This is a genomic window from Streptomyces sp. NPDC014861, assembly GCF_043081625.1.
Taxonomy (GTDB): domain Bacteria; phylum Actinomycetota; class Actinomycetes; order Streptomycetales; family Streptomycetaceae; genus Streptomyces.
Genome location: NZ_JBIBWV010000033.1, coordinates 1 through 57,671, shown reverse-complemented (window position 1 = coordinate 57,671; position 57,671 = coordinate 1). Strand labels below are relative to the sequence as shown.

Sequence of the window (57,671 nt, the reverse complement as noted above, 5' to 3'; positions counted from 1 at the left end):
CCACCCTGAGGGCGGACGGCCGGTACTTCGCGGACGGCACGCCTCCGACGACGTCCCTGACGCCGGCCACCGCGAAGGTCTGGAAGCGCCATGTGGAGAGGGACCTGCCCACGGACCTGCGGCCGAACACAGAGTACGTCGGCGGGACACCCCTGTACCGGCTGCCCGGTCAGGCGGGTACGGGGACCCCTTGGGGCGGAGGCACGGGGAAAGGGAGCTGAGGTGAGGGGATGCCGATGTCGCACTGGTTCAGAAGAAACCAAGTGCCTGCAAGAGTCTGGAGTGCGTGTACGTCGTCAACGGGGTTAATGCTCGAATTCGATTGACGGCCCGTGTACGCTGGGGCTATGACCGACAATGCCGCTTCATCGGCCGGACCTCTTGTCACCGGTGCTGAGATTGCTCGGCTCGCCGGAGTCACTCGGGCCGCTGTCTCCAACTGGCGTCGGCGTTACGACGACTTCCCCTCGCCGGCGGGAGGTGCCGCGAACAGTCCGCTCTATGCGCTAGCCGAGGTCCAGGAGTGGCTGGACAAGCAGCGCAAAGGCCAGGAGGTGTCACCCGAGGTCGAGCTCTGGCAGGCGATGCGGGCTGCGTACGGGGAACAGATGATCACGGGCCTGGCAGAGGTGGCCGCGGTGCTGGCCGGAGAACATCAGCCGAGACTGCCGGATGACGTCGCCACCCGTGTACGGGAGCTCGCTCAAACCGAAGCGCCCGTCGACCTCGTGAACGGACTGACTGAACGGTTCATGGATTCTGCCCGGCGCGCGGGATCGGACCAGGTGACTCCCGAGCGCGTGGTGCGGGCTATGTGCCACTTCGCTCCCGAACTGTCTGCCGACGCCACGGTCTTCGATCCCGCCTGCGGCATCGGGGTGCTGCTCCTGTCCGTCGCCTCCGAGGCCGGGATGGGCTGCTACGGCCAGGAGGTGGACGCTGACAGCGCCCGCTACGCGCAGCTTCGCGCCGACCTCCTGGGCCGATCAGGCGTGCGCATCCTGGCGGGGGATTCCCTGCGCGCGGACGAATGGCCGAATCTCAAGGCGGACCTGGTCGTCTGCGACCCGCCGGCCGGCGTGACCGAGTGGGGGCGAGAGGAACTGCTGCTCGACTCCCGTTGGGAACTCGGCACCCCGTCCAAGGCCGAAGGAGAGCTCGCGTGGCTCCAGCACGCCTATGCGCACACAGAGCCCGGCGGCCAGGTCCTCATGGTCATGCCGGCCTCGGTCGCTTACCGCAAGGCAGGTCGGCGCATTCGATCAGAACTTGTACGTCGGGGCATCGTGCGCCAAGTGGTCGCCCTGCCGCCGGGGACGGCGACCTCTCATGCCCTGCCCGTCCATCTGTGGTGTCTGCAGCGTCCCGAGAGCACCGCAAGTGCGGATACGAACCACACCGTACGTATGGTCGACCTGACTGGCAACAGTCCCGACGGCAGCCTGGAACCACGCCCCGACCAGGTCGCCGACGTGCCACTGATCGAACTCCTCGACGACACGGTCGACCTGACCCCCGGCAGCTATCTCCGGTCCCGGCACCGTGACTATCCCGGTGAGTACGCCGCCCTGCATAAGGAGCTGGAGGACCAGATCCGCCGACTCGCCGCACTTCTGCCCGAGCTTGCGGCGGGCGGTGGACCAGGCTCACTGGACAGCGCCACCACCAGCGTCGCGGATCTCGCTCGCGCCGGGCTCGTCACGTACGACGGTCCGGAACCGGTCTCGGCCAGCGAACAGCTCGACACGGACTATCTGCAGGGATTCCTGCGCAGCTCTGTCAACACCCGTCGGTCCACAAGTGCCAGCGGGACCTACCGCCTTGACGGCAGGGGTTCCCGTATCCCCCGCATGAACATCGATGAGCAGCGTCGGTACGGCACTGCCTTCCGAGCCCTGTCCGAATTCGAGGAAGGCATGCGCAAGGTCGACGAGCTGAGCCGGCAGCTCGCCGAAGTCGCCCGTGACGGCCTTGCCACGGGCGCCCTGGCCCCGGAGGAGTGAAGACAGCGCGGGGGACCAAGGTGGGTGCCCCGCACCGGCCCGTTCCAGGCGACAGCTCTCATGAGGCGGCGGGTGGCAGAAACGGGCTCGGAGCTCCGCTCCACGTCACACTCAGCGCTTCCCGAGCGCGAGTGCAGGCGACGAAGAGCAAGCAGCGTTCGCGGAGCAGGTCGGCGTCGTGCAGCAGTGGGTCCACCTCGCGTGGGGTGATCTCACGAGCGAACGGGACGGTGCCCTCAGTGACACCGAGGACGGACACCGCGCGGAACTCCAGCCCCTTCATCGCGTGCATCGTTGCCAGCCGTACACCCTCAGTTCCCTGCGCGACCTGTCCCTTGACACGCAGCACCGGGACGCCCGCAGCCTTCAGTTTCTCCTCGGCCGCGTCCAGAGAAAGGTTGAAGCGTGCGCACACGCCGATCTCGTGTGGTGCGAGGCCCTCGGCGAGCAACGCCCGGACCCGGTCCACCAGGGCCTCGGTCTCCTCCTGCCGGGTCGCGTACCCCTGCGTCTGGGGGCGGCGCCCGTGGAGCAGGGAGCGGTACCCGGCCAGCGAGTCCGTTCCCTCGCCCTCGAGCGCGTCGATGGTGACGGGCGCGAGGAGCCGCGCAGACCAGGCGAGGATCTCCTCGGTCGAGCGGTAGTTGACGCGCAACCGGAAGCTGCGGCCGGCCGTGGTGATGCCCAGGGAGCCGAGCGAGACCCGGGAGTCGTAGATCCGCTGATGCGGGTCGCCGGTGACGAACAGGTCGTCGGGGCCAGGAGACACTGCGGTCCGCAGCACACGCCACTGTGCGGGGTGCAGGTCCTGTGCCTCGTCGACGACGACATGGGCGTACGGAGTCGGCTCGCCAGCGAGGAGTTCCGCCGCGCGGGCGCAGACGCGCAGGTGTGTGGTCTCGCCGCGGTCGCGCAGGAACTGTTCGAACCGCTCCACGCCGCTCCACACCTCCCGGCGGCGCGTGGGGCCGAGGCCGGTGCCGCGGCTGCGACGGCTCGCCCCGAGGTAGGCGTCGAGATCGCGGAGGTTCTGACCGAGTACGACGTGCCGGTACTCCTGGGCCAGGAACTGGGCGGTGAACGGCAGATCGAGCTGCTTGACGGCCTTCTCCCACAACTGCCGCTGTTCCCGGTCCCCGATCAGTCTGGGCGCGGCCGCCGATTTCGCGCGCACGATGCCGTTCGCATAGGCGTCGACCGTTGTCACGTCGACCCGGGCCAGCAGCTTCTCGTCCTCGTCGAGGAGTAGGCCGAGCATCTCACGCAGTCCGGCGGCCAGCGCGTTCGTGAACGTGGTGAGCAGGATGCGGCCGTCCTCGGAACGGCCGAGCAGGTGCTTGACCCGATGCAGGGCCGCCACCGTCTTGCCCGTCCCGGGTCCGCCAGCGACCTGTACGGGACCCCCGTACGAGGTGCGGTAGGCGACGCGCCGCTGGGAGGGGTGGAGGAAGACCCGCCAGGCCTCGAACGGCTTCTCCAGAATCTCCTCCAGCTCCTGCGGCCCGGTGATCAGGCGGACGCGTGCGGGAGTGTTGGCGATCACCGTGGCCAGGTCTTCCACCGGCTCAGGGGGTGCATCGGCGGGCCGACGGACGGCCACGACGTCCCGGTAGACCTCTTCGGGGCTGAACCCCTCGGCGAGATACTGCAGCACCTCCCGCTGATCCTCCGGCAGGAGCGTGGAGAACGCCTCCAGCTGGGCCTTGTCCACCAGCGAACGCGCGGCGCGCAGCACCTGATCGTCGATGCCGAGCTCGCGCAGCGTGCCGTCGGAGACATCCGCGAAAAGCAGCCGTGGAGCCGTGCGTGCGGCTGTCTCGTACAGCGGCGTCAGCTCGTCCAAGGCGACGGCGTTGCGTATCTCCAGGGCCCGGGTCGCGGAGTTCGCGCTGTACAGACGCTTCGCCGCCCAGGTATAGGCGTCGTCGTGCGGTAGCACATTGACCAGGAGGAACATGTCGCTGCCGTCGTCGGGGGCGAGGACGACGCCCCGCCAGAAGTCGGTGATGCGAATGGTGCGCATCCGCGGGTCACGGGCGTTCTCGACGGACTCCAGGTGCAGTCCCTTGTCCGCGTTGAGATCGGCGACGCTCATGGCCTGGAATTTCGCCATGGCCTTGCGCACTCCGGCTCGGATGGGCTTCTCCAGGGTGTCGTAGCCGTCCCAGAAGCTCTGGGCGAAGGCGAGCCGGGGCATGAGGTCCCTTCCTTTCTGACTGACCGTGTTTCATGGTCACGGATGTGGGGTGGCTCCGGCCAGCCGTCCGGCGATCTCCTTCAGAGCCGACAGGAGTTGTTCGGGTTCGCGGGAGAGGTCGAGGCTGTGCTGGTACAGCCGCACTCCCCGTCCCTCCGGCCCGGCCGTCGTTCCGCGCACCTCATGGAAGCGCTCGGGCTGCCGTCCGGCCGCGTACACCAGGTGCGCCTCGGGCAGAGAGAGCACGGTGGCGTACGCCAGCGCCTGGTACAGGTCGGCGTTGAGGAGTCCGTCGGCCTTCTCGACCTTGTACTTGGCGTCGACGACGGCGAGCGGAGTGCGTTCGTCGCCGGTGCGGACGACGAGATCGGGGCGAATCCGTACCAGACCCGCGGTGTCGAGGTGGTGGGGGTCCTGGAGGCGCGCGGTCAGGCCGTGCTCCTGAAGGGCCTCACGCAGGGCGACCGTGACGAAGTCCTCGAACAACTTGTTCATGTCGAGCAGGAAGCCGTCGACAGTGAGCGGTTCGGCCCCGGCCGGCCGGTGTTCCGGTGAGGTGCCGCGCAGAACGGCCTCGGCGAGCCGCAGTGCTGGCTGGTAGCGGGAGTTCAGGCGTGACGGCTGCCAACGCGGCAGTTCCTGTCCCCGTATCAGTGGCAGTGCGTCGGCGAGACGTATGCGCTGGTGGGCGAGACGCCGTTGGACGGGACTGGGAACGCCCGGCAGCCGCAGCAACCGCTCGGTGGCGGCGCGCAGAATGCGGTTCTCGGCGGTGTCGACGGTGTACGCGTCGTAGACGATCTCCACAGGCGGCGTACGGCCGAAGTGTCGCCGGATCTGCTCGGCCTCGCGCAGCCGCCCGCGCACGACCAGCGCGGACTCCTCTACCTCCCGGTAGCCCCGGAGGACCCCCTGCCGCAGTGCCGCGTCGATCTGCCGCTCCACGGCGTGCGCGAGTGCGGGCACGACGTCGTCGTACGCTCCGGTGTCGACGGTGCCCTCCCGACTGTCACGCCAGGCACGTGCCGGGTCGAGACTGAACCCGAGAAGGAAGAACAGCCGGCTCACGGGGGTTTTGGGCGTGATCCGTACGACCGGCCCGCCGGGCGTCCGCACGGCGCCGACCCGGCTGCCCGCCCGTAGCAGCCAGTGCCCGTTGCGGCCGGGATCTGGGGTCGCGCTCTGCAGGATGCCGGAGACGGCGAGGGCCCGCCCGGCCTCGGAGCCCAGAGGGACGGAGACGGCGGGCCCGTACTCGCGCAGCGTCACCTCACCCACGGGCACGGGCGCGGTCACTGGCGCTGCTCGCGCAACGAGTCGAGACCGTAGCGTGCGGCGACATCGAGGCCCTCGCCGTAGTGGTGTTCCTCCAGCAGCGGCAGGATCTTCGTGCGCCAGGTCCGTTCGAGGCCGCCCTTGCGGTACACGCCCGGCTTCATCAGGTACGAGGGGCCGATGGCGAAGTCGGCATCGTTGATGAGGGCGTTGAGGGCGTCGAGGAGACGGGCGGGCTCCGGGTCCCTGCCTTCGCGCTTCAGCCAGCGCGCGAGCAGCCCGGCGGTCGGCTCGGCGCGCGGAGACAGCTCCACGAACGCGAAACGGCGCCGCATCGCCGCGTCGACCAGGGCGATCGACCGGTCGGCGGTGTTCATCGTGCCGATCACAAACAAATTCGGCGGCAGCGCGAAGTCGTCGCCGGAGTAGGTGAGACGCACCGACCTCGTGCGGTACTCCAGGAGGAAGTACAGCTCGCCGAAGACCTTCGCCAGATTGGCGCGGTTGATCTCGTCGATGATCAGGAAATGCGGGATGTGCCGGTTGCCCTCGCGGGAGGCGAGATCGGCGAGCTCCCGCAGCGGGCCCGCCGTCAGCCGGAAGGCAACCTCCCTCGTCTCGGGATCCTCGACGGGCCGGAACCCCTCGAAGAAGTCCTCGTAGGCGTACGAAGGGTGGAACTGCACGATCTTGACCTGTTCCGGGCCGCCGCCGAAGTACTCGGCCAGCTTCATCGCCAGATACGTCTTACCGGTGCCCGGCGGGCCGTAGAGCACCAGCTGCCGTTCGTCGAGCAGCAGTTCACGCATCTCCTCCAGCCAGGCGCGGTTGTGGACCAGGAGGTCCGACGCAAATGCCTCGGTGATGTCCGGTAGCGACAGCTCCCGCAGCGCCTGCCGTTCGACGGCGGGGAACTCGCCGGTGTCGTCGGCTGCTGCCGGGTCCGTATGCCCTGTGAGCCCGTCCAGCGCCTCCAGGACACCGGTCAGGTCGACGACGTCATGCTGAACAGACAACTTCTGCTGCACTTCCTCCGGCAGCTCCTCGTACGCATGGCCCTGCGGCAGCCAGGCGACGGTTCTTCGCAGATTGGACAGCCCGCCCGGCGACGAGGTCTGCACGGCCTCCCCGGTGATCCGCCCGACGTGCAGCCGGCCGTCGCCGATGGTGGCCACCGTGTCGCCCACGCGCATCTGCGTCAGGAAGGCGTGCAGCTCGTCGACGAGGCCCCGCTTCTGGTTGTACGAGGCCGCCCCCTCGTACCCCTCCTCCACGTAGCGACGCAGCACGCTCTTGGTCGGATCGGTCTCCTCCAGAGGCGGCAGGTGCGCGCCCGCGAGCGAGACGACCCCCTCCTTCAGCCACAGCTGCCGCACCAGGTTGTGCCCGGAGACATTGGAGCCGCGCACCAGCCACGCTTTGCGTGGGGCACGCCAGCCGGTGGACAGATAGTCGGCGAGCGCGTGGCCCTCGGCGGTTCGCCAGGACTCCGGGCCGGATGCGTCGTAGCCGTACACCAGCGCGGCGGCGGCCGAGGACGAGTTGCACGCGATGTCCCGGGTCGCCACCCAACGCGGCGGTGCCTCCGGCCGGTCGGATTCGGCAGGCGCGTCGACGAGCCCGCCGCTCGCGCGCAGCTCCGCGCGGATCCGGCGTGCGTGATCGCCAAGCCCGGGCCATGCCTCGGCCACCACCATCGAGCCCTCCAGCAGGAGGAACTTGTGCGTGCCGTTGCCGCCGAACTCCGCGAGCAGATACCCGCGCGCCTCACCGCCATCCTTGGGAAGCTTGATGCGGAACTCGGGGGCGCCGGGGAGGCGGTCGGAGTGCGGCATGGGTGACCTTCCGAGGTAGGGACGAGGCATGCGTGAACACCGCACACCTTACCTGTTGACGCTGTCAAGTGACTTGGACGTTTCGTAAACAAGTCGGCTCAGCACGTTGACGGTGTAAACGCACTCGGCCTATTGTGTGGTTCCGCCGACCGGGTCTTTCGGGCGGAACTGGCGCGTGGTCGCTGGAGTGGGGGCGTTATGGGTGGGGAGTCCGTGGGCGAGTCCGAACGGCGCACGATCGAGGCGGAGTTGCCGTCCGTCATCGAGAGACTGACGCGCTGCGCGTCTCGTTCGGGCATTGTCAGCCAGCGGGCCTTCGCGCTGGAGGCGGAGCGACTCGGGCTGAGGACCGACGAACAGCGGCGAAGGTTTCGTAGCGGGCTGGCTGCTGCTGGCATTCACGTGAAGCCGTCCCGCCGAGGGCGGGTGAGTCACCGCCCCACGCCCGCCGCTGATCTTGAGGCGCGGGCTGTGACCCCGTCGCCGAAGGCATCCGCCCCACCGGCCGCCGCCCCTGAAACCGGGCTCGCCGCGACGGAGGCAGCCAGACGCCTGGCCCAGGCCCGGCGCATGCTCGCCCGCTATACCGATGCCGACGGCACCGTGAGCAAGCTCGCCCACGACGGAGTTGTACGGCTCCACGGGCTCAGCCCTGCCGAAGCGCGTGAGCTGACCGCCGACTTCCCGATCACCCGCCCCGGAACGCCCCGCGTGCCCGCCGAATCGGTGGAGCGTCGTGAGGCCCGCTCCGCTGCGTCTGCACTCGCTCCGGCGTCCAAGGCCACGCCCCAGAGACCGTCGATCGGCGGGAAGCGTGCCCGAGTTGCGTCCACCGCTGTGGATGCACGACTGGCCGACGCCGTCCGCGCGGCTCGGGCCGTGCTGGAGGAGGACCGGTGGCGGCGGGAGCCGTCCAGGGTCCTGCTGAAGGCGGACGAGGAAGTCGGGCTCGCCGTTCTTCTGCGGGGCAGTACCGACCGCCTCGGCCGCGATATTCCGGCGGAGGAGATCGGGGCCCTACCCCGCGACGGCGAGCAGTGGTGCGCTTATGAGTGCCTCGTGCTGCACAACCGGCGGCTTGTGTGGAAGATCGCGCAGGGCTACCAGGGACGCGGACTGGACATCGACGACCTCGTCCAGCACGGAACCATCGGACTGATGCGCGCGGTCCGCAAGTTCGACGCCACCAAGGGCTACAAGCTGTCGACCTACGCGACGTGGTGGATCAAGCAGGCCATCACCCGGGCCATCGCTGACGAGGGCACTCTGATCCGGGTGCCGGTGCACATGCACGAAAAGGTCAGCAAGGTCGCTGTGGCCGAGCGCAAGCTGCTGAGTGAGGGCCGGGCCAGGACCGTCGACAACGTGGCCTACGCCACCGGCCTTACCTTCGCCGAAGTGGAGGAGGTACGCAGGATCAGCCGGCCCACCGACTCCCTGGACCGGATCATCGGCGACGACACTGCCCTCGGCGACCTCATCATCGGGCCGAGCCGACTGCCCGGGCCCGCTGTCGTGTTGATTCGCAAGGAGCTTCAGGCGCGCCTGCGGCACGTCCTGGAGCACCTCTCCGAACGTGAGCGGCATGTCCTTGTCCGGCGCACCGGTCTTGACGGGGACGAGCCGGACACGCTTGAGGACATCGGGGTCGTCTTCGGTGTCACGCGTGAGCGCATCCGCCAAGTCGAGTCGAAGGCCAAGGCGAAGTTTCGTGGCCAGCTGATCCGTCACGGGATGATCCCGTCGCACCTCTGAACCGACCGCAATTCACGGCGGGCCCACAGCTGTTCCCGCTCAACGCCCCCACTCGATCGAAGGAACCCGCACATGGACCCGCGCCAAGAGCTGGTCGACTACCTCACCCGCCAGCTCGTCGGCCCCGCCGGCGGTGACGACGAGGTACTCGACGCACCGCCGGACCGGCAGTACCTGATGGGCACGCTCTACCCGCAACAGGCGGATCGTCAGCGCCGGCTCGACCTCGCCGCCGACGACCCCGAGGCACCTGGTGCCGAGCAGGACGCCCCCGACGTGGGCCCGGCCCCCGACCCCGTGCCCGAGACCAACAGCTGGCTGCCCGCGTCCCTCGGCATCAGCTTCTACACCGATGCCGTCGACGTCGAGGTCAGCTGCGCCGCCGCCCGCTACGAGACGCAGCGGAACGAACCCGGGCGCGGGCGGCGCTGGCAGCGCATCCCCCTCAGGCCCGAGACACACGCGATCGGCCCCGACCGGGAGGAGGTGCCCGTCTTCGACGGCCGCGCGAAGATCCAGCTGACCCGCCGCTCCTACGGCGCGGGCACCCTCATCACCGTGGCCCTGGTCAACGAAAAGCATCACGACCCTGCCGACGACAAGGCGCCGGACTGGGACGACATGCTGTTCCAGTGCCGGCTCAGCGTCCGCCCCGCCGATGGCACCGTGCTGCCGTACCCCAGCGTCCGGCTCGCCAGCCGCGATCCCGAGGAACGCGAACTGCGCCTCCAGTACCGGCACGTCGTCACCCATGCCGTCGGCCACGGCTGCGCCGTCCGCGAAGACCACGGCGAGGACGGCGGTGTCGAACGCCTCGCCTGCGAAGCCCTGCCACGTGCCGAGGTACCCGCTCTTCGGGCCGGCGGCCCGCTCGACGCCCCCGCGCTCACCATCTCCCACCTGGCCGACCCGGCCGTCGATAGGGGCCAACTCCGTGAGGAGCTTGCTGAGTTCGCTGCCGCGTACCACGCCTGGTACGTGGGACAGCGTTCCGTCGAGGTGCCGCCATGGGGCCGGGAGGCCGCGGAGCGGATCCTCGACCGGGTCCGGCAGGCGGTCACCCGCATCGAGGCTGGCGTGCGTACCCTGTGCGACCCCGAGCGGCCCGAACTCCTCGACGCCTTCCGCGTCGCCCAGCGCGCCATGCTGCTGCAGATGCGGCACTCCGCCCCCGACCAGGCCGGTCAGCGGCGCCACCGCGCGGACACCGTGGGCATCGACCCGCCCGTCGACCCCAAGGCCACCTGGCGCCCTTTCCAGCTCGCCTTCTTCCTCCTCGCCCTCGACGGCGTCGCCGACCCCGGACACCGCGACCGCGAGACCACCGACCTGATCTGGTTCCCCACCGGTGGTGGCAAGACCGAGGCGTATCTCCTCCTGGCCGCGTTCACCATCGCCCTGCGCCGGATTCGGGGCGAAGGCGGCGGGACCACCGTGCTCAGCCGCTACACCCTCAGTCTGCTCACCACCCAGCAGTTCCAGCGCGCCGCCACCACGATCTGTGCTCTGGAGCACCTTCGCCGCGCCGAACCCGGACTCGGCCTCGGTGGCGAGCCCATCACCATCGGCCTGTGGGTCGGCGACACCACCACCCCGAACAAGTTTCAGGCGGCCAAGGACGCCTTTGACGAGCAGCGCGAGGCCAGCCACCCCGAGGATGTCTTCATTCTCGACCGCTGCCCGTGGTGCGGCACCCGCATCCTGCCGCCGACCCGGTCCAGCGTCCGCTCCGACTACGGAGTCCGCGCCGAAACGGACGAGTTCACCTTCTACTGCACCCGTGACGAGTGCGCCTTCCACGACGTCCTGCCCGTCGCCGTCGTCGACCAGCACCTCTACGAGGATCCGCCCACCTTCGTCCTGGGCACCGTCGACAAGTTCGCCCGGCTCGCCTGGGAGCCTGACTCCGGCAGCCTCTTCGGCGCCGGCACCGGCAACCTGCCCCCGTCCCTGATCATCCAGGACGAGCTGCACCTGCTCACCGGACCGCTCGGCACCACGGTCGGCCTCTACGAGGCGGCCATCCTGGAGCTGTGCACCGGCCCGGACGGCCGCTCGCCCAAGATCGTCGCCGCTACGGCCACCATCCGGCGCTCCGCCGAACAGGTCCGAGCCCTGCACCACCAGGACGTCCAGCTCTTCCCGCCGTCCGGGCTCGACGCCCGCGACAGCTTCTTCGCCGTCCCCGACACCGGCCGCCCCGGCCGCCTCTACCTCGGCGTCATGGCTCAGGGCCACACCGCGGGCCGCGGAGCCGTCGCCACCACGGCGGCCATGCTCCAGGGCGTCCACCAGCTCCCCGAGGAACACCGCGACGACTACTGGACACTCGTTGCCTACCACCACAGCCTGCGCGAACTCGGTCGTACCGTCACCGCGGCCGGCGACGACATCCCCGCCCAGCTCCGCGGCCTCGACGAGGGTGCCGGCACGCGCGAGCTGGTCGGCGAGCAGGTACAGCAACTCGACAGCAGCGTGAAGCGCGCCGATCAGCCCATCCTCCTCGACCGCCTTGAAAAGCCCTGGACGGACCCCCGGTCGGTGTCGTTCCTGCCGTGCACCAACATGCTCTCCGTCGGCGTCGACGTGAAGCGGCTCGCGTACATGCTCATGCAGGGCCAGCCCAAGACCACCGCCGAGTACATCCAGGCCACCAGCCGCGTCGGCCGCCACCACGTGCCCGGACTCGTCATCACCTACTTCAACGCCACCCGCCCGCGCGACCGGTCCCACTACGAGACCTTCATGGACTACCACCGGGCGCTCTACCGCTACGTCGAACCCGCCAGCGTCACTCCCTGGTCCCTGCCTGCACGCCGACGCGCCCTGCACGCCGCGCTCGTCATCCTGGTCCGCCACCGGCTTGGCCTGGCCGCCGAGAACCGGGCCGGACGGATTACCGCCCACAAGGAAGAGGCAGGGCGGATCGCCGACGCCCTCGCTGAGCGTGCCGCGACCGCCGAGCGCGGCGCCACGGGAGCCGACGCCGACGCCGTACGCGCCGACGTACGAGCGGAACTCGGCTACCTCCTGGACGACTGGTACCGGCAGGCCGACACCGCCGCGGCCGAGGGCAAGGACCTCTACTACCGCAGCCAGGGCAAGGGCCAGCACAACCTGCTCAAGGCCTTCGAGCAGCGTTACGGCCTGTGGGAGACCCTCAACTCCATGCGCAGCGTCGACCGCGAGTGCCAGATCACCGTGACGGGAGCAGGAAAGTGAAGCGCAAACTCCGGGTCCGCCAGGCGCAGACCGTGCTGCCGTTCGGCGTGGGCGCGGTACTCGACGTCCAGGGCGAGTCGTTCGTCGCCGCCGGCATCGAGAACTGGCCGGGGCTGAAGACCCCCGTCCCTTCCGAACGGCTCGCCGCCCGCCTCGGCGTGATGGGTTTCTTCGCCGCGCCCCACACCCTCAACGACCGCTACGACAAGCCCGACCGCCCCGGCGTCCCCTATGTGCGCTTCCCCGGCTGGCTGTTCTGCGGCTCCTGCCGGGCCATGGTCCGTTTCCTGCGCGAGAACGAGAAGCCCGGCGAGCCGCCCGTTTGCACCTCCTGCGCCGCCGCACCCCGCCTCACTCCGATGCGGTTCGTCCGCATCTGCCCGGACGGACACCTCGACGACGTCGACTGGTGGTACTGGGCCCACTCCAAGCTCGCGCCCGAACTGCGGGACTCGTGCTCCGAGTCGAAGCAGGCCTGGAAGGCACGTCGGCTCAGCTTCCGCGTCGCCGACCGCGCCTCCGGACTCGAAGCGCTCTCAGTGCGCTGTGGAGCGACCGGGCTGGGCGGCAAGCCGTGCGGCGCCGAACGTGACCTGCTCGACGTGCTCGGCCCCCAGGGCGGACACTGCTCGGGCCGTAACCCCTGGCAGCGCTGGGACGCGAGGGCTTCCTGCGGCCAGCAGGTGCACATCGTGCAGCGCACCGCCGGCAACGTCTACTACCCGGTCGTCTACTCGGCCCTCGACATCCCCCAGACCACCGAAGCCCCGCGTGCGGAGCAGGACATGGCGGAGGCCGTCCTGGGCCACGGCTACTGGCCGATCCTGCTCGAAGCCCTCGGCACGCCCAGGGCCGACACCTTCCGCGGCATGATCAAGGAGGACACCGAAGCCCCCGGCAGCCTCATCGATCAGCTTGTCGCGGAGGCCACGGGCGCTCCCGCACCACTGCCTGCAGACCAGCCGGAGCCTGGAAAGTCCGGAAAGATCGACCTGAGTCGCGACGAGTGGTTCGCCTTCGATGCGATCCGGCTCCCGGAGCCCACCAAGGAGTTCGCGATTCGTCGCGGCGGACTCGGCCTCGACGGCGAGAAGGAGGAGCCCTGGGCCACCCTCGACGCGCACATCGACGGCGTCGTCCTCCTCGACCGCCTCCGCGAGGTCCGTGCCCTGACCGGCTTCCGTCGCCACTCGCCGGGCGGCACCCTCGTTCCCGCCGACACCAGCGGCCGCCTGCGCTGGCTCCCCGCGATCGAGGTCTACGGCGAGGGCATCGTCCTCACCCTCGACGAACAGCGCCTGACCGTCTGGGAGAACGACCCCCGCGTACAGGCCTACGTCCACGACATCCGTACGGACCTCGACGCGTCGTTCCGCGAGGAACAACTCGCCGAGACGACCGGCAGCGAACTCTCGCCCCGCTTCCTGCTCCTGCACACCGTCGCCCACCTGCTCATCCGCCAGCTGTCCTTCGACTCCGGCTACACCACCGCCAGCCTGCGCGAGCGCGTGTACGGCCGCCCCGAGTACGGCCAGCGCGGACTGCTGATCTATACGGCCGCCGGTGACGCGGAAGGCACCCTCGGCGGTCTGGTCCGACAGGGCGAAGCGCCGCACTTCGCCGAGACGCTCATCCGGATGCTGGAGGCGGCTGCCTGGTGCTCCGCCGACCCGCTGTGCGCCGAGCACACCGGCCAGGGCTTCGGCAACCTCAACCGGGCCGCCTGCCACGCCTGCACCCTGCTGCCCGAGACCAGCTGCCAGACCGGCAACACCCTCCTCGACCGCGCCCTGGTCGTCGGCTCGGCCCGCGTCCCCGGCTACTTCACCGACGTCCTCACCGCGAGCCGCGAACAAGCGGCCGCCACCGCCCTGGGAAGACACCCATGACCATCGCGAACACCCCCGTCCTCCACCCCGACCTCACCCCCGCCCAGCGCGACTGTCTGGACGCGCTGCCGCTGACCGGCAACCACGTCGTCAGCGGCCCGCCCGGCAGCGGCAAGAGCCTGCTCGCCGCGCATCGTGCCGTCCACCTCGCCCTCACTGGCCGCCACACCTTCCTGATCTCGCGCTCCAACCTGTTGCGCCAGCTCCTGCGCGACACCCTCGCGGGTCTCGCGGTCCCCGGCGCACCTGTCGAGGCATCCACCGCCCACCTCTGGGTCTACAGCCGCTTCGGCCGTGACGCACCGCGGACAGAGGACAGCTGGTTCGACTGGCCGGCTCTCACACACCAGGCCGCCGGCGCTGTTGGCGAGCACGATGCCGCCACACCCCACCTCGTCGTCGACGAGGGCCAGGACCTGCCGCCGGGCTTCTACCGAATGGCCCGCCTTGCTGCCGCCTCCGTGACGGTCTTCGCCGACGAGTGTCAGCGCCTCACCGAGACGAACTCCACCCTCACCGAGATCGCCGAGGCCCTTGGCCGCTCCACCGGACGCGTCGAGATTCTCGGCAACCACCGCAACACCCGCGAGATCGCTTCCCTCGCCGAACACTTCCGCACCGGCGGCACCCGCCCCGATGTCCCCTTCCGCAGCGGCGCCCTGCCCACGGTCCGTCACTACTCGGGCGTCAAGGACCTCGCCGACGAGATCACCACCCTGGCGGCCCGGCACCCGCGGGACCGCATCGGTGTCATCGTCAACTCATTGCGCACGGCGGCGGACCTGATGCGCCGCCTGGAGCGGTCCGGCCTCGCCCACGAACCCCAGCTTTACAGCTCGGCGGCCCCCTCCGGACGCTACCGCGACCTCGACCTTGCTCGCCCCGGTGTCGTCCTCGTCCACCGTGCCAGTGCCAAGGGGCTCGACTTCGACACCGTCGTCATCGCCGACGCGGAGTCCGACTCAGGCATCGACCCCACGTCGGCGGCCCTCCGCATGGCCTACTACGTCATGATCACCCGCGCGCGTCAGCGGCTGGTGCTGGGCTGGCAGGGGAGCCGGTTGCCGCGCCACCTGGAGGGGTTGCACGGGTGGGTGCAAACGCGGTGATGGCGCGACACCTCGCTGTCAGCCGCACCCACGTCGCTCCCGGCGCCCTCGAGGCGCTCGAGCTCCGAGAGGACCACAACCCGATGAGCAAGGCTGATGACGTCGAGAGCCTGGTCCAGCAGGCTCTCGACAAGACACTGGCCGCCCAGGAGTCCCGGGCGAGGAAGAACGTCGAGCGCCTGCGACGAGTCCACCCCAGCGACACACCACAGGAGCTGATCCGGCGGTTGGAACGCTCCTACCTTGCCAGCATCACTGTGTCCGGCGCAGTATCCGGCGTGGCAGCGACCATGCCCGGTGTCGGAATCCCAGCGGCTCCGGCTCACGTCATAGCCTTCACCGAAGCGTCAGTGTTTTACCTGCTGTCGCTGGCCGAGATCCATGGCCTGCATTCCGAGGACTTCGAGCAACGCAGGCGCCTGGTCACGACCGTGGTCCTCGGCGGCGCAGCGGTGCGCAAACTGGAAAAGGTCGTCGAGCACACCGGCCCCTATTGGGCACGGCGCATCGTCGGTTCGATCCCCATGAGCGCGATCAACCAGGCCAACAAGGCGCTGCGTCCGCAGTTCATCACCAAGTATGGGACCAAGCGAGGGGTCCTGGTACTAAGCGAACAGGTGCCACTTGGCGTCGGCGCCGCGCTCGGCGCCGGCGGTAGCCTTGTCCTCGGGGGAGCGACGATCACGTACGCACGAATCGTCTTCGGACAGCCGCCGTCGAGCTGGGCCGGCGCTGATCGTGGGGACGAGGTGCCCTCCGGGTCCCGGCTCGGGGGTTCGACCCAGTAGTAGCGTCACCGCCTCGCTGATCCCGGCATCGTCGATGTTCAAGCCCGTGGATATTCATGATTGGTTGCCTGGAAAACAACCAACATCACGAAGATCCGCGGGCTCCTTGCGTCCGGGCCACCCGCACCCAGAGCCCTCACGCACGGTAACCGGCCATCGGGCCGTCACCGCCACACCCCATCGAGTTCGAAGACCCAGGATCCGAACCTCAGGAAGATCCGTCGCCTGCTCGGTGAGTCGGACCGGACTCGTGAGACCCGGCCCACCCAGGAACTGCTGCGCGGCAACCAGCGTCAGGCTGTGTTCGCCGGGGCGGAGCGCGTCGGGAGCCCCGTATCCGCCGTGGCGCCGCCTCCCACCAGCGATGCTGGACGCATGGACGCGACGACCACCGCCCCTCCCGCGCCGAGGTGCTGCGGGACCGCTACCGCAGCCGGCTGCCCGAGCACCTGCAGGAGCTGGCCGGCCCCATGGAGGGCACGGTCGACCTGCCGCTGCACATCGCCTGGTCCGGGCGGACGAGCTACAGCCTGGACCGCCCGAAGTCCCGCATGACGCTCTACCAGACCGTCCTCGCCGAGGGCCTGTGCGAAGATCTGGCGACCTTCCTCCATCACCGGCTGCTGGCCGAGCGGTGGCCCGTTCTGCGCCGCCTGATCAGCCCCTACATCCGTGAGGTCTGGGAGGACGCCTTCCCCGAGCTACCGCGCACCGCTCCGGCCGACGCGACCGCCGCGTGAAACTCACCCCGCTCCACAAGCGTCTCCTCGCCGACATCCACGACCTCGGCTCCCCTTACCCTCTGGTCCTCACCCGCGGATACGCCGTGCAAGCTCACGGCCTGGTCGAACGCTTCAGCCGCGACCTCGACGTCGCCACCGAGACCCCCGCCCCAATGGACAAGATCGTCGCCTCCCTCACAGCCGGCCTCAACGCGCGCGGCTGGCGGACCACGCATGTCCAGACCGACCCGCTCAGCGGCCGGTTCCTCGTCACCGACCCGGACACCGGCGAGGAGTGCGAGGTCGACGTCCTCAGGGAGGCTTTCTGGGTCCCGCCCGCCCAGACTCCCTACGGCCCAGTCCTCTCCCTCGACGACGTGATCGGCACCAAGGTCCGCGCCTTCGCCGACCGCGGCACCGTCCGCGACCTCATCGACGTCCAGGCCGCCTCCCGCCACCGCTCCACAGCCGACCTCGAATCCCTCGGCCGCCGCCGCGCCCACGACGAGTTCAGACTCGAGGACCTCCGCGACCGGCTCATTGAGCTTCTTCGATGTGGCCACCGGTCGGGTGACGGTCTGTGAAGCGCAACGAGCGAGGCCCCCGGGCTGTTGATCGAAATGTCTGACGTCTCAATCACGTTGCTCGGGGGCCTCGTTGGTCATGCATCCTGCCGCACTCGACCTGCCACATGCACTCGTGGAGTGGGTCACCATGCTGATCGTCACCCGTGAGGGCGACCGGCGCTGCAAGCTCCGTCCGTCACAGCGCGCGATGGTGGCACTGGTGTACCTGCGCGAACACACCACTCTGGCGAAGATCGCCGCCGGGTTCGGCATCAGCGAGTCCACCGCCCATGCCTACACCAGCGCGGTCGTCGACCTTCTCGCCGCCCGTGCACCGGGCCTGCTCAAGACGCTGCGCGACCACGAACCCGACTTCGTCCTGCTCGACGGCACTCTCGCCGAATGCGACCGGGTCGGCGACGGCCGGGCCGACTACTCCCACAAACACCGACGCCACGGCGTGAACGTGCAGGTCGTCACCGATCCCGGCGGCCGGCTGCTGTGGCTCTCGCCCGCCCTACCGGGCCGCACCCACGACCTGACCGCTGCCCGCACCCACCGGATCATCCGGATCTGCGAGCGCCAGGGCGTTCCGATCGTGGCCGATCTCGCCTACCAGGGCGCCGGCCCGTGGCTGACCACGGGCATCAAACGCAAGCCCCTGCAGGAACTGCCCCCCACCGACAAGACCCGCAACCGTGCCCTGGCCGCAGCACGCGCACCCGTCGAACGCGGCGTCGCCCGCCTGAAGTCCTGGCGGATCTTCCGCAGGTCCCGCTGCAGCCCCAACCGCATGACGTCAATCGCCAAGGCCGTCCTCACACTGGAGCTGCAACGCTGAAGAAGCTCATTGGTGCTGACAGGTACGAGGACGAGGACTACGCCGCGTACGGGCTCACTGCCCGGCAGATCGAGGAGCTCAAGGCGTGGGCGCTGGAGTGGGCGGAGGACCTGGGGGTGCGGATCCACGACGACAACGCCTGACAGTGGCTACGGGACGGTGCTCCAGTGGCTGGCTCGCGGGCTGCGCGGATAGGTGGGGACGACGTGATGCTCCTCGGGACGTGTGGTGCGGGACCGAACGGCCCCCGCACCACACCGGATCCCGCATCCTGTCACCGCCTGGACGGGCAGTACGCTCCCGGCGGCGGACGGAGTGCTCACATCCGCGAACTGGCCCTGCCCTGTTCGGCGAGGCGCCCGAGGCGTTACATGTTGACACCGTCAAAACGACTCAGGGTCGTGACGGACCCATGTCCCGGTCGGCGGCGGAGTAGGTTCAACGCAGGCAGTGCGTCGTTGTGACGACATCGTTCGACTTTACGTCCATCCGATATTTACTCCTAGGTGATATCGGGCCATGTCGTTCAGTGCTGCGGTTTCATCTGGATTTCGAAATGGTGCCGCTGGTAGGTGATCGCGGGCTAGAGGGCCGACCCCATTCACGACGTCGTCGTATGCCGATGAGATGGCAGAACCGATGAGTAGGTCAGTGGCCTCGTCGAGAGTAAGGCGATTGGCAGGCCAGCCGTACACTCCGTCGTTGATGACTTTCAGAGGCGGGAAGAACCACCATGGGTAGTCCGGAGCCTCTGCGTCCAGCAGGCGATATCCGTCAATGTCGATCAACAAGGAGCCGAAGTGGGATATTGATCTGACATCCGCGCGTCGCTCTCTGTGAAGTCGATCGGCTGAGAGGAGTGGGATGCCCATCATCCTTCGCGCAAAGGGGCGTCTGGGGTCCGCGACGTCACGCAGGTCTGAGTCCTCCGTCAGTTGGCAATCGATCGACCCCACGCGGACATCACTCACTCGAGTGACCGTGCTGAAGAAGTCGCTGACGTGGTCAATCGTGGGCCGTGCATTGACTGCCTCTGAATGCCTATAGGCACGACGCTCTGCCATTTCTGCCGCAGCGAAGAGGAATCGATATGGCGGGTAGAGTTCGCGCCAGTCAATGGTGCGTACGCCCTTGTGCAGGCCAGGTAATGGAGGGTTCAAGGCGAAGTCGATAAGAGTCAGAACTTCAGAATGAGAGAGGCTTCGGCCTGCCATGGATTCTGCGAGGCGGTAGGGTTTCCCGTATTCTCCTCTCCTGTTTATGTCCCACATTCTCTGGAGTCCTCGATCCATGATTTCTGGATAAGGTCCGCGGAAGAGGTAGCCCTCGTCCAGTAGGCCCGCGCACTCAAGGAGGAGTCGCGTTGTGATCGGCTCGTCGCCTCCAAGGAGGGGTTCGAAACTATGCACGTGAGCATAGTCCTCATTGCCCAGAGGCAACATACCCCTTCCGGCCCATTGCCTCCAGGTCGTATGCAAAGCCAAGGTTAGCGAGTCCTGCATTGCTTCCTGGTTTATTTTGGACCAGTTGAGAGGCTCGAAGCCGAGGAGGATTGAGTAGGTGCGATGCAGGGAAAGCCATGTGAGGCAGTGGTCAGCTATTTCGCTTCCGAGTGAATAGGCACTAGCCTTCCGATTCCAAGCGAAGAGGGGAATGCCATCGTTGCGGTGCTTCTCGAAAATGGCTCGGTCGTTACTGTCGAGGTTACGGATCGAATAGTCGGCCAGAGAGTCTCGGGCAGCACGTAGAAACGTGAGAAGCACGCCAATGGTAGAGCCGTGGAATCGGGCCCAGTGGCTCGTCTCGTGCGCATGGACCAAGTTCCACGACATGAGCGACGTGACTAGATCGTTGGGATTGTCGCGCATATTGTCGTGGAATAGGAGGTGGCTTCTTAGATTTAATTGAGCGCCAGTTGTGCTGTGCAGGACCGGAGAGCTCATTGGGAATCCTGTTCTCTGCTGTAGCTACTCATCATTCTCGTGTTCGATTGGATCGACGGATTCTACAGAGCCGCGGTCACGGGCTCGGTCAATGAGAGCTCGGATCGCGTCGTACAGGCCATTGGTAGCAACTCCTGCCGCTACCGAGATGGCGATGTCCGCCAACTGCCCGTGATGCAGTGAATCGCTCTGCGTCTCTCGGTGTGTGACTTCGGCCGTGCAATGCTGGCTCAGTTCTGGGGATTCCCGGATCTCTTCCGCCAAGAGTTGCAGGTTGGCCGCCCCTCCGCGGTACATCAGCTTGATCATGAGAGGAGCATACGAGGCGTGCGGATGGCGAGTCGGAGGATCGCGAAAGCCGGCGGACGGGCACTGTGGGGCAAAGCTGCCCATCTGGTGCGTCTTCGCAGCGCAGCCTCAGCTGTGACGGGTGACCTTCTGGCATGCCCGCCCCAACCTTCATCCTCACGCGCATTCGACGCCGCGGTGTTCCGGGTTCTGATCGAGTCCGGATGTGGCGCGCCATGCGAGGTCATTGCCCATCGGGTGAGGTGGCTGGTTGTTGCGGGGCGCTCCTTCAGGACGGACTGCCCAGTTCCGCCCGCACGGTCTGCCGCTGGGCGAATAGGGAAGCGTCTCCCAGTGGTCGGCGACCGCGGCGACGAGCGCGAGGCCGCGCCCGCTGGTGTGGAGGGACGCGTCCGACAGGGCGCTCAGGGCGCTCGCGGGACGGGCCTGCGGCCATCTGCCTCCGCGCGCGTCGGTGACCTCGACGCGAAGGAGACCGGGGGAGGCCTCGCAGACGAGGGTCAGTCGAAAGCTACGACCGGGCAGGCTGCCGCGGAGTACGGCGTTCGCCGCAAGCTCCGCGACGACGATTTCGGTACGCTCCGTGAGGGCCTGCGGGGCGACCCAGGACTGGAGTTGGCTCACGGTTAGCAGGCTGGCGAGCCGAGCGCCGCGCCGTGTGGAGGAGAGCAGCTGCGTGAAGGTGTGCAGGGAGGTGGCGAGTTGCGGAGCGAGTTGCTTCATGGCGCGCCAGCGTGGCGCCCGTGAAGGCTGCGAGCTCCGGGCCCCGTACGCAGAGTCAGCGTACAGGCGCAGAGAGTGGAAAGTACGCGGGCCCTCCCGTCACGCTGTGTGCTGAACGTGTGCGGGCGCGAGCGGCTGGAGAGAGGGGCGGCGGATGGACAACGTCGAAGGGGAGGCGGCCACGGGCGTGGGCGCCCAGGCGGTTCCGGCGGGGGAGTGGGAGCGCGAACCCCATCCGTCGGACAGTCTGCGGACGTTCGGCGCGGTCGTCCAGGCCCTGCGGGAGCACGCGGGGCTCAGCCGGAGTGAGTTCGCCGACATCGTGCGGTACTCCAAGCACACGGTGGAGTTGGGCCGCCGGATGCCGGACGAGGCCTTCGTGGAGGGAGGGGGCGACCGGAATCACCGGGGCGCTGCGCAAGGCCGCTCGCCATCTCACCCGAGGCGAGGCGGGACTTGCGGCCTGGTTCCGCCGGTGGGCTCGGCTGGAGCGCGACGCGGTGAGTCTGTGTACGTACGAGTGCCGACTGGTGCTGGGGTTGTTGCAGTCGGAGGCGTATGCGCGGGCGGTGTTAGAGGGCACGATCCCGCTGCGGACCGACGAGGAGCTGGCGGCGCTGCTCACCGTGCGGATGGACCGTCAGCGGATCATGCGGGAACGGCCTACCGTGGCGTTCAGCTTCATCCTGGAGGAGCACGTGTTCCGGCGGCGGTTCGGGGACGCGGAGGCGATGCGCGAGCTGTTCGACCATGTCCTTGAGCGCACTGCTCCGCGTAATGTGACGCTTCAAGTGGTGCCGCTTGAGGCGGGGCTGCACCCGTGCCTGGATGGGCCGGTGCGGATCGTGGAGACCTCTGCGGGACAGCGGCTCGGCTACTCCGAAGGGCAAGAGAACGGCCGGTTGAACTCGGACCGGAGAGCTATGAGCGGCAGTGCGACGGAACTGACCTGGTTCAAGTCCAGCTACAGCGGCAGCCAGGGCGATGACTGCGTCGAGATCGCATCGCAGAACAGGCTGTCTATGTACGGGATTCCAGGGACGTGAGCCGCCCGGCCTTCATTGCCGGCCGTGAGGGCTGGGCACCGTTCGTGCGGTTCGCGTTCGGGCGTTGAGAGACACACCGCGTAGGCGCTGTCGAAGCCATCAGCCTCGGCAACGCCCCTCTACATTGCGACGGTCTCCAGGCCGTGGCCGTGCTTCTTGTGGGTAGAGGCGTACGGCGATGTCAGTCAGCCTCGATGGCAGCGAACTCGAAGATCCGAAATGACGGCCTTCTCAAGTGCGTTAACATCGCCATCCACCGCGGCCACCTGTTCGGCCACGTCAAGGAGGTCGCTCAGATCCCCTGGCTCGGCGTCCAGGCGTTGCCACACCTCGGCGGGGTCGATGTCGACAAGGCGAGCGAGTTGTTTGTCGACGACCTGATGCTGCTCCCGGACTAGCCTCACCAGATGGCGCATCAAGAGTGCCTCATCGTCGGCGATCTTGCGGTTCGCCCTGATGACGAGCCACGCGACCCACAGCATCGACTGCGGGTGCCGACTCCGCTTGCTCAGTCCTTCGGCGACTTCGATCACCCGAGCCTCGTTTCGGAAGACGGCTTGCGCGTGCCGCCCCGCGACCAGCGTCGTATAGCGGTTCAGCACCACCGCGAGGGGCACGCCGACCACAGGGATGCCGATCTTGATGACGTTGCGCTGCAGGAGGTACTTCCCGACGAAGGGGAGCCCCTTCGCGGCGGTCAGTACCCCCTTGGAGTAGAAGCGCTTGATCACCGGCCGTACGACGACCGGAACCGCCTTGACCACACCTTCCCGGACCACTTCCCCGCTCTTGATCGTGAAGGCCACTCGTATGAGCTTCCACAGGTCATCGGGGTCGGACAGGTCGAGCGGGACCTGGTAGAGGACTGCGATGTCGTAAGCCAGACGGAGCTGGAGCCGGGTGGTGAACGCGACATCGACCATCAGCGTCGCGACGGCGGCCGGAACGGTGGCCGGCGAGGCCCCGCCGAGGGTCCCGATGGTGGAGGCGACGGCCGCGGTGTAGGCCCCGGCGGAGATCCCGCCTTCGAGCGCGGCGTACCGGGCCGCCATCTTGATCCGCTGGTCGACGATGCCATCCGGGGGTACGCCCTCATACCGCTCCTGGAAGTACTGCCAGTCGACCTTCGCGGTGTAGGAACTCATGGCTTGGGCACAGAGCTTGGTGAACCAGTTGCCCGACTTGATGTCGTCCGCGCTCAGGCCTTTGACGAACTCGCGAATTTCAGAACGCTCTTGCTCGACAGCCTCCCGGTCGGCATCGGTATCGGCGTCGCCATCACCAGCGTCGATCACGGCTTCGGTCACGGTGGGTTCTCCCAGGTTCGTATCCGTCGGGGCGGAGGTCTCTGTGCGGGCGACGTGTCGTGTGGAGGCGTGAGGCGGGGGCGTCACCGTAGTTCGGAGTGACGACGCAGTGCCATGCGCCAGTGCATGAAAAGGGCCTCGGGTGGGGGAGCGATCCGGTCCAGGTTGAAAAGGATCTGCTGGTAGAGCGGATGCGGCCGGTCGCCTCCGTGCGCGGTGACTAGCGCGGACAGCGGGGGCCTGTCGTCCGGTGTCTCACGGTCTACCTCGACCAATACGGCGATCTTGTCGTCCGGGTCGAGGGCTGCGAGGGGAGCCCCGATCCGCAGGGCCAGCTCGCCCCACGTCGTCGTACGCCCTTCGCGCGCGGCCTGCCGCAGCGCGACGCGGACGGCGATGGCATGGCCGCGTATCTGCGACAGCGTGAGGCGCTCGGTCATCCGTTCCAGGTGCCGCTGCCAGCGCGCGATGTCGCCACGTTCCTCGGCCGCCAGATCGTCTCCGACCTCTTCTGCGAGTTCCTCGGCACTCCGGAGAGCGCGGCGCAACTGGTCCGGATAGAGGTCGTCTCCGTCGCGGTTGATTGTGTCAATGAGCGCTGCCAGGCGCTCCCAGGTCTCATACAACTCGTCGGCGCGCTGGTCTATCAGCCAGTCAGTATGGTCCCGCAGGGTCTCGTGGGCATCCGTCGACAGCGCTGCCCGTTCCACCAGGAACAGATTCTGTTCGAAGGTGTCGAGGTCACCGGCCTGCCGTGCCTCATGAGCCACGTCAAGCAGAGCGTCGAAGGCGGCGCGGCGTCGGGCGTCGGCGGAATCGGACCGCTTCCCTCTGACACGGCCAGGTGGCTTGCGGTGGGCTTCCTGATGGGGAAGGGACGGCGGGTTCGCCTGGCTGCTTCTGCTGTAGGCCGCGTGGACGCGGCCACGCTCGCGGTTCCAGATGTCGAGCAACTCGGTGTTGGAGAACCTCTTCGTCCAGCCGAGTCCGTGCAGTATCTCTTTGAGGAACGGGGCTGGGCCGCCGTCTCGCCCCGTGATGAGGGCTGACAGAACGGGCTTGCCCGGTGTCCGGGGCCGTTCGACCCGGAGGAGGAGGTCCCGCCACCGGTCCACGGAGAGTGTGTGGCCTCGGAGCGACGCTCCCTTGCACAAGGTTGCCATCGTGACGACGCTCTTGCTCCGCGCGGCGTTCTCCAGCGTCCTGCGGAAGGAGGCGACGAGGTCGGCGTCAGGAGGAAGTGACTGCTCCTCGGGCGACGGAGTATGCGTGTCGGCGGACGGCGCGGCGCTGTCCGTGGACCGGTCGGCAGTGTCGGTCTGGATGAGCTGCAGTGCGCCGGCCTCGATCAGCCATGTGCCATCACTGTCGAGGGAGAGAACGGCGTCCATGGGCAGGTACGTGTGGTGAACGTCGGGCGAATCCGCACGGGCAGGGAGCGACAGGCGGCCTTTGACGCGTAGCGAGACATCGAACCAGCGGTGGGTTTCGGTGGCGTGAGACAGCGCGGCGTCGGTGATGAGGACGGAGGCCGGGGTGAGCGGCAGGCTGGACGGGGGAGGCGCGGGTTCCGCGGGGGCTGCATGGCGCGGAACTATGCCACTCGGTGTGCGCAGGAGACTCGGGGTGACGATGCCTTCGGGGGCGAGCGTGCACTCCGAGAGTGAGGTCCACTCCACGGGTCTGTCCGGGAACTGGGTGCCGATTTCCACGATTCGGATCGCCCCGAGTGATCGGCACTGCACACGCAGGGCGTACCCCTGCCGCTCGACTTGCCAGTTGGCCAGGAGACTGTCAGGCCCGAAGAACCAGTTGAGTTCCGAGTGCCGGACTCGAAGCTCCGCGTCGGCCTCCTCCCACTCCCGCTTCGACCTCCGGGCGAGCTGGACGCGTATGAGCCCGCGTCCAGCCTCGTACGACACGTCGACGACATCGCGGACCTGGTGCCCCTTGGGCTTGTAGACGGGCTGCACCGCCCGCTGCCCCTGCTGCTTCAGCCAGTCGGCGACGGCCCGCCCGATGTAGAGGTGATCGGCGCTGTCCTCACCGGTCTCCGTGCGGCGGCAGTGCACGGGCGGCCGGTGCGCGAAGTGGCACTTCTTGTCCGTGTACCGCCTCGGGGACAGCTTCCTGCCACAGCCGCCGAGCAGGACGCCGCAGTAGAAGTCGTCGCGCGTCCGACCCCGCATGAACCGGTCGAAGTCGTCATGGTCGTACGGCAGGAACACCGGCCAGTCCGACTCGGCCCGGCCGATGACTGCGGTCTGGACCTTGCGCGTGTCTTCTTCCTCTGCGTACGGCACTGGGCTCCTGGTGACGGGTGGTGGGTTAGTCAGCCGCTCAGTCTCAGCTGCTCTTGCTGAGCTCACGGAGGGCGCGGAACGGGACGCCTCGCCTGGCGAGGAACGTCGCAATCATCGCCAGGTGGTCGTCTTCCAGCGCAAACGCGAGGAGACGACGGGCGCGCGTCGCGGCTACGTACAGGACCCGAAGGGCCTCGCCGGTCTCTTCGGGCATCACGCGGTCAGGGCCTTCCACCCAGGCTTTGACGAGGTCTGTCGAACGGCTGTCCTCCGGGGTGGCAGCCGGGATGACGACCAGCACCGCGTCTGCCTGATCGCCTTTCACTCCATGAACGGTACTGGCCCGCCCGACGGAGACGTCGGGAGACGAGGGCGCTCCGAAACCCACGATCTGCCATGCTGCTTTGCCATGCTTCTTGCAGGGATAGGCGCGCTGCACCTGGGGCACGAGACCGTGCAGGCCGGCCTTTGCCGTGAGGACACTGTGTGCCGCCCGACTCCATTCGGCTGCCGGCATGTCCAGCGGAGGTAGGGCGCGAAGGACTGACTGCTCGGCTACGTGCAGTTCCAGTGGACTGAGTCCTTGATGAGCAAGGTTGACAGGCTCAGGGGTGTCGGGCTGGCCGTACCAGTGCCGCAGAACGGCTTCGCGTAGCACCTTGTGGGCGCGTTCCTGGTGCCTGGTCGACGCACCTGGTGAACGCAGGATGGCTGTAGCCCAAATGAGTCGGCCCAGCTGGTCCGAGGGGGGAACTCGTGTTCCGGTGAGGCCTTTGGGCAGTGTCGAGTTACCGTGTGCGACCACAAGGCATTGACTCTGAGGGATGGCGAGTTGCTCTGCCGCCGCACCGAAGTCTCCCAGCCACTCGACGTCCTTCCGCCCTGTGGTAGGAAGGAGCGAGATCGGTGTTGGCTCGGCGTGATAGGGGCCTACCGCGGTGTCGCAAGGAGCGTTGGACGTGCGCAGCGTGTGCGCAAGGTCGCAAATAACCTGTGTGCTACGCCAGTTATGCGTCAACCGGTGATCTGGAGCCGTACTGCTGAGCGTCTTGGGTACGGCAGTCGTGAGCGAGATCAAGTTCCTGAAACCATAGATGCTTTGGTCCGGGTCGCCGACAAGTAGCAGGGGTATGTCGAGTTCACGCAGCATGTCGACGATCCGCAAGTCCTCATCGGAGCAGTCCTGGGACTCGTCGATGACGACTTCACGGAAGCGGGTGAGCAGTACCCGCGCGATGCGCTTGCGGCGCTCGGTATCGGACAGGAGGTGAAGAGCCATATCGCGCAGCTGGTCCCCCGACAGGTAGCCCTGACTCCACAGGCGCTGCATCGCAGACGCTGCCCAAACAGTCAGCTTCTGCCGCCCGTCCTCGTCCCGCCGGAACCGGTGTGGGAGCCGGCGGATGATCGGTTGCGGGTCCGAGATGCGAACGACGCCTCCGCCGTACGAGAAGCTGAAGTCGTCCAGAGAAGCACCGTCCCTGCGAGCCTGCGGGTGGTCGCTCCACTCCTCCAAGCGCTGCCATATCTTGCCGGGTTTGGGCAGCAGGTAGGGGCGGAGAAGATGCCGCCAGACGAACGCGTCGAAAGTGCCTATGAAGTGGGGGAACTGGGCAAGCTCAGGGCGCCCTTCATCAACGCACCGCTTCCTGATCTCGCGGCCCGCGACCTTGGTGAAGGAGACCAGCGCGCGGCCCTGACGCGGCCCAGTCGGGCTGGTCAGATGACGTTCGACGATGGTACGGGTCTTTCCCGCGCCAGGGCACGCCTCGGCGCGGACGATGCGCCCGGGGCTGGTTTCCATGTTCACCAGTGCGCGTTGAGCAGCGGCGGCTTCAGCGCGCAGAACGGCGATGGTGTCGGTGGCGGCGCTGGGATCACGAGGGGTCATGACACCTCCTCAGTGACCCACATGAGAGCGTCCTTCAAGTACTGGGGCACCGCCATCGGGGTAGCCTCGCGCGGCCGCTCAGCAGCCACTGCCAGAATGTCCTGCGCGAGGTCGCCCTTGCGGATCAGTTTCCGCCCGTTGATCAACTCGGCCAGGGCCTTGGCCTGCTGGCCAGGCGAGCCGGCTCCCACGGCCTTCCAGTGCTCTTCCCAAGCGATCGGCTTCTGCCGCTTCCAGGCATCCAGCACGATCTCGCGGTTGGGGCCGCCCGCACGCAGGAGTTCCGGCTCCAGCGTGAACTCGTTACGGAAGACACGGGCCAAATTGTCAGAGGCCGTCGCTGCAATCATCTGCTCGAGCTCCGAGATGCGCTTCTCTGCGGCCTTCGCGGCTCCTGTCCCGGCATCACCGTCAGTGATGACTGCGACGCGTCGGGCTATGCGGAACTGACTCGCGCTGTCGACGGTCAAGAGGGTGCGGATGTACGGCATGAAGTCAACGCCGTCGATCGGAACGAGCGCGGTGCCGAGGAACCGTTGAAGCTGTTCCCGGCTGAGTGTGAGTCGTGCGAACTCAGGAAGGAGCAGGGCTTCGGCCAGACCTTCGACGAGTAGAACGCGTTGTCCGAACAGGAATGTGTTGCGCGTGGCGGTGAGATAGCTACGGAGCTTGACGTGGTCGTCCTTGCCCAGCGACAACCTGTCGACCGCGACGGCGGTGGTTTCGTACGAGGTGCTACGCGTAGATCCTTCGACAGCAGCAGCACTGGGACGCTTTGGCCTGCGCTGAAGTACAACGAGATTCTTGGGCGCGACCGCGGTGGCGACGTGCGGTGAATGCGTGGTGACAATCACCTGGATCTGGCCGCGCCACGGGCTCTTGGAGTCCGCTTGGCGCCTGCTCTCCTGGGCTTCCTCCACGAGGTAGTTGAGGAGGATGGACTGAAGTTGCGGATGCAGGTGTGCTTCCGGTTCTTCGACCAGGAGAAGGGTCAGGTCGGCTTCCGCCGCATCTTGGAGCTGCGTCAGCACGGTGGCCATGAACAGCAAGTTCGCGTATCCGAGCCCTGATTCGGCCAGGTCGCGGGGGTCGAGTCCGGCCTGCTCCATGCGCAGTCGCAACCCCCGTGCGATGGAACTGACGGAGGCGTCGGCGAACCCTAGGTCGACCGACTGAGGTAGAGCTCCCTCAGTGAGCCGGGCGAGACGGTTGCCGACGGAGTCCAGGGCATCGGGCAGCGGCGAGATCTTGCCGACCTGCTCGAACTGCTTGCCGACCTTGCGGAGGAATTCCTTGCGGTCCGCGTCGTCCTTGAGCAGTCTCTCGACGACAAGCTGGATGCGGCCACCGCTGCTGGATGCAAGTTCGCGCTGGGCATCCCGCAGCGGGGGCAAGTACAGGTGACGGATTCCCTCCCGGGCTCTGGGCTCGGGGTCGAGGTCGGCGGTCGCACCCTCACCTGCCCGCCACGACAGGGTGGCGCGCCGGAAGCCCTCCGGCGGGGGAGTGATGGTGAGGTGGTAGCTCGCCGTTTCTCCGTCCCGGTCGAAGGCTTGACTGAACATGTCCAGATCGCCGGGTGATCTCGATCTGTACCGGGCGGACAACTCGATGGTGCTGCGGCACCCTTCAGCATGCCCGTCTTCGGGGCAACCGTCCCGGTGGAGGTCGTCGCGGTCCGGGTAGAGGCCGCTGCCCTTGCCGTCAAGGGGAGGCGTCAGCAAGCGGATGGCGTCCATCACGTTGGACTTGCCGGCGTTGTTCTCGCCGACGATGACCGTGACGTCCGGCTGGAAGCAGACTGTGGTGTCGTGGGCTGAGCGGAATCCTTGCAGACGGAGCTGATCGAGGTACATGGATGGGTCTCCGGTGCGGGGTGAGGCGTGGTACGCACGAGCAGAGATGCGCCGCTTCTGGCCCCTGCCGGGTTGGCAGGGGCCGGGCGCTGGGAAGAGCTGGCCTTCGACCTGACGTGGTCAGGCGGAATGGCGGGGGCCCTGCCCGGGGGGCGGGGTGAGGGTGGAGCGGTAGGTGCCGGACTCGCTCTCGGTGAGGGGGGTCTCCAGGGTGAGGCCGGCGGTGGCCATGCGGTCGTACTCGGCGAGGATCAGGTGCTTGGTGCGGTACTCGCCGTGGGCCTTGATGTCGTTGTCGCGGGTGACGTTGAAGGTGTCGAGGATGTACGCGGTGTCGTCGCGGGTGATGCCGTAGAGGTGGAAGAACAGGGCGTCCAGCTCGGCACGGATGACGGCACGGCGGTCGGTGTCCCAACGGAAGGGGGCGCCGGTGTCGCCGAGGTCGCTGGCGAACGCGCTCATGTCGTTTGCCGTGTAGGTGAGTTCGAGGATGCGCGGGGTTAGCGAAGCCGCGTGCAGCGCGATGACTTCCGGGGCGATGAAGGGGAGCTGCTCGAACTGGAAGAAGTTCAGGTTGGTGCCACCGAGCTTCTGCCGCAGCACGTAGTCGAGCGCCATCGAGACGCTGTTGCTGTAGAGCAGGGGCGCATGCTCGAAGTTCCGAGGGATCATGATGTTGCCGGAGTCGCCGAGGCCCGCGCGGGGGAAAGCGTAGGTGATCGCTGTGCGCTCGTCTGATGCGCGGCAGATCTTGCGGAAGCCCATGACCCAGCCCCGGTCCCACCCCTTGGCGGCCAGTCGGCTGCGGATGCCCGACTCCATGACGGGGTTGCCGTTTCTGTCGACTTCGCCGGTCGGAACATCCTGCTCCGGCACCCAGTAGCGAGGCAGCGGGACGGCGGCGGCGTCCTGGTGCTGCTCGATGGTGAAACGCGGGAGGGTACCCACGGCGAGCTGCTTCTCCGTGGCGTTCTCGTACGTGGAGAAGCGGTGGTCGTAGTGGTGCAGCATTTTCGCCTCGTACAGCGGGAGTAGCCGCTCCTCGCCGTGGACGAGGACGTTGCCGTCGAGGCTCCAGCCAGTCTTGAGGAGGTCGTCGAAAGTCTCATCGTTCTGGGCGGCGGGCCGGAACAGGTGGGAGTCGCTCGCCATGTTGAACAGGCCTTGCAAGAACGAGATGTTCCAAGGGTTCCCGCCCACCCCATTTCCCTCATCAATCAGGACCGGCACGCGGCGGTAGATACCCAGAGTGATCTCAGCGTCCCGACGACTGCGGAAGATGGGGCACGTGCCCGTGTTCGGGTTGAGGAGCTGGATGTCGCGTCCAGCGAGGAAGTACGAGCGCTCCGGGATCTGCTGGGTCTGCCGGACACGGAAAGCGATGGAGATCGGTACCTCCGGTGAGCCGGAGCCCGCCATGCAGAACAGGGCGAAGTTCACGCTGTGATGGACACCGGGGAAGACCTTCTCCTCGTTCTCGAAGCCGTACAGTGCAACAAGATGCCCCTTGGTGACCAGGTCCTTGAAGAAGAACTGCGTCGTCGCGTCCGTTGCGATACCCGTCGGCACGATCACGCCCGTGCGCCCGCGTGGGGCCGTCAGCGTGCGATCCGTCTCCGTGAAGACCGCGTACGTGTTGATACGACCCCGCCCGGTAAGCGGAAAACGGTCGCTGCTCCGCAGGAAGTGGCTCTCCCCCTCCGCGCGCCGCTTCGCGGCCTCGAACTCGGCGTACAGACGCACGCCGTCAGGGTCGTCGCGCAGCTCTGAGATGAGGCGCTTCCGCGCGGCGGAGTTCTTGGCCCCGGCGATGCGGGGGTCGCGCTGGGCGAAGAACTCGTGCTCCACCATCTCGACCCGCTCCCACGGCGGATTCCCCACCACCGCGTCGAACCCGCCGGCCCACCCCGTCCCCGCCTGCACGCCCGCCCCCGACTCCGGGACGGCGAACACCTCCGGAAACTCCAGGTGCCAATGGAAGAACCGGTACTCGTCCCGCAGCCGCAGGATCTGCTCATGCGTCGCATCCGGCACCGCCGACTGGTCCCGGCCACGCAGCGCACGGAAGACCTGTTCCGTCGGGGCCTCTGGCGCGCCTGCCTGCTTGGGCCAGACGAACGCGGCGCACCATGCATCAGCGGCGTGCAGGTCGTGGACGTACGCGGACGACTCCACGTAGGAGCGGTAGGCCGACTCCTGAGCCCGCACCTGCTCCAGCGAATCCGCGGGGGCCATCGTGATCCGCGCAAGCTCCGCCGCGTACCGCTCGTTGCCCGGCAGGGTCTCCGTGTCGAAGAGGAGTTCGTCTTGGCCGCCTCGCTGGGCCTTGTTCCGCTTCACGAGTGCGGACGCGTACTTCCGGTCGTCGCCCTCGATCGGCTTGAACGCGTCGTCAGGCACACCCTCCGCCAGCAGCTTCGGCGTCGTGCCGATCAGCCCGTTGCCGTGCTTCACATGCGCGTCGAGGAAGCTCAGCGGCTTGCCCCGTTCCATCGCCTCCAGCCACAGGGACACCTTGGCCAGCTCCACCGCCATCGGGTTGAGGTCGACGCCGTAGATGCAGCGCGCGACGACCTCGTGGAGGGCGTGGCGCAGGGCGTCGACCGGCGGCTCCGGGTTGCGCTCACGGACCGAGGCCACCCGCTTGGCGATCCGCCGCGCCGAGGCGACGAGGAAGTGGCCGGAGCCGCACGCCGGGTCGCAGACCGTCAGGGACAACAGCTCGGTGACGATGTCGTCGGCGGGATCCGGACGGCCGGCCGCGCTCGCCCGCTGCTCTCCCCGCTTGACGGCATCGTCTATCACCGGGTCGAGCGTCGTGTCGAGCAGGCACTCGATGAGCGAGGACGGGGTGTAGTAACTGCCTGTCGTCTTGCGGGTGTTGCCCGCCACTTCCACCAACTCGAAGGAGCGGTCCGTCGCCGAGTGCTTGGGCTCCAGTTCAAGCAGGGACTCGTAGACCGAGCCGAGTTCCTCGGCGTCCAGGTGGCGGTAGTCGACGGGCCGCCAGCGGCGGGCGCCGGGGTCGCGGACCTGGGCGAGGTGGCGGACGGCGGCGAGCAGGGACTCGTTGGACAGCTTGAGGCCGTCGAGCGGCGCGTCGGCCGGCTTGTGGGAGAACAGGCCGCCGAGACCGGGCAGGCCCAGCTCGGGGCGGCCGCCCTCCGTGCCGAGGGCGTTCAGGACGATGCGGAGGGCCTCGTACTGGTCGCCGTGGGCCGTGCCCTGCCGGCGCCGCGCGCGTTCGCGTAGCCGGGCGGAAGAGAAGTACCGCTCGTACGCCTCCCGTCCCGGGTCGCCGGGCTTTCCGTCAAGCAGGGCGTCGCGGTCCTCGGCGACGAAGACGAACAGCAGGCGGTAGACGAGGCGGAGGAGCGCGTCCCGGAGGGCCTTCGGGTCGGTGTCCTCGCGCAGCCTGCCGTTGTCCGGGTGGCGCAGGAAGCCCGTACCGAGGACGGTCAGGGCGTTCTGGACACCCAGGCGTAGCTGGTCCAGGGCGCGGGCGCCGGAGGTGACGGCCTCGGCGCGCCACTTCTCCAGCCAGCACCCCGAAGCCGCCGTACCGTCCGCCACAGTGAACCGGGACGCGTGCAGCAGGCTGTACAGCAGGACGAACTCGCTGAACAGCTCGCCGTCGAAGAGCGCTTCGAGGTCGAACTCGACGTAGGCCGCGGTGGAGAAGGAAGACGAGTCGCGCAGCAGACGCAGCTGGCGGCCGTTGGTGAGGACGGCCCACAGGTGGGCCTCGGCGCGGTTGAGGCAGTCCTGGAGCATGGACTGGGCGGGGACCTGGCCGGGGGCCGGGCGCTTGTCGAGTTCCTGGTTCCAGGGGATCTGGTGGATGAGCGCGGGGCCGTGGCGGTGGGAGACGGGGAAGTGCTTGTCCGGGTCGGAGTCGGCGGGGATTCCCGCCCCACCGACCTCCGTCAGCGCGCCGAAGTCTAGCTTGCGGAAGAGCTGGGCCAGCCAGTCGGTGCCGGCCCGGCCGGTCGGGTCGGCGGCTGGCGAGCCGGTCGCCGGGTCCGACGGCAGGGCGGCACGCAGGTCGCGCCAGAGGGGCTTGAGGTACTCCCAGGCGCGCTCGGCCTCGTCTCGTACGGGCACGGAGGCGGGCAGGCCGTAGTCGGCGGACTTGGTGCCGGGCAGGTTCCGCGCCTCGTCGATCCGGAGCAGCATGTCGGCGGGGAGCAGTCCGCCGACCGTGGTGACGGCGGTGAAGGCCAGGGCGTTGCGGGTGGCGGCGGACATCAGGCTTCGGCTCCGGACACGGTAGAGGCGGACGCGGCGGGGGCGGGCTGCTGCGGCAGGTACACGTAGACACCGAGGACGTCGGCGGGTTCCTGCGGGACGACCTTCAGGCCGCGGACGATCTCCTCGTTGGCCTTGCGGACCCGGCGGTGCGAGGCATCGAGTTCGGCGGCCAGGCTCTTGCCGTCTTCGGTGAGGTGCGCGGACAGGTCCGGCAGGCCGTCCAGGGTGCGGGTGATGTGGTTGCGGGCCGACTGCTCGTGTGTGTTGGTGGTGGCGCGGGCCGCGAGGAGGGCGGTGGCCGCGTCGGCGTCCAGCCAACGGGCCCGTGACGGCATGCCCTCGTAGGCGAGCAGACGGGCGTCCTCGGCGACCACCTGTCGCTCGCCTGTGCGGGACGGCAGGGTGAGGTGGAAGCGGTAGCGGACCAGGAGGAGCGTGGTGCGGGTGGTGACCGCGTCCGTGGTGACCACACCGCAGCGGCGGGCCGGGCGGGGGCCGAGGGCGTCCACGTCCAGCGCCGAGTCCAGGACGTACGAGGCGATGGCCCCGATTGCGGGGTCGGTGCGAACCAGCGCCGCCTCGCCGCGGGCGATCGCCGGAGTGGCGCGGAACAAGATCTCGCGGTCTTCCTCTACGAGCCGGTTGCCGAGCGTGGCGGCGAGCGCGTCCCGCAGGCCGGCCGGGGTGCCACCGACCTGGGCGGTGAAGTCGCCGCTGCCGTCGCGCGGGTCGCGGACCAGCGCGTCCAGGTCGCGCAGCGCCTCCAGGGCGAAGTCGCGGACCTCCTCGGCGCCGCCGAGTGCGGCCCGTACGGCGGCGACCTCGCGGGCCACCTCCTCCGGGTGGATGGCGCGCTGGGCGTACTTGGAGCGGGAGGTCTTCTCCCGCTCGGCGGCCGAGTTCCACTCGCGTTCGATGCGGTCGAAGGACTCCTGGTGGGTGTCCATTTCGAACAGGCTCTCCTGGCTGCCTTGCCGGCCGTGCAGCAGCAGCCACTCCACGACGGCGTCGGTGACGCCGGAGGCGGTTTCGTCGGGGACGGAGACGGAGATACCCAGGTCCTTCTTGATCTGCCGGTGCTTCTTGAACAGCACCTCCAGGACCTTGCCGTCGATGCCGTTGTCCTCGCCGTACATGGTGATGACACGGACCTGGTCGCGCTTTTGGCCGTAGCGGTCGACGCGGCCCTCGCGCTGGTCGTGGCGGGTCGGGTTCCAGGCCAGGTCGTAGTGGACGACTGCGTCGAAGTGGTGCTGGAGGTTGACACCCTCGGAGAGGCAGTCGGTGGCGATGAGGACGCGGCGGACGGCCGGGTCGTCGGCCTCCTCGGCGGCGGCCTCGGCGGCGAGCTGCTCGATGCGTTCCAGACGCTGCTGCGGGGAGAGGGTGCCGGTCACGGCGGCGATCTTCGTCTTCTTGCCGAGCTTGCCGTCGAGCTGCTCGGCCAGGTACTCGGCCGTGGGGATGTAGCGGCAGAAGACGATTGGGTGGTAGCCCTCGGCGATCAGGTTCTTCAGATGGCGGGTGAGAGCCTTCAGCTTCGCGTCCTCGGCCGGGCCGACGAGCTGTGCGGCCCGCTCGGCGAGTTCCAGCAGTCGGGCACCGGCATCCTCCGTCTCGGCGGCACCCGGCGCGACGTCCATGCCTTCCAGCCGGTCGTTGTCCGCGGAGTCGGCTGCCACCGGGGCGCCCAGGACGTCCGCTTCGTGCGCCGTGCGGGCGGCGGCGGACTCGGAGCGGGTCTTCAGGGTCTGCGCAGCGGCCGCCGGCGAAGACACCATCGAGCGAAGCAGCGCGATTACCGACCACCATGCGATACGGGCCTCCCGCTTGCCCTGCTCGCCGGCCGCCTCGACGCGGTCCCTGGCGTAGGCGATGGCGTCGTCGAGTAGAGCCCGGTAGGCCGGGGTCAGCTTGTACGGCTCGTCCTTCGTCCAGCGGTCGGAGGGGAAGGCAGTCCGCTCGGCCAGGGAGTCGTCGGCGAGGCCGTCCTCCTTGGTGAGGTAGTCGCGGACATCGGCGCGCTTGCGGGCCACGAAGTGTTCGGCGAGCTTCGCCCGCCCCGCCGGGGCTTCCAGGTTCACTGTCGCCAGTTCGGGGCGCACCAGGCCAAGCAGATTACGGAACGCCGACTCCTTGCCGGAGTGCGGCGTCGCGGTCAGCAGCAGCAGGTGACGGTCGGCGTCGGCGGAGATCCTCCGCAGCAGCTCGTAGCGGAGCTGGTTAGAGGAGGACGACGCGGCACCCTGAGCGGTGTCATCTGCGGCCACACACGTGTGGGCCTCGTCGACGATAACCAGGTCGGGGCAGTGCCGTACGAAGTCCTCACGGTGACGGGTCGACTTGATGAAGTCCGTCGAGATGATCGTGAACGGGTGCTTGTCGAACAGGGACTGGCCCAGCTCCAGACCGCGCTCCAGGCGCGACACCGTGGAGGCCAACACCAGCTCGGCGTCGATGCCGAACTTCTCCCGCAGCTCGCCCTGCCACTGCTCGGCCAGTGCCGGGGAGCACAGCACGGCCAGCCGGGTCGCCTCGCCCTGCGCGAGAAGCTCCTTGGCGATCAGACCCGCCTCGACCGTCTTGCCGATACCGACATCGTCCGAGATCAGCAGCCGCACATTGCGCTGCCGCAACGCCATCAGCAGCGGCACCAGCTGGTAAGCGCGGGGTTCCACAGCGATCGACGCCAGGGAGCGGAACGGGCCAGCACCCGACCGGAACCCGATGCGCAGTGCCGTGCGCAGCAGGCCGGCGGCGCGCTGGTCGCCCAGGTCGGCCGGGCTCGGCGCCGCGAACTCGGCGGGGCGTACGTCCTCGAAGGCCGGGAAGACGGCCGCGACATCGTCCTCGCTACCGCCCAGCGGGCGCAGCACCAGCATGTCGGGGGCGCTCTCGGGCAGGACCACCCATTCCCGGCCGCGGGCGGCGACCAAGGAGCCGGCTGTGTACGTGAGGCTCATGAGATGTCTCAGTTCCTAAAGGTCGGGAGCCGGTGGGGCGATCAACGGAGGTGGAAGTAGGCGGCGTTGTTGTCCTTGATGGTGTCCCAGTCCGCGTCCGTCGGGAAGCGCAGGACGTCCCAGCCTGCGTCCTCCAGGCGGTACCCGGCCTCGACGTCGCGGGTGGAATCTGCCGGGTGGCCGGGAACGTCGACGAATACGGCGAGGTTGGCACCGTCCAGGCGGAACACCAGATCGGGGCACGCCCCCGCCTGCTGCACGAGGACGTTGACCTCGTCCGGCAGCCGGTAGCCCTTCGCCCGCAGCCAGCCGAGCAGATCGCCTCGCGCGACGAGGGCCGCCAGATCCGCCTCCACCGGGGTGAGCGAGACGCTCTCAGGGGCGGCGTCCCCGCTGCTGACTGCGGGAGCAAGCCTGCGGAACCGTTCGCTGCGGGACTCGCCGCGGTCCTCCCGCTCGGTGCGGGCGTCGGCCAGCCGCACCAGCAGCGGGTGGGCGGCGTGCCGGCTCAGCCTGCGGTGGTGCGTCTGGTTGGCGTAGGTCAGCAGGCAGGCGTAGCAGCCGCGGGCGCACTCCTCGCCGTCCGCCGGGCCCCCCTCGTCCTCGCCGGTGTCCGGATCGAAGTGGCAGATCTCCAGGGCCGTACGGGCGGCCTTGGCCAGGGCGTCCTTGTCGTGCTGGATGCGCCGCAGCACACCGGCGCCGCCCTCCGCGGCCTCCGTGAACAGGATGCGGCGCCGCGGGCCGTCGTCCGGAGGCAGCAGCTCCGCGGTCAGCTCGGAGTCCTCCAGCTCGAACGCGGCCTCGATGCCCCGCTCGAGCGCGTACAGGAACGACAGGGCCACCGGCTCCGGCTGCGGCTCGTCCAAGGTGAGGACGAGGATGTTGCGGCGGTCCTCCACATAGGGCAGGACCCGCTTCTTGCGGCGCTTCTCGTTGCCGTCCTCGTCGACCACCGGCATCCCGGTGCCCTCGATGGCGTCCGCGGCGGCCCGGTCGTTGAGCCAGCGGCCGTCCCCCAGGTCCAGCCAGTAGCCGTCCGGCTCGCCCTCCTTGTCCCGTACGCGGCCGAGGTTGGTGATACGGACGGTCGCCGAGTCGCCGTAGTCCAGGTCGAGGACGGGCGCCCCTTCGGCGTCCGTGACGTGCGAGGTGAGCCGTCCCTTGCGGGCGCCGTGGCCCTGGAAGGCGTACGAGGTCTCCAGACGGAAACCGGCCCGGCGGCGCTCCTCTTCGTCGGAGGAGATCCGCTCGCGCGGGGTGGTGTACACGGTGTGGAGATGGAGCAGGCCGGTGCGCTTGCTCCGCAGCTCCTCGTGGCACATCGTGCACCTGTCCACGCCGGGCTTGACGGCGTAGTGGTAGCCGCAGCCGTCGCAGCGCCGCGCCTCAGCCGTCGCCAGGTCGCCCGAGGCGTCCGGCGGCAGCTGCACGCGGGTGACCTGGTAGCGGGCACCCTCGTGGTAGATGAGCGCGCCGGGGCCGAACTCCCGGATCGCGAGGAACCGGGGACGCTGCAGATAGTCGCCGTCGGCGTTGCGGCGGTTGCCGGAGCGCGGGATGTATGCGGCCAGGGGAAGCCGCGGGAAGCTGTAACCGGGCAGGAAGCCCTCGGACGCGAGGTAGCGGTACGGGTTGAAGTCGCTCATCACCGACTTGCTGTCCGACGAGCGGTTGAGCAGCAGGTTCGTCTGCGTCTCCGCTTCGCGGCGGCGGGTGCGCGCCCGGCCCTGCTCGCCCTGCGAGAGGGTGTGGTCGACGACCCGCTTGTTCTGCTCGTACTGGTCGACGACGGCCGCTCGGAACAGCTCGCGCCAGCGGTCGAAGGAGTCGTCGAACCGCTGCGGGGCACGCTCGATCCGGTCCTCGATCCACTCGTCGTACCACCAGGTGGTGTCCGCGAAGTCCGCGATCAGCGGGGCGAGGACGGTACGGGCCGCGGCGACCGCGCGCCGGCGGGCGCCCTCGTCCAGGGACAGGTCGCGGATGTGGGGGAGTAGCGGCAGAGGCATCTGCGGGTCGGGGCGGTCGCTGCCGTCGGGGTCGTAGGCCACGTCGACGACGTCCGGGATCGCGACGCCCAGCTTCATCCCCGTCTCCGCGAGCCAGATGCCCTGGATATGGGACCGGACCAGGTCCTCGTTGGCGAGGTCCAGGCGTGGCGGCGCCACCTGCCCGGCCACCATGTCCTCGGAGCGGCGGAAGTAGTACTGGTCGTGGCTGTTGCCCGTCGCGCAGTACGTGGTCACCAGGGCGGGCTGACCGGAGCGGCCCGCCCGGCCCGAGCGCTGCGCGTAGTTCGCCGGCGTCGGCGGTACATTGCGCATCAGCACGGCGTTGAGCGAGGAGATGTCGACGCCCAGCTCCATCGTCGGCGAGCAGTACAGCAGGGGCAGCTCCGCCGTGCGGAACCGGCCCTCCCGCTCCAGCCGGTCCTCTGGGGTGACCTGAGCCGTGTGCTCCCGGGCGAACAGGCCGGCCAGCTCGGCCGCCGCCGTCCGGTACAGGTCGCGGAAGAACGGGTTGACGCGCGGGCCCTCCCCGCTGCTGTACGTGCGGGCCAGCGGGTCGATCGCGCCCCGCTCACCGCTGCCGGCACGCCAGATCAGGGCGGCGGCCGACACCCGGTAGCCGGTGCGCTTCTCGGTCGCCCGACGGCGGTAGGCGGGGCCGGCGTGTTCGGGGGCCGCCTCCACCTCGCGCACCAGCTCCGCGTCGAGCAGCACCTTCAGCAGGTCCTCAATGACGCCCTGGACGTCGTCCAGCGGCAGGGCACGCAGCTCGGGCATGTTCCGCCGGAGGTACTTGCCGAACTTGCCGCGAGCCGAAAGGAACAGCGCCGAGCGCTCCATACCCGGCTTCGATCCGTACGGGTAGGCGGTGCCGACGGCGGGCCGGTCGCCCTCGCTCAGGACCCATGGCCCGGTGAGGCGCTCCTCGCTCGCCCGCAGCAGCGTGTCGAAGTCGTCGCGGAAGTACTGCACGTCGATGGCGAGGGCACGCCGCATGTAGTCGAGCAGCGTACGGGCGACCTCCTCGCGCAGCGCGGGGTCGGCCTCGCGCAGCACGGCGTGCGCGGCCTGCCAGCGGTCGGGTTGGGCGGCGATCCAGCCCAGGTCCTCGTAGTCGATCCGCAGCAGACCCGTCTGCTCCAGGTTCGGCATCGTGATGCGCCAGCCGCGCTCCAGGTCCCGGTAGAGCCGGTAGCCCACGACATCGCGGAAGGCCTTCGTCGCGCGGCGCTCCATGGAGGGAGCCAGGGCCTTGCCCTCCGCGTACTCGCGCGGCGACAACCCCATCACCTCGGTCACCGCTTCGGCGAGCTCGTCGTGGTGCAGGCCCTCCTCGCCCGCCCGCACGGCGGCCTGGTAGAGAGCACCGCGCAACTGGGTGACCTGGGCGAAATCATTGAAGTGGCCGGCCTGGAGCGAGGCGTCCTGCCGGTTGTCGACGAAGGTGAGGAGTTTGCGCGCCTCCTTGCCGAGGCTCTCCTCCGGCACCGCCCGCAGGGACTTCACGATCGACGCGGAGATCAGCGAGGTGGCCGAGGAACGGCCCTCCTGGTCCAGCGTGGCCAGCTTGGCGAAGTCCCGGCCGCGGGTCTGCTCGTACGAGACCTGGCAGTGCACGCAGAAGAGGAACGGCGCCGGGACGAACGCGGCCACCAGACCCTCGCCCGACTCGTTCCCGAACCCGTCCACGACGACCCGCTTGGGCACCCGGGGGCGGTAGGACTTCTTGACGACGGTCACGCCCTGCGCGTCCGTCTCGAGCCACGACTCCGGCAACCGCCGGTCGTCCACGGCCGTCTGCGGATCGGCCGGCCACTCGTAGTCCTCCCCAGGCATGCCGAGGTACAGGTAGCCCTCACCGTCCCGGCCCCCGGAGGCGGAGGTGTCCCGGCGCGGCTCGTACCGGAACGCCCCGCTCTCCTCGGTGCGCCAGACCGTCAAGTACTCCTGGCCGCACTCACGGCAGAACGCCAGCGGGAACAGCGGCTTGCCGTCGCTGCCGGGCTGCTCCAGCTGGTAGGTGCGGGTGAGCGGGCGGCTGAGCGGATCCTCGAGGGTCGTGTAGACTGTGTCGCCCTTCGAGAGGAACTGGTGCAGCCGGAAGGCGAACAGCGGCCGCTCTGTCATCGGGTTCTTCGCCTGCGAACCCGCCTCCAGCGTGGTGCGGATCGCCTCGCGGACGCTCTCCTCGGCCACGCCGGACTCCGCGGCGAGCTCGGCCGCCGCGTCCTCGACGGTCCCCGGGGCGCAGCGCCGGAACCGCCCTGTGCCCTCCTCGCGCTCCAGACCGAACCGCGACTCCAGCCAACGCGCCAGCGAGTCCTTCGTGAGCGCCTCGTAGGAACGGGGCGCCGCCTGCACCCGCAGCCGTTCGGCGGGCACCGTCACCGGCGCCTCCTCGGTGGCCCGGATCAGGGTCTCGCCGATGACACGCTTCGGCAGCACCGTCGTGCCGAACAACCGGCCGGCGACCTTGGCCACCTCGCGCCGCTGATCCTCCCAGGTTCCCTCGGTGGACATGGTGGCCGAGGTGCCGATGCACTGAAGGGTCGCCGAGGCCCGGCAGGCCTCGCGGACCCGGCGGATCAGGAACGCCACGTCCGCGCCCTGGCGGCCCCGGTAGGTGTGCAACTCGTCGAAGACGAGGAACTGCAGCCCGTCGGCCATGCGGATGAGGCTCGACCGGTCGTCCGGCCGGGTCAGCATGAGCTCCAGCATCACGTAGTTCGTCAGCAGGATGTCCGGGGGGTTCTTGCGCAGTTCCCGCCGCTGGTCGTCGGACTCCTGGCCGGTGTAGCGGGCGAAGGTGACAGGTTCGTTCCCCGCCCCGAATCCGTGGCGCAGGTACTTCTCCAGCTCCATCAGCTGCGAGTTCGCCAGCGCGTTCATCGGGTACACGACGATTGCGCGCACCCGGCCCCCCGCGCCGCCTGCCTGACGCTCCTTCAGGACGTGGTTCACGATCGGGACGATGTACGACAGGGACTTGCCGGAGCCCGTACCGGTTGTCAGCACATAGGAATCGCCCGCCTGCGCGGCCTCGATCGCCTGCCGCTGGTGGAGATGGAAGGTCAGCGGGCGCCCGTCCGGGCGCCGTGAGCTCCCCTTCTTGCCCGCCTGGAAGATCTCGGCGCACTTGGGGTGCAGGATGCCGTCCCGCACGAGGTCGGTGACCTTGCCTCCGTCGGCGAAGAACGGGTTCAGCGACAACCACGGGTCGGGCCACTGCGACTTCCCCGCCATGTCGTCCTCGACGAAGCCGGCGATCCGGGCGTCCCGGATCACCGTCGCGCTCTTGGTGAAGCTCTCGTACTCGCTGATCAGGTCGGCGTGGATGCCGAAGACGTCCATCGTCTCGGGCAGGCGGGGCTCTCTGCGCGGCACGGGAGCGGGCGCCGCCGGGGTGCGCTCGGGGAGCAGGGCCCGCAGCCGGGCCACCGGGTTCATCACCTGCCAGTGCGGGGCAAGGAGAGCGGCCGTGTCGTCCGGCGCGAACGCGAGCGGGACCAGCACGTCACGGAGCAGGGCGGCGTTCTCGGGCCGCAGTTCGGCATCCTTCTCGAGCAGGCGGTCCACCAGGCGGACCAGCTCGGCGGGCAGGTCCGGGCGCACCAGGGTGAGCAGCGGCGGCCGCGCGTGCTGGTGCTGCTCGGAGAGCTCGTACGGGGTCCGGGCGGAGAACGGCGGCTGTCCGATCAGCAGTTCGTACAGAATGCAGCCGAGCGCGTAAAGGTCGGCGAGCGCGGTGACGCGTTCGGCCCGGAACTGCTCGGGTGCCATGTAGCGGGCCGTGCCGACGCTGACGCCCGTGCTGGTCAGCCGGGTCTGGTCCGGATCGTCGACGATCGAGCCCATGCCGAAGTCGAGGATCTTGACGGTGCCGTCGCGGGTCAGCATCACATTGGCGGGCTTCAGGTCGCGGTGCACGACCCCGGCCGTGTGCGCCGCGGCGAGCCCGGCGGCGATCTGCGCCCCGACGGCGGCGACCCACGAGACCGGAAGCTGGGGCTCCTCGTCGATGAGGTCCGCGAGCGGGTGACCGTCGAGCAGCTCCATGGCCAGGTAGGGAAGACCGCTGCCACCCCCCTGGTCGTCGACGCCGCCGTCGATCAGCCGGGTGAGGTTCGGGTGGCCCTGGGAGAGCATGCGCATGATCCGTACTTCGCGGCGGAAGCGGTCGATCTCCTTGCCGGACTCCGATGCGTCAATCGCGACTCCGGTTCGGCCGCGCAACACGGTCTTGACCGCGACCTCCCGGTGCGGGGAGTCCGGGGCGGCCTGCAGGTCCTCGGCGCGGTGTACCTCGCCCATGTTCCCGCGCCCTACGATCCCCGTGATCCGGAATCGTCCGTTGACCGTCACCAGGTCCACTGCCTTTCCCCGTTTCACCCGTCGCATGCAAGGTGGGTACATCCTGCACGGAGCGTACACCTTTATGTGTTGACAAGATTCACACACTTGCGTTGACGGTGTCAACGGGCTAGCTATTGAAGTCTGCTCCAGTAGCACCGCCTCGGACGCGCGGCGACCGGGCCGCAGTGGCCTCGCGGGGCGGGCCGGCGGCACCAGCGTCTTGTGGTAGGCCGGGGTGGTTCATGGGGCAGCGCGATGGGGTACTGCGTAGCGCGATCACTCATGGTCTCGTAGTGAGTGGGTGTGCGGGCGGGGCGCCGCTGAGGTTCTGGTGCCGGTGGAACTGATCAGACCTTGCTCGGACCTGATGACGTGCGAGCTGGCGTCTCTCTGCATGTGAGGGTCCCACCCTGGGCGGAGCACCCCCCGCTCGCGCAGGGACCAGGCTTCCTGAACTGCAACTTCAGGAGCGCTTCGCCTGTTCTCTGCCGTGGTGGGATTGCTATGGTATGCGGCCATCCTGGCAGATGCGGTGGCCCTTGGCTGCCGGCTGGGACTGCTGGCCGGGGTATATGGCGCGGGAGGCATGCCAAGGACGCTGTCCGTGGCGAGACGTAGCTCCAGGTCCCCCGTCCCGAGGTGCCGATGCCGCGCATGTCGCGGGTGAAGCCCTCCTTCAGAGCGACCGTGTCCGGGTCGAGTCTGAGGTAGACCAGGATCGCCTCGTGCTTCGGACGGAAGATCACCAACGCGACGTTCACCAGCCGTCGATAGGCGATGTAGTGCCGCAGCGGCGTCACCTCGACCTCGCCCCACGCCGTGAGCGCCTCGTCCAGCTCCGTGAACAGGTCCCGCAGGCACTCCGGGACGAGGCCGCCACCGGCCGACAGAGGAGCTGTCGGCGCCGCCGGTGCGCTGCCGGCCGCCGTGTCCCGCTTGCGGCTCCGCCGGGACGCGGTGCTCGGCACGCCGGGTGAGGAGTCCACCAGCAGCAGGCTGCAGCCCGCCCTCGAAGACGGGGTGGCGCACCAGGTCGATCCGCTCGGGCAGCCGCTGCACGGCCACACGGTCGTGGTGGGAGAAGCCGACCGCGATGCAGACCATCCGCGGACGGCGTCAGTCGATCGACTCGGCGGCCTCCGCGCCCAGCACCTTCCGGACGAGCGCCTCGAACTCGTGGTGCACCGACTCCAGTCACGCCATGTAGGAGACGGCCTGTGACAGCATCCCGCTGTCGGAGCCCTTCTTGAAATCGATCACCACCGGGCTGCCGTTCTCGTCAAGTCCCAGGGTGTCGATCCGCCCTCGATGCCACGGACCGGTTGCGTGCTCCGACGCCAGGGACCGGACGCCGAGCATCTGCTTCAGACTGGCCTCGACTCGCCGCTGCAGCTCGACCTCCAGCGCCACCGTCGAACCGGAGAGCTCGACATCCCGCCCGTCCGCGTCCTGCCGGAACAGCCAGCTCGGCCACCAGTGCCCCTCCCATGATCTGCAAAGAAATACCAAGCAACCGGGGTTCCAGATATTCCCCCCGGGGAGCAGGGGCGACCGTTTTCCTGGCTCTCCGAGCTATCGCCTGTTCGGGTCAAGGGCTTCCTCGAGCTCTCGCTAGGGTCGGCCGCTTTCGAGTCGTATCATCGGCTCCGAATTCTGGTGAGAGGTGGGGTGTTCTGTGAGCAGCCGGTTCCTTGGGGTCGCTGAAGCGGCCGAGTATTTGAATATGTCCCAGCGCTGGATGTACCGCGATTCGCGGAGGCACGGAATCCCTCGCTACTACTTCGGAGGGCGACTCAAGTTCAAGGTCGAGGACCTTGAGCGGTGGGTGCAGCAGCAGAAGGTTTCTTGAAGGAGGGGCCGGGTGACAACCCGGCCCCTCCTGGATTTTGGTTAGAGTCCGGTCTCAAGGACCTTGGCTGCGCGGCCGATGGATGCTGGCATCAGGTGGCGGTAGATACGGTAGGTCATGTTGATGTTCGAGTGACCCATCCACTCGGCCACGTCGGTGATGGGGATTCCCTTGGACAGGCAGTTCGAGGCGAAGAAGTGGCGTAGGGAGTACGGGTTCAACTTCCGTGTGATGCCGGCCCGCTTCCTGGCCGCGCTCCACTGGTAGTCGAGCGTCGTGTACGCCCAGTGGGGGCTGCGCTGAGTGCGCAGCAAGAAGCCGTTCTCGTCCGTACCGACGTCGTGCGCGTACTTGAGGAGTGATTCCCGGACCGTGGCCGGCATGGGGACTTCGCGGAAGTCGCCAGCCTTGCGGTGCTTGAGGGGAGCGCGTTGGCGGGTCCTTCCTTCGATCTGCTCGGTGATGCGGTACACGTCGTCCGCGACCATCCCTTCGAGATTGGCTGCGAACGCCTCACCGTTTCGGTGCCCGCACCCGGACATCAGGTCGACGACGACGACGAGGGCCTTGGACGCGACCTCCTTGAGGGCGTGGATCTCCTCCACGGTGGGGATGGTGATCCGAGTGGGGATGTACTCCGGTGGGACAACGCCTCGGAAGGGGTCGTCGGCTATCCCGCCCCTGTGGTGGGCGTCCCGCAGGATTTTCTTGAGGGTGTCGAAGGCGTTCTGCCGTGTGGCCAGGCCAACCTTGCGTTCCTCCATCGACATGATGAAGTCGTCGACGACGGTCGGCGAGAAGCTGTTGATCCGGCGGGACTCGAGCACCGGGAGCAGCTGGCGGTCGAGCAGCTGCTTGACCGTGCGTACCGTGCCGGGTGCGAGGTGGCGCTGTCGCGGCAGCCAGGTGCCCGCGTACTCCCCGAAGCGCTGCCTACCCAGTGTGCGCTTCATCTCGGACTGCTGTACGGGAGTGGTGCGCTTTTCCCTGTAGATCTGCGTGAGACGGTCGAGGGCGTCGTCCTGCGTTGGGTAGCCCGACTCCTCGCACTGCCGCCCCGTTCCGTCGCGGAACCGGATAGCGTAGGGGTGCGCGCATCCGCCCTGCCGTTTGCAGCTGCAGGTTTTGAAGAAACTGCCCATCCCACGGATGAGTTTGGTCGCCACGTACACCGCTCCTGACTCATGCTGGGAGTTTGCTGACCAACGGCTCCACAGCATGGCCCTGACCTGCGGCCGCACCAAACTAGGGCACGTTGATCAGCATCCTCACGGATACCTCCTGGTGAGACTGGCAGGCATGTGGCTGAGCGGGCTTTTCGCAGTTGAGAGTAGTCGAGACCGGTTGTCGATCTTGGCGATTCGCGACGCCCGGAGGCGGTGCCGGGGCGGTGCCGGACGGTGCCGGACGGTGCCGGGGCGGGAGTCCAGGAGGGGCGTCGTGCCAGGTGCTCCGCCTCGGCGTCCGGTGGTCGCTCGCGCACGTGGCGGGAGGGGGCGGTCCGCCGGGGGCGGGCTTGTTCGGTGTTTGCGGGGGTTTCGTGGAGGCGGGGAACCGGAGGGTGAGGATGGGGCGTGTTCGGGAGAAGTGCGCGACCGTCGTTCACGCGCAGGTGTAGGTGTAGGTGTAGGCAGGTGTCAGTACGGGTGTCGGGTTCGGAAACGGGCTTCGGGGGAGGCGGCGGAGTGGGTGAGGGGAGTGCGCTCGTCGACCGGATCGCCGAGCGGCGGGCCGGGACGGGTGATCCGCGGGCGCTGCTCGGGGAGCTGAGGCGGGCCAGGCTGCTCGTGCCCCTGGAGCGGGGCGGGCTGTGGACGGGGAACCTCGGCGGGGTGCGCTGGGTGTTCGCGTTCACCGGTGAGGAGGCCCTCGCGCGGTTCGCGCGGGAGGCCGGCGACCCGGGGCGGAGCTGGGAGTTCGCCGAACTGCTCGGCGCCCGGCTGCTCGACGAGATCGTGCCGGCGATGGGCGTGCCCGCCGGGATCGCGGTCGACGTCGCGGACCCGGACGGGTCCATGCTCTTCCCGCCGGCCGAGGGCATCGTCCCGGACGCGGCGGCCGTCGAGGGGACCGCCGGGGGTGGCGTCTGATGGGTGACGGGGCGAAGGACCTCGGGATCGACCAGTACACCGTCCGGCGGCTCACCCAGGGCATCCGGAACGCGGTCGGCGAGCTGAAGGAGATCGGGACGGGCACCGGCGCGGTGCTCGGCAAGGGCTTCTCCGAGCTGGCCATGACCGGCATGGAGGCCGGGCACCACGGGCTGTCCACCGACTTCGAGGACTTCTGCGAGCGCTGGGAGTGGGGCGTCAGGGCACAGGTCCAGGACGCCAACGCGATCGCGGCGAAACTCGGCCTGGCCGCGGGCGTCCTGTGGGAGGAGGACCAGTACGTCGAGAGCTCCCTGAAGTTCGGCGTGAACGCGCTCGCGGGCGGCAGCCCGTACGCCTCCGAGGAGGACATCGCCAAGCAGGACTGGGGCGACGTCTTCACCCCGGACGCGCTGGACCCGGACTGGAGCGGCGAGTCCTGGGACCGCGCCGGCGACGACATGGCCCAGACCTGGAAGGACACCGGACGCTCGCTGCTCACCGAGGGGCAGGGCGGGGAGAACTCGCGGAGGCTCAACGACCTCCTCGGCGTCGATCAGGAGCAGTTCGACCGGGCCGTCGACGACACCTTCGGGCCGTCGCCCGAGGAGCGCGCCCAGAACGGGGGGAACTGACCATGGGTATCGGGGACCTTGTCAGCGACATCACGCCCGACGTCATCGAGGACGCCGTCGAGGACGGCGTCGAATGGGCCGGCAACCGCGTCGAGGACGTCGGCAACTGGACCGCCGACCGCCTCGACGACGTCGGCTGGGAGTCCGGGGCCGACTGGGTGCGCGAGCAGTCCCGCTCGCTCGCGAACCGGATGGGCGCCGAGGTCGACGAACTGGACCTCGGGCAGACCGAGGACAAGACCAAGCTGATCCACGGCTCGCCCGGCAAGCTCCGCTCCACCGCCGCCCACCTGCGTGACCTCTCGGCCGCCTTCAACGACGTCGGCCTCGGGCTCGAAGGGCTCGACTCCGACTCCCTCCAGGGCCAGGCGGCCGATGCCTTCCGCGGGAGCGTGAAGCTGGAGCCGCCCAAGTGGTACAAGGGCGCGGACGCCTTCGAGGAGGCGGCGAAGGCGCTGAGCTCGTTCGAGTCGACGGTCACCTGGGCGCAGGGCCGGGCCCAGGCCGCGATCGACCTGTGGAAGGCGGGCACGAAGGCGTCGGAGGAAGCCCTCGACGCCCACAGGAAGAAGGTCGACGGCTTCAACGACGCCGTCGACAAGTACAACGCGACACCCGCCGACAAGCGTGACCCCGCCACCCTGCCGCCCCGGCCCGGGGAGTTCTCCGACCCCGGCAAGGACCGGATGAAGGAGGCGCAGGACATCCTCGCCGAGGCGCGCCGCCAGCGGAACTCCGCCGCCGAGGCCGCCCGGGCGGCCGTGCGCAAGGCCCGCGACGCGGCCCCGCCCAAGCCTTCGTACGGCGAGCAGCTGAAGGACGGGCTCGACGAGCTCGAACTGATGAGGACCCACTTCGCCATGGGCGCGGTCAAGGGCACCGCCGGCATCGTGAACTTCATCCGGGGCGTCAACCCGCTCGACCCGTACAACCTCACGCACCCGGCCGAGTACGTCACCAACCTCAACAGCACCGTCGCCGGACTCGTCCGGGTCGCCAACGACCCCTGGGGCACCGGCAAGCAGATGCTGGACGACTTCATGAAGGACCCGGCGGAAGGCCTCGGCACCCTGGTGCCGGACGCGGTCCTCACCGTCGCGACGGGCGGCGCCGGCGCCGGCGTCAAGGGCGTGCGGCTCGCCGACGAACTCGCGGACGCCGCCAAGGCCCGCCGCGCCGACGACCTCAGGGAGACCGTCCGCAGGCCCGACGGCAAGCGGTGCGGGCGCGAGCCCGTCGACTTCGCCACCGGCCGCATGTTCCTGCCGCAGGAGGACGTGCTGCTGCCGGGCAGCCTGCCGCTGGTCTTCCGCCGGGACTTCGAGTCCTCCTACCGGGCCGGCCGCTGGTTCGGCGACAGCTGGTCGTCCACGATCGACCAGCGGCTGACCGTCGACCCGATCGGCGTCGTCCTGCACGGCGAGGACAACCTCCTCGTCCCCTACCCGCACCCCGCCCCCGGCGCCCCGGTGCTCCCCGAGGCGGGGCCGCGATGGCCGCTGGAGCGGCACGCCGACGGCGGCTACACCCTCACCGAACCGGAGACCGGCACCGTCCGGCACTTCCTGGCCCCGGCCGGCGCCGAGCCTGGCGGCGACGGCACCGCACCGCTCGGCGAGATCGCCGACCGCCACGGGCGCACGATCACCGCCGAGTACGACGAGGACGGCGCGCCGCTCGCCCTCGTCCACTCCGGCGGCTACCGCGTCGACTTCACCACGGAGAACCGCCGGATCACCTCGCTGAGCGTCGGCGGCACCGAGGTCGTCCGGTACGGGTACGACGAGGAGGGCCGCCTCACCGGGGTCACGGGCTCCGGCGGCGTCCCGACCCGCTTCGCGTACGACACCGAGGACCGGATCGCCTCCTGGACCGACACCAACGGCTCGCGCTACGACTTCGTCTACGACGAGCGGGACCGCTGCGTCTCCCAGTCCGGCGCCGAGGGGCACCTGCGCTCGGAGTTCCACTACGGCGACCCGCACCCCGGCACCGGCCTGTCCACCACCACGGTCACCGACTCCCTCGGCCACACCTGGCGCTACGCGGTCAACCGCCACCTCCAGGTCGTCGCCGAGACCTGGCCCACCGGTGCGACCGTCCGCTTCTCCTACGACCGCGACGACCGGCTGCTGTCCCGCACCGAGCCGGGCGCGGACGGCGGACCCGGCGCCCGCACCGAGTTCCGCTGGGACGAGGAGGGCAGGCTCGTCGAGACCCTGCACCCCGACGGCGGCGTCTCGACCGCCTCCCACGACGCCGCCGGCCGGCCCGTCGAACTGGCCCGGCCGGGCGGGCAGCGCTGGCGGCAGGAGTTCGACGAGCACGGCAACCGGATCGCCGTCACCAACCCGGCCGGGCACACCACCCGCTACACCCACGACGCCCGCGGCCACCTCACCTCGGTCACCGACCCCCTCGGCGCCACCACCCTGATGCGCCACGACGCCACGGGCATGCTCGTGGCGCAGACGGCCCCGGACGGCGGCACCACCACGTACGCGCGGGACGCCTTCGGCCGGATCACCGCCCGCACCGAGCCCTCCGGCGGCACCGCCCACTACGTCTGGACCCCCGAGGGCCGGCTCGCGCGGTTCACCGGCCCCGACGGTGCCGTGGAGTCGTGGACGTACGACGGCGAGGGCAACTGCCTGACCCACACCGACCCCCAGGGCCGCACCACGGCCTTCGAGTACACCCACTTCGACCTGCTCACCGCCCGCACCGACCCCGACGGCTCCCGCCACGAGTTCGTCCACGACACCGAGCTGCGCCTCACCGAGGTCCGCAACCCACTCGGCCTGAGCTGGAGCTACTCCTACGACCCGGTGGGCCACCTGGTCGCCGAGACCGACTTCGACGGCCGCACCGTCGGCTACGACGTCGATCCGCTCGGCCGGGTGCTGACCCGGACCGGTCCGCTCGGCACGGCCGTCCGCTACGAGCGCGACGCGCTCGGCCGGGTCGTCCGCAAGGACGCCGGCGGCGCCGTGACCACCTTCGAGTACGACCCGGCGGGCCGGCTGCTGCGGGCCCTCGGGCCCGACGCGGAGCTGACGTACGCCTACGACCGCCGGGGCCACGTCAAGACCGAACTGACCGACGGGCGGGCGCTGTCGTTCTCGTACGACGCGGCCGGGCGCCGCACCCGGCGCGTCACCCCGGGCGGCCACGTCACCACCTACACCCACGACGCGGCGGGCCGGTCCGCCGAGCTGACCGCCGCCGGCCGCGCCCTGGTCTTCACCCGGGACGCGGCGGGGCGCGAACGAAGCCGGACCGTCGGGGAGTCGCTGACGCTGACGTCCGACTGGGACGCGGCCGGCCGGCTCACCGCCCAGGAGCTCGCGCGCGACGACCGGCGGCTGAACCTGCGGACGTACGCGTACCGCGAGGACGGGCATCTCGTCGCGTCCGAGGACACCCTGCGCGGCCCGCGCCGCTACGGCCTGGACGCGACCGGCCGGGTCACCGCCGTCACCGCCGACGGCTGGAGCGAGTCGTACGCCTACGACGGCGGCGGCCACCCCGTCTCCGCCGGCTGGCCGGACCGTCTCGCCGCCGGCGACGCCCGCGGCGCGCGCGCCTACTCCGGCACCCGGGTGACCGAGGCCGGCACCAACCGGTACGCGTACGACGACGCCGGCAGGCTGGTCCGCCGGACCAAGACCCGGCTGTCGCGGAAGCCCGACGTGTGGACGTACGCCTACGACGCCGAGGACCGGCTCGCCGCGGTCACCACCCCGGACGGCACCCGGTGGCGCTACCGCTACGACCCGCTCGGCCGGCGCGTCGCCAAGGAGCGGCTCGCCGCCGACGGCGTGACCGTCGCCGAACGCACCCGCTTCGTCTGGGACGGCCCGCTGCTCGCCGAGCAGACCACCGAGCCGTCCGCCGCGCTGCCCCACCCCACCACGCTCAGCTGGGACCACGAGGGCCTCACCCCGGTCGCCCAGACCGAGCGGCTGCACGACGCGGCCACCCGGCGGGAGATCGACGCGCGGTTCTTCGCCATCACCACCGACCTCATCGGCACCCCGACCGAACTCGTCGACGAGACCGGGCACATCGCCTGGCAGAGCCGCACCACCCTGTGGGGCGTCACGACGTGGAACGCCGACGCGTCCGCGTACACCCCGCTGCGCTTCCCCGGCCAGTACTACGACCCCGAGACCGGGCTGCACTACAACCACCACCGCTACTACGACCCGCGGACCGCCCGCTACACCACCCCCGACCCGCTCGGTCTCGCCCCCGCGCCCGACCCGGCCGGCTACGTGCGCAACCCGCTGCGGTTCAGCGACCCGCTGGGCCTCGCCCCGTACGAGGACAACGGCGGGCTCGGCGACCTCATCGAGGTCACCAAACCCGACGCCGACGCGGACAAGCTGGCCGAGAAACTCGGCGGCGAGCCCCGCCGGCGCTTCGCCAACGACCCGGACGGCCGCGAGTTCGACGCCATCAGCGACGAGTACGTGGCGCAGGCCAAGCCCGCGGACTTCACCCTGAACAAGAAGTTCCGCAAGCAGGCGCAGGCCACCTTCGAGGCGGCGCTCCAGAGCGGCCGCACACCGTACTTCCAGTTCGACGGACCGCCCGGTCCCGGCGTGGTCGATAAGCTCCAGGAATACGGGCGACGGTACGGCGTCGAGCCGGTGATCGACACGACCCCGCTGGAGTGAGCGCATGTACGAGTTCCATGGCTGGTTCGGCATCTCCGAGGACCCGTACGAGGACGACCTGACCTCCCTGCGGGCCGGTGTCGAGGAGCTGCGCGCCCGGATCGACTCCGTCGACTGGTCCTCCAGCTGCCGGGTCACCCTCGACGTCCTCAACGGTCTGCCCGTCGTCACCGCCGCCGGACAGACCAACCACCTCGGCCGTGAGGCCGAGGAGCTGGACGCGCTGGTGACGTACATCGCCGGCCGCTTCCCCGGCTCGTGGGGCCTGCTCCACGACCGCTCCGACGAGGGCGACATCCCCAGCGCCGACAACGCCTTCCGGGTGCGCGTCCTGCGCCGGGGACTCGTCGAGGAGCGCCTGGACCCGTTCCTCTCCCCGTGCAACCCGGTGATCGAGGACTGACCCCCGGCCCCCCGCCGCTCCGACCTCGGCCGGACACCGGTCCCGTGGGGGGACCGACCGGTGCGGGTCGGGGTGGGGACGGTCGCGTGTTCCCGACGGCCGGGGCCGGTGAGGTGGGCAGGCAGAATGGTCACTTCATGTGATTCCGCGGTCTTGGAGGAACGAACAGGTGACCGGCGCCGGCTTGGAGTTCGCGACGATGTTGCGACGGTTGCGTCTGGAGGCGTCGCTGACGCTCGAAGCTCTGGCGGAGGCGTCGGGAGTGAGCGTGCGCGGGATCGGCGACCTGGAGAGAGGCCGGGTCGCCACTCCCCAGCGCAGAACGGTCGCGGCCCTCGCGGACGGGCTGCGGTTGAGCACGACGGAACGGGAACGGCTGCTCGGCGCCGCCCGGATCGGCCGCACGCCCCGCCCGCAGGCGATGGGCCTCCGTGCCTTTCCCCGCGGCGTCGACGACTTCGTGGGGCGACGGGCGGAACTGGCACGGCTGACGACACTGGCCGAGCGGGAAACCGGGGGGATACCCGTGGTGGTGGCCGTGTCCGGGCAGCCAGGCACAGGCAAGACCACCCTCGCGCTCCGTGCCGCACACGACCTGGCCCGGCGTTTCCCGGACGGGCAGCTGATGTTCGACCTCCGCGGTACGGACGAGGATCCGCCCGACTCGGCGGAGCTCCTGCTCCGCGTGCTGAAGGCCCTCGGGGTGGCCGACCGCGAGCTCGCCATGGCCGGCGCCCGGGGGCACGCGGAACTGTGCCGACGGGTGCTGGCCGAGCGGCGCTGCCTGCTGGTCCTGGACAACGTCCGGGACGAGGCGCAAGTACGTCCGCTGCTTCCGGGCACGGGCGCGAGCATGCTGATGATGACCAGCCGACGGATGCTCACCGGCCTGGAGAGCGTGCACCGGCTCGCTCTCGGCGAGCTCACGCCCGCAGAGGCGGGCTCGTTCCTCACCACCCTGGTGGGTCGGGAGCGCGCCGAGTCGGACCCGGGCGCGCTGGCCGCGGTGGCCGGCCACTGCGGGAACCTGCCGCTGGCCCTGCGAGTGGCCGGCAACTGGCTGGCCACACGCACCGGCTGGACCGTGCGCCGCCTCGCCGACCGCCTCGCCCTGGAGGAGCACCGCCTGGACACCCTCACCGCCGGTGACCTCCGGGTGTCCGCCGCCTTCCACCTGTCCTACCGGCAGCTCACTCCCACCGCCGCCCGCATGTTCCGCCTGCTGTCGCTCGTCGACGGACCCGACGCGGGGGCCGCGGGCGCCGCCCGGCTCACCGGGCAGTCGCTGTTCGACGCCGAGGACACGCTGGAGGAACTCGTCGAGACCGGTCTCCTGAACACGTACCAGGACCGCTATCGCTTCCACGACCTGCTGCGGCTGTACGCGCGTGATCGTCTGCGGACCGAGGAGCCGGCGGGCGCGGCGCAGGCCGCACGGTCGGCGCTGCACGCCTGGTTGCTCGAGAACACCGTCATGGCGGGCCGCTGGTACGAACCCGGCCACGGCGCCCCACCCGCCACGTGGCGGGGCACGGTCGACCTGTCCACCGCCGACCATGCCCGCCAGTGGCTCCAGGCCGAGGGCCCCAACTGGCTGGCCGCTCTGCGGTCGGCCGCCGTCGAGGGCGACCACGCCCGTGTCGTCGAGGTCACGGAGGCACTTCACTGGTTCTCCGACCAGTGGATCTTCTGGGGACACTGGCCCGAGGTCTTCGCCACCGCCGCCCGCAGTGCCGAGACGCTGGGCGATCCCCTGCTGATGGCCACCCATCTGAACTACCACGCCTGGGCGCTGCTCGTCTGCGAAGGCCGTCGGCAGGACAGTCTCGACCGCTCCGCGCAGGCGCTCGTGGCAGCCAGGCGTGCCGGCGACCTCCCGCAGCAGGGCTGGGCCCACAAGTACAGTGCCTGGGCCTTCAGGCTGCTCGGGGACTACGCGGCGGCGGCCCGCCACAACGGCGAGGCGGCCACGTTCTTCGAAACCGCCGGTGACCTCCACGGCGCCCTCCAGTGCCGGGTGGAGAACGATCAGATCCTCGTGGACGGCGGTCTGCACGAGCAGTCCGTCGCGGAGATCCTGGACACCCTGGCGTTCCTCGACCAGGTCGGCGACCGCATCGAACCCCACATCGCCGAGTTCACCCGCACGAATCTGCAGGTGCTCATCGGCGGTGCCCACGCGAGTCTCGAGAACTGGTCCGAGGCCGCGGACCACCTGCGCCTCGCCGTGGACCTCTGCCGCACGAGCGGCAACACGGCCATGGAGAGCCGTGCGCTGGTCCACCTCGGAAACTGCCTGCTGAGCGCCGGTCACCGCGACGAGGCCCGCGACGCGTTCTCACAATGCCTCGACCTCGGGAACACGGCTGATCCCACCCGCCTCACGGAGGCTCGGGAACGCCTCGCCGAACTGGACGGGTGACCTGCCCCTGCCTTGCCTTGCCCCCGGAGGGGAGACGGAGCAGTTCCGGCGACCTGACGTGTGCGGTCGTCGATACGTGGTCCGGCGGGGGCGGCGAGGGGTCCTCGACCGGTTGTGCGCTGTCGTGCCAACCCCTGTGCGCAGGGGGGCAACAAGGCCGCTCCGGGCGCTCATAGCGTGCGGGAGTGCCGAGTCGCGACACGTGACGGCACGCTACCGACAGCCCCGGAAGGACCCCTCATGTTCGACATCGCCAAGGTGCAGGCCGCTCCGAGCGAGGACCTGCTCACCCCCGACAACTCGGTCATGCTCTTCGTGGACCACCAGCCGCAGATGTTCTTCGGCACCGGCAGCGGCGACCGCGCCGCGATCATCAACAGCACCGTCGGTCTGGCCAAGGCGGCCCGGGCCTTCGACGTGCCGGCCGTCCTGACCACGGTCGCCGCCGAGTCCTTCTCCGGCCCCCTGCTGCCCCAGCTCGCGGAGGTCTTCCCCGAGAACGAGATCATCGACCGCACCACCATGAACGCCTGGGAGGACGAGGCGCTCGTGGCGGCGGTCAAGGCGACCGGACGCAAGAAGATCATCCTGTCGGGTCTGTGGACCGAGGTCTGCCTGGTGCTGCCCGCCCTCTCCGCCCTCGGGCAGGGATACCAGGTGTTCGTCGTCGCCGACGCCTCCGGCGGCGTCACCCCGGCCGCCCACGAGCACGCCCTCCAGCGCATGACCGCCGCCGGTGCCGTCCCGGTGACCTGGGTCCAGGTCCTCCTGGAGCTGCAGCGCGACTGGGCGCGCCAGGAGACGTACGGCGCGGTCATGGAGATCGTCAAGGCCCACGCCGGCGCGTACGGTCTGGGCGTCGTGTACGCGCAGGCCGTCATCGGCGCGCACGCGGCCGGCTGACCTCGGTGGACACCGGCATTCTGATCCTGCGTCTGCTGGTGGGACTGCTCGTCGCCGGCCACGGGGTGCAGAAGGTCAGCTCGCGTCTGGGCGGCAGCGGACTCGACGGCGGGACCGAGGAGTTCCGCGCCGACGGCTTCCGCGGTGGTGCCCTCACCGCCCTGGCGGCGGGCGGCGGCCAGATCGGGTCCGGTCTGCTGCTCGCGGCCGGCCTGCTCACGCCGCTCGCCGCGACCGGGACCATCGGCGTCATGACGGTCGCGCTGACCGTGAAGTGGCACAACGGCCTGTGGGTGCAGCACGACGGGTACGAGTACCCGCTCGTCCTCATCGGCACCGCCGCCGCCCTCGCCGCCACCGGTCCCGGCGCCTGGTCCCTAGACGCGGCGCTCGGCCTCGCTCCGTACCCCGTCTGGTGGGCCTCGCTCGTCCTCGCGGCCGGCCTCGGTTCCGGCCTGATCGCCCGGCTGGTCCTGCACCGGCCCGTCGCGGCGACGACAGCCGGGCGCTGAGCGCCCGGCGCGAACCGACCGGCCCGGTCGCCCCGTGCGCCCCCCCGACCGGGCGACCGGGCCCCTCCCATGTCTCGTTCCGAACAGGAGCACCTGATGAACACCGTCACGACCTCGCACGGCGGCGGCCAGCCGCTGCTGCATCAGAAGGGCGCCGAGATCCAGGCGTTCGGCACGCTCAAGCAGCTGCCGATCGGTCTCGGCCATGACACCCGTATGTACGCCTGTCAGCGCCTCAACCGCGTGCTCGCCGATACGCAGATCCTCCACTCCCTCTACAAGAAGCATCATTGGCTCATGCGCGGGGCGACCTTCTACTCGTTGCACGTCATGCTGGACAAGCACGCGGAGGCCCAGCTGGCCATCGTGGACGCGCTGGCCGAGCGGATCCAGAGCCTCGGCGGAGTCGCCGTCGGTGACCCGCGCCACGTCGCGGAACTGACGTCCGTTCCCCGACCGCCGGACGGTGTGGAGCCGGTGCCGGTGATGCTGTCGAGACTGCTCGACGCGCACGAGCGCATCCTGATCGACGCCCGTGACGCCGCCGCCCGACTCTCCGGGGAGGGTGACGAGGGCAGTGCCGACCTGCTCGTCTCCGACGTCATCCGCACCGGCGAGGCACAGGTCTGGTTCCTCGCCGAACACCTCGTGGACACCCCCCTGGTACGCGGCTGACGGACGCGTACGACGCCGTCGTGACCAGCGGCGGGACCGGCCCGGGAGGTCCCCGGACGAGATCCTCTCGGGCGACGACGGCGCGGGACCGCCGGCTCCGCCGCGTACCGCCTCCACGACCCACCGGGCCCGACCCGGACTGCGAACCCCGACCCTGCCGTGGGGGGGGGGGGGGGGGGGGGGGGGGGGGCCGGGCCCCGGGGGGGGGGGGGGGGGGGGGGGGGGGGGGGGGGGGGGGCGGGGGGGGCGCGGGGGGGGGGGGCGGGGGCGGGCTGGGGGTGCGCGTCGGGCTGGGGGTGCGGATGGGGGTGGGGTTGGGGCTGGGGTCGTACGGGCGCGGG

General features: G+C 69.4%; 32 protein-coding genes and 4 pseudogenes (1 of these 36 running past the window's edge). 21 read left to right on the top strand and 15 right to left on the bottom strand.

Annotation, left to right across the window (positions count from 1 at the left end):
• Together ACF1BN_RS35600 and ACF1BN_RS35595 are read left to right on the top strand one after the other, a co-directional pair.
• Positions 1–221: the final stretch of a sacsin N-terminal ATP-binding-like domain-containing protein gene (locus ACF1BN_RS35600; RefSeq protein WP_392335739.1), read on the top strand. The gene continues 2,170 nt to the left of window position 1, outside the view; 221 of the gene's 2,391 nt are visible here — the last part of the coding sequence; the start codon falls outside the window, past its left edge; its stop codon occupies positions 219–221.
• A 126-nt stretch (positions 222–347) separates the two neighbouring features.
• On the top strand, positions 348–2,003 hold the full coding sequence (locus ACF1BN_RS35595; RefSeq protein ID WP_392335738.1) for an N-6 DNA methylase: 1,656 nt from the start codon (positions 348–350) through the stop codon (positions 2,001–2,003).
• A 58-nt stretch (positions 2,004–2,061) separates the two neighbouring features.
• Here ACF1BN_RS35595 and ACF1BN_RS35590 read toward each other — a convergent pair whose 3' ends face one another.
• From ACF1BN_RS35590 to ACF1BN_RS35580, 3 genes are read right to left on the bottom strand one after another with little or no spacing between them, the layout of a single operon-like run.
• Entirely contained in the window at positions 2,062–4,200 is a 2,139-nt protein-coding gene (locus tag ACF1BN_RS35590; RefSeq protein ID WP_392335737.1) for a UvrD-helicase domain-containing protein, read from the bottom strand.
• A 36-nt stretch (positions 4,201–4,236) separates the two neighbouring features.
• Positions 4,237–5,496 (bottom strand): McrC family protein, encoded by a 1,260-nt coding sequence (locus ACF1BN_RS35585; RefSeq protein WP_392335736.1) that lies wholly within the window; start codon positions 5,494–5,496, stop codon positions 4,237–4,239.
• Positions 5,493–7,310, bottom strand: coding sequence for an AAA family ATPase (locus ACF1BN_RS35580; protein WP_392335735.1), 1,818 nt, complete (start codon positions 7,308–7,310; stop codon positions 5,493–5,495). Before ACF1BN_RS35580 ends, ACF1BN_RS35585 begins: the two co-directional genes overlap by 4 nt.
• 213 nt (positions 7,311–7,523) lie before the next feature.
• Here ACF1BN_RS35580 and ACF1BN_RS35575 point away from each other — a divergent pair, with 213 nt between their 5' ends.
• The 8 genes and pseudogenes from ACF1BN_RS35575 (at position 7,524) to ACF1BN_RS35540 (ending at position 18,202) form a co-directional block, all read left to right on the top strand.
• Positions 7,524–9,065 (top strand): RNA polymerase sigma factor RpoD/SigA, encoded by a 1,542-nt coding sequence (locus ACF1BN_RS35575; protein ID WP_392335734.1) that lies wholly within the window; start codon positions 7,524–7,526, stop codon positions 9,063–9,065.
• 72 nt (positions 9,066–9,137) lie between these two features.
• Complete coding sequence (locus ACF1BN_RS35570; RefSeq protein WP_392335733.1) at positions 9,138–12,287, top strand: helicase-related protein; 3,150 nt, start codon at positions 9,138–9,140, stop codon at positions 12,285–12,287.
• On the top strand, positions 12,284–14,176 hold the full coding sequence (drmB, locus tag ACF1BN_RS35565) for a DrmB family protein (RefSeq protein WP_392335732.1): 1,893 nt from the start codon (positions 12,284–12,286) through the stop codon (positions 14,174–14,176). The genes ACF1BN_RS35570 and drmB overlap by 4 nt, the downstream gene beginning before the upstream one ends.
• Positions 14,173–15,285, top strand: coding sequence for a hypothetical protein (locus tag ACF1BN_RS35560; RefSeq protein ID WP_392335731.1), 1,113 nt, complete (start codon positions 14,173–14,175; stop codon positions 15,283–15,285). The genes drmB and ACF1BN_RS35560 overlap by 4 nt, the downstream gene beginning before the upstream one ends.
• 83 nt (positions 15,286–15,368) lie before the next feature.
• Positions 15,369–16,073 carry a hypothetical protein gene (locus ACF1BN_RS35555; RefSeq protein WP_392335730.1) on the top strand — a complete coding sequence of 235 codons (705 nt, stop codon included), beginning with the start codon at positions 15,369–15,371 and terminating at the stop codon, positions 16,071–16,073.
• 410 nt (positions 16,074–16,483) lie between these two features.
• A complete protein-coding gene (locus ACF1BN_RS35550; RefSeq protein WP_392335729.1) occupies positions 16,484–16,813 on the top strand; it encodes a hypothetical protein in 330 nt (109 codons plus the stop codon).
• Positions 16,810–17,334 (top strand): annotated as a pseudogene (locus tag ACF1BN_RS35545) (nucleotidyl transferase AbiEii/AbiGii toxin family protein); the annotation flags it as partial. The gene ACF1BN_RS35550 and the pseudogene ACF1BN_RS35545, both read left to right, overlap by 4 nt.
• A gap of 118 nt (positions 17,335–17,452) precedes the next feature.
• Entirely contained in the window at positions 17,453–18,202 is a 750-nt protein-coding gene (locus ACF1BN_RS35540; RefSeq protein ID WP_392335728.1) for a transposase family protein, read from the top strand.
• A 479-nt stretch (positions 18,203–18,681) separates the two neighbouring features.
• Here the strand turns inward: ACF1BN_RS35540 and ACF1BN_RS35535 are convergent, their stop codons facing one another.
• From ACF1BN_RS35535 to ACF1BN_RS35525, 3 genes are all read right to left on the bottom strand, one after another.
• Positions 18,682–19,611 (bottom strand): hypothetical protein, encoded by a 930-nt coding sequence (locus tag ACF1BN_RS35535; RefSeq protein ID WP_392335727.1) that lies wholly within the window; start codon positions 19,609–19,611, stop codon positions 18,682–18,684.
• Between the two features lie 558 nt (positions 19,612–20,169).
• Positions 20,170–20,454, bottom strand: a complete 285-nt coding sequence (locus ACF1BN_RS35530) for a hypothetical protein (RefSeq protein ID WP_210764228.1) — start codon at positions 20,452–20,454, stop codon at positions 20,170–20,172.
• 156 nt (positions 20,455–20,610) lie between these two features.
• On the bottom strand, positions 20,611–21,177 hold the full coding sequence (locus ACF1BN_RS35525) for an ATP-binding protein (RefSeq protein ID WP_392335726.1): 567 nt from the start codon (positions 21,175–21,177) through the stop codon (positions 20,611–20,613).
• 154 nt (positions 21,178–21,331) lie between these two features.
• Between ACF1BN_RS35525 and ACF1BN_RS35520 the strand changes: the two are divergent.
• Positions 21,332–22,106: pseudogene (locus ACF1BN_RS35520) on the top strand (Scr1 family TA system antitoxin-like transcriptional regulator); the annotation flags it as partial.
• Positions 22,101–22,291: pseudogene (locus tag ACF1BN_RS35515) on the top strand (DUF397 domain-containing protein). The pseudogenes ACF1BN_RS35520 and ACF1BN_RS35515, both read left to right, overlap by 6 nt.
• A gap of 117 nt (positions 22,292–22,408) precedes the next feature.
• On the opposite strand, the gene ACF1BN_RS35510 reads toward ACF1BN_RS35515, so the two are convergent.
• The 8 genes and pseudogenes from ACF1BN_RS35510 to ACF1BN_RS35475 all read right to left on the bottom strand — a co-directional run bounded on the left by ACF1BN_RS35510 (position 22,409) and on the right by ACF1BN_RS35475 (position 44,569).
• A complete protein-coding gene (locus tag ACF1BN_RS35510) occupies positions 22,409–23,530 on the bottom strand; it encodes a hypothetical protein (protein ID WP_392335725.1) in 1,122 nt (373 codons plus the stop codon).
• Positions 23,531–23,613: 83 nt separating this feature from the next.
• Entirely contained in the window at positions 23,614–25,833 is a 2,220-nt protein-coding gene (locus ACF1BN_RS35505; protein ID WP_392335724.1) for a competence protein CoiA family protein, read from the bottom strand.
• A gap of 43 nt (positions 25,834–25,876) precedes the next feature.
• Positions 25,877–27,724, bottom strand: coding sequence for a UvrD-helicase domain-containing protein (locus tag ACF1BN_RS35500; RefSeq protein ID WP_392335723.1), 1,848 nt, complete (start codon positions 27,722–27,724; stop codon positions 25,877–25,879).
• Entirely contained in the window at positions 27,721–29,580 is a 1,860-nt protein-coding gene (locus ACF1BN_RS35495) for an ATP-dependent endonuclease (RefSeq protein WP_392335722.1), read from the bottom strand. Before ACF1BN_RS35495 ends, ACF1BN_RS35500 begins: the two co-directional genes overlap by 4 nt.
• 120 nt (positions 29,581–29,700) lie before the next feature.
• Positions 29,701–33,828, bottom strand: a complete 4,128-nt coding sequence (locus tag ACF1BN_RS35490; protein WP_392335721.1) for an Eco57I restriction-modification methylase domain-containing protein — start codon at positions 33,826–33,828, stop codon at positions 29,701–29,703.
• Positions 33,829–35,057: 1,229 nt separating this feature from the next.
• Positions 35,058–36,473 (bottom strand): annotated as a pseudogene (locus ACF1BN_RS35485) (DEAD/DEAH box helicase family protein); the annotation flags it as partial.
• 362 nt (positions 36,474–36,835) lie between these two features.
• Positions 36,836–43,204 carry a protein kinase gene (locus tag ACF1BN_RS35480; protein ID WP_392335720.1) on the bottom strand — a complete coding sequence of 2,123 codons (6,369 nt, stop codon included), beginning with the start codon at positions 43,202–43,204 and terminating at the stop codon, positions 36,836–36,838.
• 1,149 nt (positions 43,205–44,353) lie between these two features.
• Entirely contained in the window at positions 44,354–44,569 is a 216-nt protein-coding gene (locus tag ACF1BN_RS35475) for a hypothetical protein (protein WP_392335719.1), read from the bottom strand.
• Positions 44,570–44,822: 253 nt separating this feature from the next.
• Here ACF1BN_RS35475 and ACF1BN_RS35470 point away from each other — a divergent pair, with 253 nt between their 5' ends.
• Positions 44,823–45,008, top strand: coding sequence for a helix-turn-helix domain-containing protein (locus ACF1BN_RS35470; RefSeq protein ID WP_392335718.1), 186 nt, complete (start codon positions 44,823–44,825; stop codon positions 45,006–45,008).
• A gap of 41 nt (positions 45,009–45,049) precedes the next feature.
• On the opposite strand, the gene ACF1BN_RS35465 is transcribed toward ACF1BN_RS35470, so the two are convergent.
• Positions 45,050–46,174 (bottom strand): tyrosine-type recombinase/integrase, encoded by a 1,125-nt coding sequence (locus ACF1BN_RS35465; protein WP_392335717.1) that lies wholly within the window; start codon positions 46,172–46,174, stop codon positions 45,050–45,052.
• 519 nt (positions 46,175–46,693) lie between these two features.
• Between ACF1BN_RS35465 and ACF1BN_RS35460 the strand changes: the two genes are divergently transcribed.
• From ACF1BN_RS35460 to ACF1BN_RS35425, 8 genes are all read left to right on the top strand, one after another.
• A complete protein-coding gene (locus ACF1BN_RS35460) occupies positions 46,694–47,098 on the top strand; it encodes a hypothetical protein (protein WP_392335716.1) in 405 nt (134 codons plus the stop codon).
• The gene (locus tag ACF1BN_RS35455) at positions 47,095–47,733 is read left to right on the top strand and encodes a hypothetical protein (protein ID WP_392335752.1); all 639 of its coding nucleotides are present in this window, start codon (positions 47,095–47,097) and stop codon (positions 47,731–47,733) included. Before ACF1BN_RS35460 ends, ACF1BN_RS35455 begins: the two co-directional genes overlap by 4 nt.
• A gap of 2 nt (positions 47,734–47,735) precedes the next feature.
• Positions 47,736–52,415, top strand: coding sequence for a putative T7SS-secreted protein (locus ACF1BN_RS35450; RefSeq protein WP_392335715.1), 4,680 nt, complete (start codon positions 47,736–47,738; stop codon positions 52,413–52,415).
• 4 nt (positions 52,416–52,419) lie between these two features.
• Positions 52,420–52,818 (top strand): Imm7 family immunity protein, encoded by a 399-nt coding sequence (locus tag ACF1BN_RS35445; RefSeq protein ID WP_392335714.1) that lies wholly within the window; start codon positions 52,420–52,422, stop codon positions 52,816–52,818.
• A gap of 169 nt (positions 52,819–52,987) precedes the next feature.
• Complete coding sequence (locus ACF1BN_RS35440; RefSeq protein ID WP_392335713.1) at positions 52,988–55,240, top strand: ATP-binding protein; 2,253 nt, start codon at positions 52,988–52,990, stop codon at positions 55,238–55,240.
• A 240-nt stretch (positions 55,241–55,480) separates the two neighbouring features.
• Positions 55,481–56,143, top strand: a complete 663-nt coding sequence (locus ACF1BN_RS35435; protein WP_392335712.1) for a hydrolase — start codon at positions 55,481–55,483, stop codon at positions 56,141–56,143.
• Positions 56,144–56,148: 5 nt separating this feature from the next.
• Positions 56,149–56,655 carry a DoxX family membrane protein gene (locus ACF1BN_RS35430; protein ID WP_392335711.1) on the top strand — a complete coding sequence of 169 codons (507 nt, stop codon included), beginning with the start codon at positions 56,149–56,151 and terminating at the stop codon, positions 56,653–56,655.
• A 96-nt stretch (positions 56,656–56,751) separates the two neighbouring features.
• Positions 56,752–57,330 (top strand): Dps family protein, encoded by a 579-nt coding sequence (locus ACF1BN_RS35425; protein WP_392335710.1) that lies wholly within the window; start codon positions 56,752–56,754, stop codon positions 57,328–57,330.
• Positions 57,331–57,671: the final 341 nt, after the last annotated feature.

What these genes read in the sequence shown, in the direction of transcription:
- ACF1BN_RS35595 (WP_392335738.1), top strand. Translation starts at nt 348, where the DNA reads ATGACCGACAATGCCGCTTCATCGGCCGGACCTCTTGTCACCGGTGCT.
- ACF1BN_RS35590 (WP_392335737.1), bottom strand. Translation starts at nt 4,200, where the DNA reads ATGCCCCGGCTCGCCTTCGCCCAGAGCTTCTGGGACGGCTACGACACC.
- ACF1BN_RS35580 (WP_392335735.1), bottom strand. Translation starts at nt 7,310, where the DNA reads ATGCCGCACTCCGACCGCCTCCCCGGCGCCCCCGAGTTCCGCATCAAG.
- ACF1BN_RS35570 (WP_392335733.1), top strand. Translation starts at nt 9,138, where the DNA reads ATGGACCCGCGCCAAGAGCTGGTCGACTACCTCACCCGCCAGCTCGTC.
- ACF1BN_RS35560 (WP_392335731.1), top strand. Translation starts at nt 14,173, where the DNA reads ATGACCATCGCGAACACCCCCGTCCTCCACCCCGACCTCACCCCCGCC.
- ACF1BN_RS35555 (WP_392335730.1), top strand. Translation starts at nt 15,369, where the DNA reads ATGAGCAAGGCTGATGACGTCGAGAGCCTGGTCCAGCAGGCTCTCGAC.
- ACF1BN_RS35530 (WP_210764228.1), bottom strand. Translation starts at nt 20,454, where the DNA reads ATGATCAAGCTGATGTACCGCGGAGGGGCGGCCAACCTGCAACTCTTG.
- ACF1BN_RS35525 (WP_392335726.1), bottom strand. Translation starts at nt 21,177, where the DNA reads ATGAAGCAACTCGCTCCGCAACTCGCCACCTCCCTGCACACCTTCACG.
- ACF1BN_RS35500 (WP_392335723.1), bottom strand. Translation starts at nt 27,724, where the DNA reads ATGACCCCTCGTGATCCCAGCGCCGCCACCGACACCATCGCCGTTCTG.
- ACF1BN_RS35495 (WP_392335722.1), bottom strand. Translation starts at nt 29,580, where the DNA reads ATGTACCTCGATCAGCTCCGTCTGCAAGGATTCCGCTCAGCCCACGAC.
- ACF1BN_RS35490 (WP_392335721.1), bottom strand. Translation starts at nt 33,828, where the DNA reads ATGTCCGCCGCCACCCGCAACGCCCTGGCCTTCACCGCCGTCACCACG.
- ACF1BN_RS35480 (WP_392335720.1), bottom strand. Translation starts at nt 43,204, where the DNA reads ATGCGACGGGTGAAACGGGGAAAGGCAGTGGACCTGGTGACGGTCAAC.
- ACF1BN_RS35450 (WP_392335715.1), top strand. Translation starts at nt 47,736, where the DNA reads ATGGGTATCGGGGACCTTGTCAGCGACATCACGCCCGACGTCATCGAG.
- ACF1BN_RS35445 (WP_392335714.1), top strand. Translation starts at nt 52,420, where the DNA reads ATGTACGAGTTCCATGGCTGGTTCGGCATCTCCGAGGACCCGTACGAG.
- ACF1BN_RS35435 (WP_392335712.1), top strand. Translation starts at nt 55,481, where the DNA reads ATGTTCGACATCGCCAAGGTGCAGGCCGCTCCGAGCGAGGACCTGCTC.
- ACF1BN_RS35425 (WP_392335710.1), top strand. Translation starts at nt 56,752, where the DNA reads ATGAACACCGTCACGACCTCGCACGGCGGCGGCCAGCCGCTGCTGCAT.